This is a genomic window from Vibrio sp. 10N.222.52.B7, from assembly GCF_041474275.1.
Lineage (GTDB): Bacteria > Pseudomonadota > Gammaproteobacteria > Enterobacterales > Vibrionaceae > Vibrio > Vibrio crassostreae_C.
The window spans coordinates 1-57,671 of the sequence record NZ_JBFRTU010000015.1 but is presented as its reverse complement, the minus strand read 5'-3'; the positions used below and the strand labels follow the sequence as shown (position 1 = coordinate 57,671).

Sequence of the window (57,671 nt, the reverse complement as noted above, 5' to 3'; positions counted from 1 at the left end):
CCTGAACCTTCACAGAACCGTTTACCGCTGGAATCATCAAAGTCAGATAATCACCGACTTTCGCACCCAGCACATTCGCTACACCAGAACCTAAGATGATTTGTTGTTGCCCTGCTTTAAACTCACTCCAAGCTTGCTTATCGATAAAACTCGACAGGCTCGATACTTGTTGCTCAAGTTGTGGGTCAACGCCGCGAACTTCAATTGCTTTGAGTTCTTTGCCCTTTTCAGCAAGCGCTGTAATTTTTACATAAGGCGCAGCAGCAACGACTTTATCGTGCTTAACCGACTCCTCAATCACGTGCTCCCAACGAGTCACAGGCTCATTCACGCCTTCAAATTCACCATGAGGAATGACAGAAAGTACTCGTGATTGAAGCTCTCGCTCAAAGCCATTCATCGCAGATAAGCCGATAATGATCACCGCGACACCAACCGCAATACCAATGGTCGAAGACAATGAGATGAACGACACCATCTTGTCTCGTTGTTTCGCACGGCTAAATCGGCCGCCTATCAATAGAGATAAAGAGGAAAACACTTAGCTCTCCTCTTTTTCTACGTTGACCAGTAAACCATCTTGCATGTGAAGTTGGCGATCCATCTTACCGGCAAGTTCACCATCGTGAGTCACGACCAAAAAGGCAGTATCGTATTCACGGTTCAGTTCACGCATTAAGTCGTAAATAGAAAGTGCGGTGTTGTGATCAAGGTTGCCGGTAGGCTCATCCGCCAACACCAAAGCAGGTTTATTCACTAAAGCTCGAGCAATCGCCACACGTTGCCTCTCACCACCAGAAAGCTCTGAAGGTCGGTGGTCAACACGATGACTCAATCCTACTTTATCCAACAGACGTTGCGCCTCTTCTTTTGCTTTAGCTGGCTTTTCACCACCAATCAGCAGCGGCATTGCCACGTTTTCTAACGCTGAAAAGTCCGAAAGAAGATGATGGAATTGATAAACAAAGCCAAGATGCTGGTTGCGAAGCTTCGCCTGCTTATTTGAGCTCAAAGATGCTAAGTCTTGACCAAGAAAACTCACACTGCCCGCAGAAGCATCGTCTAATGCGCCTAAGATATGCAGTAAGGTACTTTTGCCCGAGCCAGAGGTACCGATGATTGCTACTAGCTCACCCTTTTCGATGTCAAAGCTGACTCCCTTGAGCACCTCAGTATCTAACGAGCCTTCACGGTACGTTTTACGGATATCATTACATTGAAGAAAATTACTCATAACGAAGGGCCTCAGCAGGTTTCACAGACGATGCACGATAAGAAGGGAATACAGTGGCAATCAGGCTAAGTGCAATAGCCAGAACCACAACAACAGCGATTTGAATTGGGTTAATCAAAATTGGTAACTGTCCACCAAACGAGAATAGAGCAACGCCCATCGCCTCTAAAATAGTATTAAGGTTCATCGCTAGAGCAACGCCTAACACACCACCAGAGAGCGCACCAATCACGCCACTACTTGCGCCTTGAACCATGAAGATCCCCATGACTTGACCATCAGTCATGCCTTGGGTCTTAAGAATCGCGACTTCAGACTGCTTCTCCATCACCACCATGATAAGTGCTGAGATAATATTGAAAGCAGCAACACCGATGATAAGCCCAAGCATTAAACCCATCATGTTTTTTTCCATACGAACGGCTTGGAATAGCTCACCTCGTTGGTCTCGCCAGTCGCTCCACAACCAACCTTCCGGTAATGGCTGAGTTGATAACTCTGCGACTTCAAACGGGTCTTCAAAAAACAGTCGCCAGCCTGAAATAGTGTCTGATTTATAACGCATCAAACGCCCAGCGTCTTGGATGTCTGTCACCATCAGTTGAGCGTCGATATCAGAACCTGTATTGAAAATACCGGCAACGGTGAAATTTCGTTGGCTTGGAATACGACCTAATGGGGTGTATTGGCTAGCGCTGGTCACCATCAAGCGAACTTTGTCACCCATAGATACCTTCAAATTTCTCGCCAAAGTATGACCGAGGAACAACTGATATTGACCCGCTTTAAGTGAAGACAATCTGCCCGCAATCAAGTGGTTCTGAAGAGGGTCATCTGAATTGGGTTCAATGCCAATTAACAAACCCGCAGATAATTGAGCCGGACTCTGAATCACTGCCTCACTGCGGACAATCGGTTCAACGTGACCATTAAGCGAGATTTGCTCTGCAAAATTAGGCGCTTGGGCAGAAAGAGAGGTAGTGCCACCTTGCTCATAAACCACCGCTTGAGGAAGAACACCAAGAATTCGGTCTTTTAACTGCGCTTCGAATCCATTCATTACCGATAAAACAGTAACCAAAGACAGCACACCAATGGTGATACCTGCCGTCGACATATAAGAAACAAAACGGCTAAAGCGATCACCTGAACGGCCTTTCAAATAGCGTAGGCCAACAAACAACGAAATAGGATGAAACATACTTTGAACCATCTAAAGGGGATGCGGGTTAATGTAACGGGTATTGCTGTTACTGTGTAGGGGTTAATTGAAAATATAGAGTGAATTAACTCAATTAGTTAGGCTTGAAAAACAGAACCTTGTCAAATAGCCAAATTTCAAACAACTATTTGAGACTTTCAATTAACTGACCTTGATTACTGCGGCCACATAGCGATAATCAATAGATCACTTCAAGGAACTAACGCATGACAGAACAAGAGTTTTTCACCGTTCACCATAGCCTTACCGCTAATATTGAACCAATGGACAGCGGCTTCACTTTACCTTCTCAAATTCAATTCGAATCTGAGATCCCAGCACCATTTGTGGTGGCAAGTGAATTTAGCCAATTGGATCTGTTAGCTGACAGCGCTCGAGCGGAACTGAAAAACAGCGACTTGAAGAATGTCACCAGTTTATTGGATGCACAAAACTCAAAATTAAACCTCTTGTTGAGCTTTATGTTATCGCAGCAAGATGATGAGAAATTTCGCACTCACACCTATTCATTTGGTGCGAGTCAGTTTTCCTGCTTTTCAAAAGCAGACATCGAACCGGGTCGCTTAGTAAAAGCCAAACTTTTTCTAGAGCACCCAGCTGCAGCCATTTATTGCTACGCAGAAGTATTTGCTAGCGAGGCGAAAGACTCAGGTTTCGAAATCAAATTTAAATACGCTCATCTTCGCGATACCGACCAAGACCTGCTAATTAAAGCGGCACTTTATCAACAACAGAAACTCTTGCGTCAACGCTCTCTAGACCGAGATAACAAGTAAATTAACATGACCAAAAAATCCATATTTACACTACCTAAACTTAAAGGTGCCGGTGACAAAAAGCACATCGGTAACCTAGTCGGTTCGTCTCTCGCTCTTGCCATTGCCAAACTCGCAGAGCAACACAACAGCCATACCGTCTTGGCTGTACCCGACCCACAAGTGGCGCTTAAGCTTCAATCTGAAATTGAACAGTTTACGGCACATGAAGTCGCATTATTCCCTGACTGGGAAACGCTGCCATACGATAGCTTCTCGCCGCACCAAGAGATCATCTCAGATCGTATCGCACGCCTTTACGCACTGCCAACATTAAAAGATGGCATCACGATCGTTCCGATCAGCACGTTATTGCAACGCCAGTCACCGCGAGACTTTTTGCTACAACACACGTTAATGGTGAAAACGGGCGATCTCTACTCTTTAGAGAAACTGCGTCTACAGCTTGAAAAGTCAGGCTATCGTTACGTTGACCAAGTGTTTGGCCCCGGTGAATACGCAAGCCGTGGCTCTATTCTCGATCTGTTCCCAATGGGCAGTAAAGACCCGTATCGTATCGATTTCTTCGATGATGAGATCGATACCATTCGTACCTTCGATCCTGAAAACCAACGTTCTATTGAAGACATCTCTGAGATCCGCCTGCTGCCTGCTCACGAATTCCCAACCTCGGAAACGGCAATTGAAGATTTCCGTATTCGTTGGCGCCAACAGTTTGATGCCCGCCGCGAACCAGAATCGGTTTATATGCAGGTATCTAAAGGCACATGGCCTGCTGGTATTGAGTATTGGCAACCACTGTTCTTCGATCACACAGAAACCTTGTTTGATTACGTTGCCGATGAAGCGCAATTGCTGATTCTAGGTGATGTCGAGACTGCAGTAGACTCATTCCTAACGGACGTTGCTCATCGATACGAACAGCGCGGTGTTGACCCATTACGGCCACTTCTCACGCCTGAACAACTGTGGCTGAAGAAAGACGAGCTGTTCGCACACTTCAAACAGAAGCCACAAGTCAATCTGAGCTTAGATTCAATTGAAGAGAAAGCTGGACGTACCAACTTTCCGGTTGTGTCTCTTCCTGATCTCAGTGTTCAGCATCAGAATAAAGAGCCACTCGCAAACCTAAGAAAGTTCACTGAAGCCTTCGAAGGAAAAGTGGTCTTTTCAGTTGAGTCTGAAGGTCGTCGTGAAGCTCTGAGTGAATTACTGCGAGGCATTAAAGTTCGTCCAAGCGAAGTTGAAAACCTCGATGCGGCGATTAAAGGTATAGATAAGTTCAGCCTGATCTTAGGGTCAGCGGAACATGGCTTTATCCACGAAGAGCAAAACATCGCCCTTATCTGTGAAAGCGACCTGTTGGGTGATCGCGTTGTTCAGCGCCGTAAGAAAGACAAGAAAAGCGTTAACAGCGATACTGTCATTCGTCACTTAGCCGAACTTAAACCGGGTCAACCTGTTGTGCACATTGACCACGGTATTGGTCGCTACATCGGCTTGCAGACACTCGAAGCCGGTGGCATGAAAACCGAATACGTGACACTTGAGTACCAAAACGATGCCAAGCTCTACGTGCCAGTTGCTTCTTTGAACTTAATCGGGCGTTACTCGGGTGGCGCTGAAGATTCTGCACCGCTACATAAACTCGGTGGCGAAGCGTGGCAAAAAGCGCGTAAGCGTGCCGCTGAAAAAGTACGTGACGTTGCTGCAGAGCTGCTGGATGTTTACGCCAAGCGTGAGCTTAAACCTGGCTATAAATTTGTTTTAGATCGCGGGCAATACGCAACCTTCAAATCTGGCTTCCCGTTTGAAGAAACCGATGACCAAGCGATGGCCATCAATGCTGTTATGTCTGATATGTGCCAAGCCAAAGCCATGGACCGTTTGGTGTGTGGTGATGTTGGCTTTGGTAAAACCGAAGTCGCGATGCGTGCAGCATTCGTTTGTACCGACAACAGCAAACAAGTAGCGGTTTTAGTTCCTACTACTCTACTTGCTCAGCAACACTTCGAAAACTTCCGTGACCGTTTCGCCAACTTGCCGATTCGTGTTGAGGTTCTATCCCGATTCAAATCAGCTAAAGAGCAAAAACTAATCATGCAAGATGTCGCCGACGGTAAAGTGGATATCCTAGTCGGGACTCACAAGCTGCTTTCGAGCGATATTAAGTTTAAAGACCTAGGCCTGCTGGTTGTCGATGAAGAACACAGATTTGGTGTACGTCAGAAAGAGAAAGTGAAAGCGATGCGTGCGGATGTCGATATTCTAACGCTTACTGCGACACCGATCCCGCGAACGCTGAACATGGCAATGAGTGGCATGCGTGACCTTTCGATCATCGCTACACCACCCGCACGACGCTTGGCAATTAAAACCTTCGTTCGCGAGAGTGATGATGCCATCGTCAGAGAAGCGGTGCTGCGTGAAATCATGCGTGGTGGCCAGGTTTACTTCCTACACAACCAAGTCGACACGATTGAGAAAACAGCAGAGTCATTGCAAAAGCTGATTCCAGAGGCGCGCGTGACTGTAGCTCATGGCCAGATGAGAGAGCGCGAACTGGAACGCATCATGAATGACTTCTACCACCAGCGCTTCAACTTACTGGTGTGTACAACCATCATTGAAACCGGTATCGACGTACCAACGGCAAATACCATCTTGATGGACAGAGCCGATAACCTTGGTTTAGCACAGCTGCACCAATTACGTGGTCGTGTAGGTCGTTCGCACCACCAAGCTTATGCTTACTTGTTAACGCCACACCCTAAAGCAATGACCAAAGATGCGATCAAGCGATTGGATGCGATAGCTTCGCTCGAAGACTTGGGCGCAGGCTTTACCCTAGCAACTCACGATTTAGAGATTCGTGGTGCGGGTGAGCTGTTGGGTGATGAACAGAGTGGTCAAATCCAGTCGGTTGGTTTCACCTTGTACATGGAGATGCTTGAACAAGCGGTTGAAGCGTTGAAAGAAGGTCGAGAGCCTTCGCTTGATGATCTATTGCGTGAACAAACTGAAATTGAGATGCGTCTGCCTGCACTATTGCCAGACGACTATATTCCAGACATCAACACGCGTTTATCAACATACAAACGTATTGCGAGTGTGAGTGACACCGACGAATTGGCAGAGTTGAAAGTCGAGCTGATTGATCGCTTCGGCCTTCTGCCTGATGCAACCAAGAACTTGTTATCAGTTTCTGAGCTAAAATTAGCCGCAGCGTCTATCAAAGCGAAGAAAATTGAAGCCCACGATAAGGGTGGATTCTTAGAATTCTACCCGGATGCTGACATAAACCCGACCTACCTTGTTAAACTGTTGCAATCTCAACCGCAAAAGTTTTCAATGGAAGGACCAACAAAGTTCAAGTTTACGATACCATTGGTCGACAGACGGAAGCGAATTCAATTTGTTAGTGATTTATTGGGCGAATTCAGACAAAACTTGCTGCCTTCAGCATAAGACCCAATCCACTTGCACATATAAATTATCCAGCCGGTAGTTCGGCTGGAAGACGGAGTAAAAATGAAAAGACTGATCCCACTGCTACTATTGTTCGTCTCACTGCCAAGTTTGGCGCAGAGACAATTTGATATAGAAGTGATCATTTTTAAGCGCGCTGTTGATGCAGAGAAGGTGAACGAATCTTGGCCAAATACACAGCCTAAGATTTCACTTGAACGCGTTGGTTCATTTCAAGATACCCAATACCGAGCAAAGAAAGGCGTTCAAATGCTACCTTACTCGGAATACAAGTTAACGCCTCAGAAAGACAAGCTACGTAAACACGCTGGCTTTGAAGTTCTGATGCATACCGCTTGGCGTCAAGGCGACCAAGGTAAGAGCTCGGCACCTGTTTTCCATATTCAAGCAGGTAAAGATTTCTCTAAACAGTTTAATGCTGATGGCTCTGAAAAAGGCGCAATCACTGCAGGCAGCGCTGATGGGTTCCAAGAAGAGACCATTGATAAGCCACTCTACGAATTAGACGGCAAGCTGCAAATCTACGTTCAGCACTACCTATACGCTGAAACGACATTAGATTTAAAAGCGCCAAGCGTTCGTGAAGTGACTCTACAAGAGCAACAAATTGAGCTAGATTCACCAGTAAGTGGCGCAGAAAGCAACGTCCAGGTGGGCAATCTAACTGAAATTTCTCCGACGGTTGAAGTCCAAGAGTTCCTTAAGAGCTACCGCATGGACCAAAAACGTCGTATGCGCAGTACAGAAACTCATTACCTTGACCACCCACTTCTTGGAATGGTGATTCAAGTTAGACGTGTAGCGCAGTAAATTACTTGCCGATTCGGCTATAATTATATAAATAATTCAATCCGCCCTCCTAGTGAGGGCGTTTTATTAAGTGCTATCTATCTTTATTCTGTACTGACTCTCTTTGCTCAGTACTTACACGTTACTTGGTACGCTCTATGAGCCCTGAATTTCAGATCAACACACAAAATCTTAGCCTTAAAATCATTGAGGCCTCAGATGCTCAAGAATTTTCTCAGCTGGTTAAGTCCTCCCCTAGCTTGCTGCCATGGGTCGACTGGTGTCATAAAGAGTTTTCTATCGTCGAGGCCGAGAAATTTATTCTGGCAACTCGCCTGAACTGGGTGAAAGCCGATGCGTTTGGCTTTGGCATCTTTGAACGAAAAAGCGATAAGTTAGTCGGTATGGTTGCCATTAATGAGCTTTACCACACCTTTAATATGGCGAGTTTAGGTTATTGGGTCGGTGATGACTTTCAAAGGAGAGGGATCGCCAAAGAAGCGATGTTCGCCCTATTTGAATTTTGTTTCGCGCAACTCAAGTTAACGCGTTTGGAGATTGTCTGCGATACCGAGAACCTACCCAGCCAAAAGTTGATCGAGAAGTGTGGCGCTGAGCGAGAAACCATTGCCCAGAATCGATTTCTGTTTAACGGTAAGCCGAAAGATGGCGTGGTTTATTCTGTGCTACCTCCAACGTCTTAACAGCAGAAATGAGTTCAACACCTGCGATAATCCATAATCGACACGATCAAAAAAGAGCTCCGAAGAGCTCTTTTTTATTATCAGCGTAATGCTCTGAGAAGGCTTACCTGATTAGTGAAGCTTTAGGTTTGGACGAAGTACACGGTTAATACGACCAACCAGCATCATCAGTGATGTTTTGATTAAGCCGTGAAGCGCCATCTGGTGCATGCGGTACAAAGAGATGTAAACCACACGAGCAATACGACCTTCGACCATCATCGAGCCTTTCGTCAGGTTACCCATCAAACTACCTACCGTAGAGAAACGGCTAAGTGAAACTAGCGAGCCTTTGTCTTTGTAGATGTAGTCTTTCAGGTCACGACCGTTCAACTTAGCAATGATGTTGCTGAATGCACAGCTTGCCATTTGGTGAGCCGCTTGTGCACGTGGCGGAACGAATGAACCGTCTGCTTGTGTACATTGCGCCAAGTCACCGATTGCAAAGATGTTGTCATCCAGTGTTGTTTGCAACGTGTTCTTCACAACCAACTGGTTGATACGGTTGGTTTCAAGACCACCGATATCTTTCATGAAATCTGGTGCTTTGATACCTGCTGCCCATACCATGATTTGAGCTGGGATCTTGTCACCATCTTTGGTTGTTAGGCCGTCAGAATCCGCCTGAGTCACCATCGTATTCGTACGAACGTTCACACCAAGCTTGGTTAGCTCAGAGTGTGCTGCACTTGAAATACGAGGAGGTAGAGCTGGAAGAATACGCTCACCCGCTTCAACTAGGTTTACGTTCAGCTTGCTTGAATCTAGGTCGCCGAAGCCGTAAGTACGAAGTTCTTTAACGGCGTTGTGTAGCTCTGCAGAAAGCTCTACACCAGTTGCACCAGCACCAACAATCGCGATGTCTACCGTGCCTTGACCGTTCTTAGCGTGAAGCTTTAAGAACTGATTGTTCATTTCTGTACGGAAACGGTGTGCTTGCTCTGGGCTATCAAGGAAAATACAGTTGTCACGAACGCCTGGAGTGTTGAAGTCGTTTGACGTTGAGCCTAGCGCCATCACTAGAATATCGTATTCAAGTTCACGGCTTGGCATCAGCAGTTCACCGTGCTCGTCTGTAAGCTCGCTTAGTGCAATCACTTTACGCTCACGATCGATGTCGTTCAGGCTGCCCATTTGGAAATCGAAGTAATGGTTTTTTGCGTGCGCACGGTAGCTTAATGCATCAACACCTTCATCCAGTGAGCCCGTTGCTACTTCATGAAGTAATGGTTTCCATAGGTGGCTTGCTTTACGGTCTACCAGAGTAATCTGGGCACGTTTCTTACGACCTAAAGTGCGGCCTAGCTTAGTTGCTAGTTCTAAACCACCAGCACCGCCGCCTACTACGATAATTTTTGTCACAATGACAATCCTCTACAAAATGAATAAATGGGGTTCGGCTCGATTACTCCAACCGATAAATTCTATGTATCTACTCGGCCTTGAATGCGAAGGCTGTTACAAATTGGGTTACCGCGAAAAAGAATAACGACAGCTCACCGAGTAGTTAGAGGGGTTACAAACAACAAATAATGGTTTGTTGCTTTGCTCACGTGGATATAAAAGGTGACTACCTGAGAGGCAGAACACAAATTATGGGCAAGTTTTTCACTCGCTCTCAATTTTTTTTGATATTTGTCAAAATATTTTGCTTGGGAACATTATATATAGCAAAAAGATGACCGCAACAAAAAAATCCTTACCCTCAATGAGGATTCGCGACTAATTAGTTAACGTTTGCGCAAACTGATCTATAAATGCACAAACCGACCGATAAAACATATACAACTACTTTATCAATACCAATCTCTAAGATTCAGATGTGAAAAAGCAGCACTCATTGAGCACTGCTTTTATAAAACATCTGGATTGATTAAGCGTTTTTGAACGCTTTCATTGCTTGAAGATGTTGAGAGATCTTTTTGAATTTATGACTCTCTTTCTCATCCCAGATTACATCGTAGTAATCTTCTAGCGCGGCAGCTGTTTTGGTATTGTCGTGAATTTCATCTTCACGAGAAAGCACCACTAAACAGCGTCCTTTGTTTTTCATACGGTACTGAGCAACACATTTAGTTGCGATGTCTTCGTACTCTTCTGGACGGTCAATTCGACCTACCATGTTGTTCTCAGGGTGCAGATTAGGGTTGAACACCACCTGCTTAATCCCACATAAGAAACCAATACGCTCAGACCAAAAACCACCTAAACCTACACCACAAATAATGGGATGCGGATCATCGGATTGCTCTATCACCTTATGCACTTCTTTTAGCAGATGCTGCATATCGTGTTTTGGATGCAAAGTACTGTAGTTGATGAAACGAACGTCATCATCAATGAATTGCAACTGCAGTATTTTTTCGTGATTGCCCGGGCTTGTTGAGTCGAAGCCATGTAGATAGATAATCATTGTACCTCCCCCGTTGAATATTGGTACGTTTTGATCAATCTAACACGAAAAACAAGGTTTTAAAGGTAACAGCTGAGAAATTATATTTTTCACTTCCTAAACGTGATCCTAGCTACATAAAGTGTGACTCAGAGCCTCCGCTTCACGCAGATAACTTTCATCGCCCCAAAGCTGATGAGCAAGTAAATACCATAGCATCGCCATCATCTGGCTTCTTGGTAACCATGCTTCTACACCATCAAGCCAAGGCTGAACATCATGGATTCCTCGCAGCTGACAGTACTTCTCAACCGCTTCTGTGACTGGCGCGCCAGCAACCGCAATGGTTAATGTCAAATCGAGCCTAGGGTCTGCGAGCGCAGCGTATTCCCAATCAATAATCTTAATGCAGTCACTGTTTCTCACTAGGTTATAACCACCTAAGTCAAAATGGCACAAAGACAGGTCAACATTGGTAATACTCGGAGCCACGCGCCACTCTTGATAAATCTTAGTGCAGGCTTCGGTCTTATGAATCGCATCAAGCTGCAGCCAGTAATGGTCGACTCGCGCCGTGAAACTGAATGGTTGCAGTGGTAATCGCGCAGTATTAACCAGATGAACAGAGGTCAGCGTTTTCAACAGGTCATCGAGTTCTAGATCTTCGTAAAGTGTCTCACCCGCAATCCACTCAACCAGTAACCCCTGCTCATTCACTACCATTGGGCTTGGCCCGATACCGAGTCGCTCAATGGCAGACAGCACTTGGTACTCTTCATGGCGAGAAATGAAGAACGCTTTGGTGATAGGTGTGGTTGGCCGCCAAACATACGCAGTACCATCGGCATCGACCAACTTCCAACATCGATTGGTCAAACCGCCTGTTAATGTCTGTGCTCTAACTGGAGGCTCAGAAAAGTAACCGTCAAGCGAACTCAAACTGGTATCAAGAAGCTTAGCCTCAGACCAAGAAAAAATTGCCATATTTACTCCCTATAAACGTCTTAACTGCCCTATAAACGTCTTCATTCCCTACAAAAAAGACACTGACCAAAAGCCAGTGTCTCTTCATAAACAGCACATCATGCACTGCATTGGCGTGTGACCAAGCTATACGCTGTCAAGATTAAGCGCCGCCAATACTAGACATTGTCAAATCCGGCTGCGCATAGTTGGCAAGTAAGCGAAATTAAAGGCCTAGTAGGCTCTTAGATTGTTGCTTACGGATTTCAGTCTCGTCAGCCCATTCAATCAAGCCAGACTCAAGATCCATTAGACGCATCGTCATTTTGTAGTATACGTCTTCATCGCTACCCGCTTTCTTAACGATGCTTGATAGGTTGCCGTACAGCATGTACTGAGCACCAACCATTTTACCGAATTGAATCGCTGAACTTTGGTTTACAAGCTCATCGTTGTTTTGGAAGTTCAATTGGTCACGAACAGACTCTACACGGTCCATATCAACGAAACGGAACTTACCAGAGTTCAGCATCTTAGTACTGATAGTGTCAGTGATTGACTCAGTATCGATGTGCTCACTTGTTTTGTTCTTGATTCGCTCTACAAACACGATTGGACGCTGTTCACGAGTAATGTAAGACACAGAACCAGACGCCATCATGCTATCGACCATTTCACCCGCAATCGTTTGAAGGTCAGTTGAACCGAAATCGATTGTCGTGGTTTCTACTGCTTGTGCATCACCGTAGCTTACCTTGTTTGAACAACCGCCTAAAATAACCGCTAAACCTAGTAGCGCAATGACACTCTTTTTCATTTTGTTTCCTCAACTTATCACTGAGCGGGGTTACCCACACTCTTAAATTCTTGTATTTACGAATCATGAGACCCGTTTAATCTAACTTACTGCTCTCGGAACTGGACTCTGAACTGAGTCGCTTTCGGGTTTACCGACACTTCCGACAACGAAATACTTTCAAAACCACGAACAATCGCTTGCTTCCAAGGACCTTGTTTAAGGTTGACCTCAAGCCCGGCATCGTCGTACCAGTAAAAACGATAAAGAATATGTTGATCGCCTTTATAGTTACTGTTTAAACGAACGATTCCTCGCGTATGACCGTCGACCAGATCGGTGCGAATATCTTCAACCTGTAAACGGCTGCCCAATACCTTGTCACCAAAGAAAACGTTCTGAGTCAGACTATCGACCCTTACGCCAGCTGTATTATCAGCACAACCAGCCAGAGCCATAACCGCTGCTAAGCTCACTAACCACTTTTTCATTACAGCCTCCCTAGCTGTTTATGCCACATTGTTGCATTGTTTCCTTGTCGAGAAATCCACACCAAGGTGGTCTGCCCTTCTCGAATATCAAAGTCGTACGTTTTAGCGCCCGCTTCCAACGTATATTGACCGCTATTTGCTACAAACGTACTGCTCTTAATCTCTGCAGGTAATGATTGCCAACTGCGAGTGTCTGGTTGCTCTGTCAGTGTGTTCCACACGTTGAACAGAATATTACCGACATCATCGCCTTTGGTTGCTTCTTTTCGAATGCGATCTTTCGCGACTACACGTAGCGCTTGGCGAATAACAATGCTTGTCATACGTTCCGATAGATCGTTCTGCGCCATCGCGTTTACATCAGTGATCAAATGTTCTTGTAGCGGCTGTCCGCTGATTCGCAAGGCAGAAAAACGCTCTACGTTTTGACTTGGGTAATATGGCAGCGCAAGAGAGTATATTGCCCCCTGATCGCGACTGTCATAAACAGGCAAATCCAGTCGCCAACTGTCCATAGCTTGCACAGCGCTCTGCTCTTGAAGAACAATCACTCGCCCTTCACCTGCACTAAGTTTAGAAGATTGCTTATAGCGTTTTTCTAATGTTGCTAAATCTTGTCGCATCCCTAAACGAGCGGCTGTTGCCATGGTTCTATCGATGATTTCTTGGTTATCTGGCATCACAGCCAAAGCACGACGATAGTCAACGTAGGCGCTGTTTAAATCATTTGACGCTTCATAAAGCAGACCAGACAAGAACATCAGATACGCATTCTGTACTGACTGCAGTTTCTTACCCGCATCAGGGTAATTGGCAAGGATGCTACCCACATTGGCAGACAAGCCTTGCTTCTTCGCATCGCTGGCTGCTTTGTCTAACTCAGCCTCGCGTTGCTTCTTCGCTTGTTCTTGAACTTGGTTGGCGCGACGCATTTCGATCACCGCACCTTCTAAATCGTTTTTCTTGAGGTAATTTAAACCGAGATACAGATGAAGAAAGCCCAACTCGTAATCGGCTGGCACATACTCGGTAATATTGTCATTCACAGCCAACGCACCCACACTGGTTGCACTGTCTGAGATTGAGATCACGGCTTTGCGTTGCTGCTCAGTAACCGCCTGATCAGCCACTTCAAACGAAGCCTTACTCTCAGGGTATTTTTGATCCAGCAGATTAATTCTGCCTCTTTCAAAGTTATCAAGGATGTCGCCTGCCGCGTAATCTGGTAGCTCTTGCTGAGCCTCTGAATAATCTCCAGATTTAACGGCTTGGTAGATCGCTTTGTTTTGTGCGCTGTAATGACTGAACAGGCTTCCTGCAGACATACTCGCACAACCTACGGTCAACGCCGATAACAGGGCAATGGAAGCGAATCTAAACTGTTGCTTCACTTATCGTCTCCGTGCATGTTTAAAATGCCTACTTTATTAGGGTCTGCTGACCTTTAATGGTCTCATTATCAAAACGAAACGCGTTGTAAAAAGGATCTCAAGCCAGTTGAAACCCTACTGATTTAGCCTCTGCCTAGGCGATGCCGATGTTCAGACAACAGATAGAACTTAAAGTTGGCATACAAACTACAAATTTTCCAACTAACTACTTGTGTTAACCCACTAATGAGCGGGGTTAAACTAGCTCATTAGCTTTCATTAACTCGTTAGCTTTTCATTAGCTCATTAACTTTTTATTAGCTCATTAATAGGGGGCCAAGTGGACGGCCGCCAACCAAGTGCATGTGAATATGATAAACCTCTTGGCCACCGTGAGAGTTACAGTTCACGATAAGACGATAGCCATCTTCTGCAATGCCCTCTTCTTTTGCTAACTTGCGAGCAACAGTAAACATGCGCCCCATCATCGCTTCATCTTGGACTTCAACATCGTTAGTTGTCGGAATCAGCTTGTTTGGGATGATTAGGATATGGCTTGGCGCGCGAGGGTTAATATCGCGAAATGCGGTTACTAAATCGTCTTGGTATAGTAGATCTGCTGGGATTTCTTTGTTGATGATCTTAGTAAAAATGGTTTCTTCAGCCATGTTTCTCTCCGATAAAACATTTATTTTTTAATGCTTTGAGTATGCGCTATGCCGCATCAAACCACAATAAATCTGCTTTAAAGCATAATAAAAAACACCGTTCAAATCAAAAAAAACGAGCCTTAGCTCTCAAGAATGGCATGTTGGTTATAACTGAGCGCTATTTTTGACGTGTGCGTCATAAAATGCGTAAGCCGAGCTCAATAGAATGCTGATAATTTTGTTAGTTTTACTTTGACCTGACATTAGGTCTGCATTTTTATTTAGGGAGAAAGCCATGAAGGGATCTGTGATCAAGCGTATGTACGCTGGTTTCGCACTGATCATCATCATGTTCGCAGTCACGATAACCATCATGATGAACAGCATGAATCAGATACACAGCAATTTTGAGAGTGTCTCAGAAACCTCATTACCACTTGTCGCGCTTTCAAATCAAACGAGTGTTCAATTGCTTTCTGCTGATAAGTCATTCAAAGATTTCTTAACCACACAAAACGCTGAACGCATGTCTGCAATGCGTACAGAATTTGCTGCATCACAAAACTCGTTTTCAGAAGTTCTCGGTAGTTTAGAAGCGGCAAGCCAAAACAATGCTTCACTTGTTGAACGTATCGCGCAATTAAGAGCAATGGAAGAACGCTACTTCGCCGAAGCTGACGAAGCGATGAACAACTACGTCGCGATGTTCGAAGCACAAGAACAAGTACAAAAAGCGTCTCGTGACTTCCAACGCTTACATTCAGAATTAACCGTTGGTATGAAAGAGTACGTTGCCGACCAAAAAAGCATCTCTGTAAAAGTGATGGCAAAGAGCTACTTCATCAAACTGCAAGACGCAGAAGTTATTACCTCTGATGCACTTGCTAGCTCTGATGTTGCCTTCGTTCAAAAAGCCCTTAACCAAAACAAAAAGGCCGTTACTCATCTTAACTACGCTTATCGAGGTCTATCAACACAACTACCAGCACTTAAAAATGTCTTCGATGAGTCGGTTCAGAAGTTCACCAAAGACGTTGGTCAGAAAGGTGGCGTACTAGACAAACACAACAACTACCTACAAGCCAAACAAGCGTTGTACGTGAACATCGCTAACCTAGCTCTAGAAGTTGACCAAGCGATGGCTGTTTTGGACTCATTCAACGTGACCGCTGAAGAGCAACTTAACTCATCACTCGCTGACGCAAGCAGCATCTACGACAAAGGCCTATTCAACGCGATTGCCATTGGCATTGTTGTGACTGTGTTCGCTGCTGCGATTGGTTACCACATTGCACACAGCGTACGAGAGCCATTAACTCGCATCCTCGGTACATTAGAAGGTCTAACTGAAGGTGATATGACTCAGCGTATCGATATTCGCTACGACAACGAATTCAGCCGCGTGAGCCGTCACATCAACACCTTGGCTGACAACCTGCACAATATCCTTGTGAAGTTGAATGATGCTTCAGATGACTTAACTAAGACTGCAAGCGTCAACCAGAAGACGTCATCTGAAACGCAGGCTCAATTGAACAGCCAACGTGAGCAAACCGCGACTGTTGCGACCGCAATGACAGAGATGTCTCATTCTGTACAAGAAGTGGCGAACAGCGCGCAAAGCTCACTCACCATGGTTCAACAAGTAGAATCGGCTTCTGAGTCTGGTCGTCAGATCATGAACACCAACATCAGCACCATTAATCAGCTTGAAGTTCGCCTTACTGAATCAGTGGGCGCTGTAGGCGAGCTACAACAGATGAGTAGCCAGATTGGTTCAATCCTTGACGTTATTCGTGGTATTGCTGAACAGACCAACCTACTTGCACTTAATGCGGCAATCGAAGCAGCGCGTGCAGGTGAACAAGGTCGTGGTTTTGCAGTCGTTGCCGATGAAGTACGAGTGCTAGCACAGAAGACCACTCAATCAACCTCTGAAATCGAGACTATGATCAGCAATCTGCAATCAAGCTCGAAAACTGCAAGTAACGTAATTGAAAGCTGTATGAGCGATATGGACATGTCGGTTCAACAAGCTTCAAGTGCAAACAGTGCGATGGAAGAGATCCAAGCCTTGATTCTAGAGATCAGCCACATGAGTACACACATCTCTCAAGCAGCCGCTGAGCAGAGTGAAACGTCTGGTGATATTGCACGCAACATCGAAGACATCAACCACATCGCAGATAAGAGTTACCAAGCGATGTCTTCAATTGCGGAGGCAAGCCAAAACCTAACAATTTTGGCGAATCAGCAAGGTGATTTAGTGCATCAATTCAAACTATAGATAAATGAAGAATCGATAGATATTTAGTGAGATTGTTGAGACTTCTTACCCAATAGTGGTGACTAATTGAGCTAGGGCAACTTTTATCAAGGGTTGCCCTTGTTTTTTATGAGCTTTGTCATTATATGATTATTAAGGCTTGCTGCTTCCCGTTTTTTCTTTCACCTTTATGAGCGAGCCGCTATTAAGGAATTTATATGGCTGTTCATGTTGGCATTATCGATCAAGACCCCATTCGCTTGCTCACCCCATTACTTGATAACCGAACGGTCAGCACTCACATCGTGTTTATCGGTGACAAAAATCAAGTCAGTATGTACAAACGTTTAGACAGCGTTTTGCACAAGCGCGACATTACGAGTGAGTTTTTCGAAATTCCGACCATCGTAAATACATCTGTCATTAAAGAATCTATCCAAACCCTTGCCGAAGACCTCAAAGCACGCGGTCAAGAAGTGAAGCTCAACGCAAGTTGTGGCCTTCGTCACCGCCTACTTTCTGTGTACGAAGTATTCCGTACTTACCACTGGCCAATCTTCGTGGTTGAACCAAACAGTGACAAGCTGTGCTGGTTGTACCCGAATGGTAAAGAAGATGCACAAGTTCAGGACCGCATCACTATCGACGACTACCTGACTGTTTTCGGTGCTCGCGGTGAATTCAGCGATGTTCAGCTGTCTCCGCAACTGGATCAGAAACTTTATGAACTGGGTGAACGTTGGGCAAGTAACGCACTCGAATTAGGCCCTGGCCTTGCGACATTGAACTATTTAGCAACGACCTGCCGTAAAGAGCAGAAGCTTGATGTAGGGCTATCTGAGAAGCAACAAGGCTATCGCGAGCTCAACATGCTGCTGAGCGATTTGGTTGAAGCTAAAATTGCGACATACGACAATGGTATTTTGACCTTTGCCAATGAAGACGCGCGACGTTTTTCAAACGGTGAATGGCTTGAAACATTGGTTCACAGCACAGTTAAACAAATCCAAGATGACATGCCGACTATCCAAGACCGTTCTTTGAATGTTCAGGTATACCGTCAACTGGGTGAACGTGAGGTTCGTAACGAGCTTGATGTTGCCTCAGTAGTGAACAATAAGCTGCACATCATCGAATGTAAGACCAAAGGTATGCGTGATGATGGTGATGACACCTTGTACAAACTGGAATCGCTTAGAGACCTGCTAGGTGGCCTACAAGCACGTGCAATGTTGGTGAGCTTCCGCCCTCTTCGCCATAACGACATCACACGAGCTGAAGATCTTGGCCTTGCATTGATTGGCCCTGACGAATTGAAAGATCTTAAAACACACCTAACGGCATGGTTTACAGCTGCGGGTGGCAGTGAAGATCTAGAGTGCTAAAAACCAATAAGCTCATGAGAGCTCAATGCTCTTAAGCAGATTGTTAAAAAGGCGAATGACGATTAAATCACTCGCCTTTTTTGTTGTCTGTTTTCTCTATTGATTACTTTCAGACGGCACAAAAAAATGGCCGCATCATACGATGCGGCCATTTTCAAAATTTAATGTCACTTGAAGACTTAATGCTCTCTAAAACTCAGAGCACTTTAAGACTTAAAGCATTTTACGAGCAGCTTCTACAACCACTTTGATTGAGCGCGCTTCCGTTACTTTTAGAGTGTCGTGATCAGGCGTCTCTTTTTGAGTACGGTTGATGATTACACCAGCAACACAACCTGCTTTCAGACCAGAACTTGCACACATTGTTAGTAGTGTTGCAGATTCCATCTCGAAGTTCAGAACGCCCATGTCTTGCCATTCTTGCATAGAACCTTGGAAACGCTTAACAACGCGACCAGAGAACGTGTCGTAACGCTCTTGACCTGGGTAGAACGTATCACTTGAAGCCGTTACGCCCATGTGAACTGTTGCACCTGATTCATCAACTGCCGCTTTCATTGCTGTTGCAACTTCAAAGTCAGCCACTGCTGGGAACTCCATAGGAGCAAAGTGTAGGCTAGCGCCGTCTAGACGAACAGAACCTGTAGAAACAATCATGTCACCCACGTTTACGTGAGGTTGGATAGCACCAGTCGTACCAACACGTAGGAAAGTGCGAACACCAAGTTGAGCAAGCTCTTCAACTGCGATAGAAGTCGATGGACCACCAATACCTGTTGAACATACAACAACTGGTTTGCCGTCTAGCTCTGCGCGGTAAAGCGTGTATTCACGGTGACTAGCAAGGAATACTGGGTTCTCCATCTCTTCTGCAATTTTTTGCACACGAGCAGGATCACCAGGGATGATCGCAAGAGTAGCACCGTTAAGATCTGCTTCAGTAACACCTAAGTGGAAAACAGCTTGAGACATAGTTCGCTCCTTTTGGCTTATTGGGCTTTTTACCCTTATTTAAGCTCATAGTAAATTCGTGGGGTACGAACACACTCTAACCAAGCTCATTACAAAATGAAGTGACACATGTCACATGAATGATCGCAACAATAATTCAAGTTTCACAAAAAACCGATTGGCATCACAAAAATAAGCAATCCGCACGCCTATGTTGCATACTAATGAGACAAAAAGCGCCTTTAACGTATTACCGCTAAAGGCGCTTTTATATTAAGAATGCTCTATGTCGGTGAGCTCGATTTAGTCCGCTTTAGATTTAAATCGAAGCAGACGCAATGCGTTCAATGTCACCAATGCAGTTGCACCACTATCCGCTAAAACTGCCACCCACAAACCGGTAATACCTAACAAGCTTGTCACCAAGAATACGACCTTCAAACCAAGCGCAAGGGCTACGTTTTGACGGATGTTGTTCATGGTCGCTTGCGACAGTTCAATCATCGCTGGCAGCTCAGTTAAACGGTTATGAGTCAGTGCTGAATCCGCCGTTTCCAAAGCGACATCCGTACCACCACCCATTGCGATGCCGACATTCGCCGTTTTCATTGCTGGTGCATCATTAATGCCATCACCGACCATCGCCACGTGCGACTGTTGAGATAACTCCTCAACGTAAGATACCTTGTCGCTTGGCAATAGGCTTGCCTTGTACTGCATACCAATCTTGCTACTGATCGCTGCTGCACTGCGCGGATTATCGCCGGTCAACATGATAGATTGAATACCTAATTCATTAAGTCGTTCAATCGCAAGCTTAGCGTCACTGCGTAACGTATCTTGCCAAGCAATCAGACCAATCACCGTCGTAGCTTGCTCTGTTGATTCTTCTTGATCTTTAACCTCAAGAGCAACCACAACCGTCTTGCCCTCACCTTCTAATGCTTCTACCTGAGAAACCACATCGGCACCAAGTTCGAACGTGACTTTAGACGGTGACAGAACCTGATACTTAACACCATCAACATCCCCTTCAACACCACTACCAATCAACGCTTTCTTGTTGTGTGATTCAGGAATCTCAATATTCAGGTCTTTTACTTTAGCGACAAGTGACTGCGCCAACGGGTGAGTAGAGCCAACTTCAATCGCCCCAACCACACGCAGCATCGCGTCTTGTTGCCACCCCGATAGAGGTTGAATATCCGTAACCTGAGGCTTACCTTCGGTCAGTGTGCCTGTCTTATCGAAGGCGATGGTTTGGATTTTACCAAGCTGCTCTAGCGCTGCGCCGCCTTTAATGAGCGCGCCACGTTTCGCTGCTGCTGCTAAGCCAGAGGTAATCGCTGCAGGAGTCGAGATAACCAAGGCACACGGACAAGCAATCAACAATAGCGCTAGGCCACGGTAAACCCATGTTTCCCATGGCTGCGCAAACAACAATGGTGGCGTGATGATGACCAACAGAGCCACTACCATCATTAACGGTGTGTACCAACGGCTGAACTTATCGAGGAATCGCTCTAGTGGTGCTTTACGAGACTCTGCTTCTTCAATCAGATGAAGAATGCGATCGATCGCGTTCTCACCCTGTTTTGAAGTGATGGTGATACGAACCACTTTATCGACCACCACAGCGCCAGCCATGATGCTATTGCCTTCGATGTGTTCAACAGGAACAGATTCACCGGTTAACGCACTTTCATCAAAGCTTGCCGCGTCTGTAATCAATTGGCCGTCAGCAGGTAAACGAGAGCCCGCGGCCACTTCAATCACATCACCTGGAACCAGTTCACTGACTGCTACTTCTACACGCTCGCCGTTGATGATCTTAGTCGCGTTTTCTGGTACCAATGCCATTAGCGCTTGAACGCCACTTCTTGCTCTTGATGAAGCAAACGCTTCTAAGCGCTCACCAATCAAGAACAACAATAGAACCATCGCTGCTTCCGCAGTTTCGCCAAGGTACAAAGCACCCAGCGCGGCAACACTCATTAAGGTTTCAATAGCAAACGGTGTACCTGAACGCGCCAGCTGAACCGCTTTCTTCGCCACCGGATATAAACCAAGCAGACAAGTTACCGTAAACAAGCCTTCGCTTAATTGAGGAGAGGTACTTTTCAGAAGCGCCGCAAACAGCATTGCCGCTGCAATCGCGATAATCTGTAAATTAGGTTGGATATAAGCTTGCCAAAAAGTCTCAGGTTGTTGTTTTTCTTTCTTTGAACCGACTTCCGTAAGAGGGAAACCCGTTTTGATAGAGACCTGTTCAATGGTGTCAGCAAGGCTTTGATTATCGAATTTCACAACCAGCTTTTCGGTAGCAAAGAGAACCTTCGCTTGAATAACACCGTCAATATTGCTGATCGCGTTTTCTATTTTTCTTGCACAAGCTGGGCAGTCCATTCCGGCAACCAGCCAACTTTTCGAAAATTTGGCGTCGAGAGATAAAGTTGAGGACTGACTGTCTTCTTCTCCACTGTCCGACGAACTACAACAATCATCTCCAGACGATGACGAAGTAGCAGAAGAGCTACAACAACCAGATGAAGTACCTGCTGCTGTGATGCTTGAAATTTTAGGGCTAGAGCAACTTGCTCCTGCCGCTTGAGGTTGAACGTCCACTTTTGCTGAGCGGCACGCTGCATGTTTTGCGCACATAATGTATCTCCTTAATACTCAAAAGCCTTGAGGTTGTTGCTAACTCACGAGCAACAGAACCTTAAGTTCATCAAAAGTATAAACCTTGGAGGCTACTCCAAGGTCAAGAAGAAGTTTTCAAGAAAACAAAAATATTATGCCAGCGCCTATGGCTTACTGAGATTTAAGCTCCGCACACTCTTCACGGTTCGCCGATACATCATCAATAAGAACCGCATCGTGTGAACAGAATGGCTGAGTGTTCAAGCTGACAATCGACACATCATCTTCCACTGGATCAACTTGAGATCCTTGCATCAGTTCAGCGATATGATGTCGAAGCACCAAGATACCTAAAATTCCGAACAAAACATTACCCAAAGCTTGACCATAGAGAACACCCAAAGCGCCATACCACTCCGAACCTAGATATACGAACGGCAGAGTACCTAACGTCGCTTTACCCAAATTCAATGCTGTCGAGTAAAGCGGTTTACCTAGGTTGTTGAAAGACGTGTTGGCAACAAATAGCGCACCGTTAAAGGTGAAGGTTAACGCCACATAGGTACAGAAAGCTGCCACAATGATTGCTGCATCACCTTGTAGACTAAAACCTTGAATGACATAACCTTGAACGAAGTACAACAGAATACAAACAGCGATAGTGTATGCCGTAGTAACCAGCAATGAGTTATTGAGTGTTTCCTTCACTCGGTCCATGCGTTCAGCACCAAAGTTCTGACCAATGATTGGCCCCACAGCGCCAGACAAGGCAAAGATAACCGCAAAACAAACTGGCGTCAGACGACCTATCACGGCAAAGCCCGCGACAAAGTCCTCACCATATTGTGCGATACCCGTTGTTACAATCGCATTACCGATAGGCGTTGCGGTATTGGTGATAATCGCAGGCAGCGCAATCGCCAATATTGGTCGAATATTAATGCGCCATTGCACAAAAGAAGGGGGAGCCACCAGCTGATGGCTGCGAATAAGAGGATAAAGCGAAAAGAATAGCACCGAGAAACGAGCGACAACCGAAGCGATAGCCGCCCCTTCGATGTTCCAACCAAAACCAAAAATAAACAGAGGATCGAGAATCGCGTTAACAATGCCGCCAGACAAAGTTGCCCACATCGAACGCTTAGCATCACCTGCCGCTCTTAAGCCCGCACCCGCTGCCATCGCTAACGCCAAAAATGGACCACTAGGTAGCAAAATCTGTAGGTAAGCTTGAGCGCGTTCGGCTGCAATGCCTTTGGCGCCTATCGCGGCTAGCAGCTCTGGAATATAAGCGAACATGATTGCAGTTATGGTTGAACTGATAACAAACGCAGTCAGCATGATACTGGTGCTTAGGTTTCGAGCGTGCTCTTGATTCTTGGAGCCGATGGCTTTGGACACTAATGCGCCCATGGCAATGGAAGTACCGATAGAAACGGAGGTAGAAAAGAAAGTCAGCGTACCTGCAAAGCCTACCGCAGCAGCCAATTCAACCTGTCCGAGCATACTGATAAACAGCATGTCGAGCAGATCGACCACAAATAACGCCATCAAACCGACAGAGCCAGCCCCCGACATCACCAATATGTGGCGCATCGTTGAACCTTCAACAAACTTTGCCGTTTGATTTGACATGAAACCTCCAAAAGTTGGAATACCCAAGAGCTAAAGCCTAATCAGCTGTTCAACTGTTCAACTGTTCAACTGGCTAGGGATCCAAAAAGAAAGGATCGACCAAGAAAAGCGCTATACAGAAAAAAGGCGCTAGTGCGCCTTTTTTCGATTGAGAGTATTGAGAAAAATAATCGTTCTTAACACGCTACTATACCTGATGTTTGAAGCATTCTTCCAAGTTCTTGCCAATTGCTCTCAAAACATCAGTTCTGGTGATAATACCCACCAGTTTTCGATTATCGATCACAGGGTATGCTTTAGGTTTTCCAACCTGCATCATGTCCGCCAATTCAATAATGGATAAGTCAGGTGACACCGACAGCACTTCTTGGTACATACAGTCACCCACAAGGTGTGTGTCTTGGCAGAAGTAACTGACCTTCACAAGTTTCTCGAGTAAATCCTGCTCTGAAAGGAAGCCAATCACTTGTTCGTTATCATCGATTACGGGCCCACCCATATGGTGGCTACGCATCACTTTGTCTAACGCTAGACTTAACGGCATATCAGGAGTAAATGTCACAACCTGCTGCGTCATGTAATCTTTCACTTTAATAGAATGCATTGCGTTCTCCCTAAATACTTTGCGTCATATATTTTCTATCTTGTTAAGTTAATTGTTGTCTAAAATCTTGATTTTACTAAATGGATTTCAACAATTTTATTGATAGGCAAAACCTAACAAGACAAAAAAGTGAGACAAACAAAGGGTTGAGCACGTTTTCGAACGCCAGAAAAAAGAAAAAAAAGAGCCCTTACAAAGCCTTACTTTCCCTTGCTTAACCTTACTTAGCCGAGCTAGCCTGCGTAAATAAACCCTGTAATCTTCACCTCACTAATAATTAGAAATCCCGTTTTAGGAAGTTTATGCAACACGACAACAACATGTACGCGTATATTTACGCAGGTAACGACGGCACAGAAAACACACTCATCGCCACTATCGATAATCAAGAAAAACCGCTGATATCAAGCTGCGTTGATGAGATAAAACGCATGTCATGCTTAGCCATTGATTTAGCAGCAAAACACGACCTAAAAGTGAAGCTGGTGAAATATCAAAGAGAACAAGAGATCGACTTCGGCCTATTCGTTAAATAGTGAATCCGACACTGATTTGGTTAATCTCTAACTGGCAGCCATAGTAGCATTAGCAAGCGCAATAGCCGTGAATGGCTGCCGAATTCGACCTGACAAGCCTAACGGGTAAAGGCTATAATGATCAGACGGCGCCCTTGCCGATTTTCATTGTCCAAATACGGTTTACTATGTCTTCCCAAACCCCACCTAAAACGTATCTAACGAATTCCTTATCTAAGTTAAAAAGCTACTTTAGTGAGTTATTGGATTTCCAATCACGCATTTGGGTGGTTCATATCTTTGAAGACTCTATTACCGATCAGTCGTTTGTGATTAATGAAGATGGCTTTAAAGAACCGCTAGAGTGGATGAAAAAACGTGATTACCAAGCGAGAATGCTTGATCGTGTTGATAAGATGAAAATCTCACAGGTGATTGAGATTCAGTTCGAAGACAAAATGCATCGCTTGATGCGAGTGAAGTAGCTTTATTGTTTGGGCGTTCACGAAAAGCCCTTGCTAGAAATCAAGTATAAAAAGGCCAGCGCTCGCTGACCTTCTCTCATTGATTACAAACCACCATCTAACGCGCACAATACTCATGCCACAGGCGCACCGCTTTCTGGTATGCCTCAGTTTTATCGTGCGTTTCTGCAAAGAGAATGGCTGTCATGCTGTCGACAACGGTATTCGCCATTAGCGCCATATCTTCAGCCGATGTGCCAAGTACACATTGACTAGGAAGTGGCAGCTCTAGGTTCATCATCTCTTCCCAGTAGAACGATTCGACTTTGTCAGGAGAGCTCATCCATACCGTTTGGCTAACTTTAGGATTATATTCCGACTCACCGTTCATCCCTTTGAATGAAATCACCGAGTGGGATTTATTTCCGATAACATGCTCAACTTCCGCATGAAGTTGTGGAAAGCCAGGATGGAAACTGCCACGCAGACCTAAACGGCCACCACCAGGATTCAATGCTCGAACTACCGTGTTAATTGGTGTTCTCAAACCGTAGCGGTGTTTCCAACCAATCATGGTTTGTGCTTCGGGCGCAAAGTTAGCTAGCGGTAAATAAGCAATGCCGTCTTGTTCAAGAATCGACTTAGCATGTTCAGGGCTCTCAGCACTTTGCACACCGACATCTTGCAAATGGCTTTCAACGTGCGTCCTACCGCTCGGCTTATCCATATAGCCATGCATTAACACTTTATAGCCATTGTCAGCTAAGATTTTTGCCGCCAACAAGTTCCAAGGCTTGCCACTGGCGTTATCGTTACGCTTACCTGCATAACACGGCCAATCAATATCAGCGCCTAAATCTGGCACTCGAGATTGAAACGCTTTTACAAAGCCAGCGATCTCTTCATTGGTTTCATTCTGCACACGAATCAACATCAGTAGCATAGCCATTTGGTCGTCACCGACTTCTCCGCTTAAATACTCATCCATGATGCGGTAGGCTTGTTCGAACGATAAAGGCTTACGCCCTCTTTCTCCTCGTCCAACTGTACGAATACACTCTAAAATACTACTCATTGATTGTTTATTCTCTTCCGTTGATATCAATAAAATTCGAATACACTTTCGATTCTATGATACCCACCGTGCATTGCAAAGCGATTCAGTTGCTCTCGACCGAATTACCAATACGCGGATTGGTGTTCTAAAAGTAAACTTACTGGTGTAAAATTAGCGTATGTAATGCTAACCGCGACATATTGAGTAGTATCCCGATGACTGTAAAAAAAACGCTGAGCCAAAGAAAACGTGAATCGATCGTTGCCGCTGCTATCGCAGAGTTTACTGAGCATGGCTACAAGGCCACCAGCATGGATAAAATATCGAGTCGCGCAGAAGTATCAAAGCGCACCGTATACAATCACTTTGCCAGCAAAGAACTGCTTTTAGATGAGATTCTAGACAGCATTTGGAGCAAAACTCTGGCCGCAACGCATTTCCCATATCAAGCAGAACTGCCACTTGAAGAACAGCTTTCCTCGATAGCCAATCAAGAGCTTGAGTTACTTGAGTCTGAAGGCTTCATCGACCTGTCACGCGTTTTGTTCTCAGAGTATTTCCATAACGCAGAACTGGCGCATCAAGCGATGGAAAAATATTCCCAAGCAGAAAGTGGACTTACAACCTGGATTAAAGCCGCGTTGGCAGACGGTCGTTTAGTAGAACTAGACCCACAATTCGCCTCCACGCAGTTCATTGGTCTGCTTAAGTCTTTTGCGTTTTGGCCGCAAATCATTGGTCATGTGCCGTCACCGGATGCTGCACACAAGCAAGTGCTCATTACTTCAAGTGTCGAGATGTTCCTTAAACAATATCAGGCGTGATTTTGGTGGTTGACGAGAATTCAACCACAATAAAACCATCACTGGTATCCGCTGTTATTTTCCCTATACTGCAACCCACTTTCGTCATTACGACTCAGTAAAACTTCAACTTTAGGTAGCCCTATGATTACTTTCACCACCAACTTTGGCGATATCGAGATTGAACTGAACCTTGAAAAAGCGCCAGTAACGTCGAAAAACTTCCTTAAATACTGCCAAGACGGTTTCTACGAAGGCACGACATTTCACCGTGTTATTGAAGGTTTCATGATTCAAGGTGGTGGTCACACTATCGACATGACAGAAAAACCAACTCGCGCCCCAATCGTCAACGAAGCAAACCGTGGTTTGAAGAATGTGATTGGTTCTGTGGCAATGGCTCGGACTGATGCACCACATTCTGCAACGGCGCAGTTCTTCATCAACCTTGATGACAACGATTTCCTAGATCACACCTCAACAACCAATGCTGGCTGGGGTTACGCGGTATTCGGTAAGGTTTCAGCAGGTATGGATGTGGTAAACAAAATTGCGAAAGCACCAACAACCATTCGCTGGGGACACGAAGATGTGCCTTGCGAAGATATTGTGATTACAAAAGTCACTATTCGCGACTAATTCATTCACGTCCTTTCCCGCCCCTAGTGCATTCGAATTGATGGCATAAAGAAAAGAAGGCTGTGCGATAGGACTATGGTGGTAAGGGTTCGACTTTACCACCTGTATTTAAAGCTCGTTGTTAGAATAGTTACCAGCGAGAACGATAAGTACGGTGACACCCTTTGCACGTCTTATTCGCAGAATTTAACCCTTGCTCTGCACTCGACAAGTCTTGTTCAACACTCGCCTGATAAGGCTCAGAAAAGCACTTGAAGAACAACTCGTTCCTATCCCCGTTCGTTTAAACAAAGAGTTGATGAACGAGTTAGATGCTGAAGAGCAACAACAAATGCTCAAGCTACTTCAGAAAGTAGTCGCGGCAATCTGATCTTACCGCGTTCACTGCTTAGCAAGCTTAGTGCTTAGAAATTATTACACTCTGAACGTGTATTGAAAAACAACCCACACTCGGCCTTGCGCCGAGTGTTTTATTTTCGTCTCGACCATTTGATATAGCAAAATAGTGAAGCAATGATCACCGCCCCACCGAGCAGCTTCTGCATCTCTACACTTTCGCCAAGCACACTCACACTTAACAGCAGCGTCCACACAGGCTCAAGAATCATGATCAATGCCGCCACTTCCATGTTCACGGAGTGCTGACCGACCGTTTGTAGCAAGTAACGAATAGACGTTGCGATCACCGCAGAGACAATAAACCAGAAGACTAAGGTTTTGGTGATTTCGAACTCCGGCTGAGCTGTCATAGAAGCAAAGGTTAAACCACTCACACCCACTACAAACAGCTGCACACAAATTGATGCGATAGGTTTGATATTGGTAATCACACGCTTGTTCATCACAAAGTGAACAGACAACAACATCGATGCTAGTAAGAAGTAAATCTGACTCTGCTCAACATGCCAGCCGTTGCCCAAAGTCAGCAGTAGCATGCCAATAATCGCAATAGGGAAAGACATCCAAAACGCACGATTAGGCTGAACTCGAAATAAAATCCAAGAAACAAACGGCGCAATGATCATGGCTAAGCTCATGATGAATGCCCCTTCCGACAAGCTTTCAGTCACCGAAACTGCAAACACCCATACCTGCAATGAGGCAGACAACAACAAACCCACGCCGCAAAGAGACAGAATCTGCTTAAACGAAAGCTTACGAATATGGTGAATACAAAATGGCAGAAGAATAAGACTCGCGACGAGGAATCGCACACCAATGAACACTGGCCCAGGCATTTCTAATACCACCAGCTTAGATGCAATCCATCCCACCCCAGCTAGCAGGGTGGCAAATAGAAGGTAAAGCTCTCCGCGCATCGCTTTCACGTTCATCATTTTACTTAGTCCAATAACAAAAAAAGCAACCCGACTCTGCAAGGTTGCTTTTTATAAACATTCAACAGGATCGAGATACTATCTCAATACTCTGCTTCAGGCAGCTGTTTTTAGCCTGCGTATTCTGGGTAATCCGTTAAACCTTTTTCAGCACCACCGAACAATGTGTTTGGATCGTGCGCTGCAAGTGGGTAACCATTTTGAATACGAGCTGGTAAATCTGGGTTCGCAACGAATGGACGACCAAAACCAACCATGTCAGTTACGCCTTCAGCAACGGCTTTTTCGCCACGCTCGCTATCGTATTTACCCGCATAAATAAGGACACCCTCGTAGGCTTCACGAACTGCTGCTTTAAATGCTTTTGGCGTTTCAGGTGCATCGTCCCAATCAACTTCTGCAATGTGTAGGTAAACAATTTTGTATAGGTTAAGTAGTGCTGCCGCCGCTGTGTAAGTCTCTACTGGTGTAGCGTCAACCGTACCATTCAACGATGTGAACGGAGCAAGGCGGACACCAACACGGTCAGCACCAATCGCTTCAACCATAGCTTCAACCACTTCGCCTAGGAAACGTAAACGGTTTTCAATTGAACCACCGTATTCGTCAGTGCGGTTGTTTGCTTCAGAATCGATGAATTGGTTGATTAAGTAACCATTCGCTGCGTGAAGTTCGATACCATCAAAGCCTGCTTCAACCGCATTCAAAGCCGCTTGGCGATACTGTTCAACCACCTCTTTGATGTCTTGTTTCGTCATTTCACGAGGTTCAACCACATCAACAAAGCCCGGTTCATCAGTACCGTTATCGATGAATACCTTTACGTTTTGTGCTTTAAGTGCAGAAGACGAGATTGGCTGTTCACCACCAATGTTGTCTGGGTGTGTTACACGGCCTACATGCCAAAGTTGAGCGAAGATAACGCCCTCTTTTTCATGTACGGCATCAGTCACTTTTTTCCAACCAGCGATCTGCTCATCAGAATAGATACCCGGAGTCCAAGCATAGCCTTGACCCATAGGTGAAATTTGTGTGCCTTCAGCAATAATCAAACCTGCAGAAGCACGCTGAGCGTAGTAAGCCGCCATCATATCGTTTGCTGAATTACCAGGTTGCGTTGCGCGAGAACGCGTCATCGGTGGCATAACAATACGGTTTTTAAGCTCGATATTACCAAGTTGAATTGGTTGAAATAGTGCGTTTGTCATTGTTATATCCTCGATTAACCTAGTTGAATCAGTTCGATTTGGTAGCCGTCTGGGTCAGTAATAAAAGCGATATGAGTTGAGCCGCCTTTCACTGGACCCGCTTCGCGAGTGACGTTGCCACCTAGCGATTTGATTTTGTCACATGCTGCGTAAATATCTTCTACACCCAATGCCAGATGACCAAACGCGCTGCCCATCTCGTACTCATTCGTATCCCAGTTGTACGTTAGCTCGATAGTCGTGCCGCCTTGCTCATAGCCAACAAAAACCAATGTGTAGCGGTACTCTTTGTTTTCGTGGCGTTCAAGTTCCTTCATTCCCAATACCTTGGTGTAGAACTCGATAGACTTGTCTAAATCAGTAACTCGGATCATTGTGTGTAGGAATTTCATATTTCGCCCTTTTTAGCCCAGCAACCTGAGCCGATATAATCGTGAGTGGAGGTTACCCACTTCTTTGTTAGGGTTAATATACGAGCTGACAGCAAATAAATGAAATTATCATAAATTCTCATTGTGATAATTTTTTATTATAACTCACTTAATACAAGTGATTTGTTAAGAAGATATTTGGCAAACAAAAGATAGGGCGACGATCAGAAAGCGGAGCGCCAACTGTTTAGTGATTTAGACATGTCATTAGTCGTATTGATGATCTGCTCTCTCAACCACTTATGTGCCGGATCGGTGTTCTGTTTTTTCAACCAAATGAGGTAATGAGAGATAGGCTGATAATCGAAAGGCGGTTTGAACAACTGTAACCCAAGACGTTCCTGATACTGGATCGCCATAGAAAGCGGCACAACAGTGATGTAATCAGTCTGGCTACACAGCATTAGGTTACTGGCCATAGAGCTGCCGTGAATTACAATTTTACGCGAGGATAAGTCTAACGAAGTGTAGTGAGTCAAACTTCTTACTTGGCGACGTGTTCTGGCTAAAACCGCATGTTGCTCACTGAGATATTGCGCCTCGGTGATCTCACCTTTGATCCTAGGGTGCCCATTTCGGCAAACAATCACAAACTCACTGTCGTAGAGCTTTTCGCTCATCATGCTTGAATGCTCAGGCAACACAATGTCGATCATCAAATCAAACTTCTGAGTTAATAGATCCTCATGGACTTGATCATCACTATCTGGTTGGTCATACACCTCAAGAGATAAGCCTTGGTTAGATAACTGAGAAAATCGATCGAGCAACATCCACTTTAAATGTTCGGGAACCGAAGCCACAAACCTGCGCTCTGTACTCGCTTCATCAAACCCAGCCATACCTTGAAACACGCCGTTGAGCTCGTGTATTGGCGCTTTGATTTGCTCATACAAGCTTTGCGAGTAAGCAGTAGGCACAACCCCTCGCCCACTGCGCACAAACAACTCTTGGCCAATTTCATTTTTCAGTCGGCCGAGCGCAGTGCTGATCGTCGATTGATTGGTATTCAAATGATCGGCAGCCTTACTCAAACTGCCCTGCTCCATCACCGCTGAAAACACAGCCAATAAGTTAAAATTCGGAATGTCATTACTCATGATTCAGTGCTCATTTGGCGATAGATTTCATTATCTTATCGTAAAAGCGATAGAATGAAACAACGGATGCTCATTGAGAAAACAAAACTGAGAAGGAAGCATCATATGGTAAAGAGCAAAAATGTCAGAACAACTCACTCTTTCGAATAGCTGCCACATTCGCCAGATTGGAATCTAAATCTCTTCGCTGTGCCAGTAACGCTTAATCCACCCAAACTCACCCTAGACTGGTCGGAGTATTCAATATTTCCGTCCTGCCTTATTGATACTTTTATAGCCACTTCTATGATCCAGGCTAATTAAATAGACATATTTTATAAGCCGAGTTTGAGCCTGTTCAAATAAACCCACCTCACGTTTAAGCAACCACTCAATTCATCGTAATTACGATAATTCAATATCGCAATAATGCGTAGATAGCACCAGTTACACTTCCTATTATTTCGCCAACAAATCAATTCTTAACCTAAACAGAAAACCTAAAAATGTGTAGATGATGGTGTTGCACACATCACGGAAGACGGCCTTAAAACCCAATGCAGCAAACGAACCTATCAATGGTAGACGTTACTTAAGAATGATTTCGCCAGGTGTTTTTAACACTCTATTCGCGAGAATGCGTTGTCTACGTGGTCAAAGCGATTTTTAATTGTCATCTAGTACTTTTGACTCAGTAGGTCTATACGGTTACGTGAGTTCAACACCTCTTTCAGATGTCTTCTAAAAGTCTTGTACCAAGGCTGCACTTTCTCTCTCCTTATTTAGGTTGAGATATGAACTTTATAAAAATCGTTTTCCAGAAAATCTGGGCCGTTGTGATGGTCTTGATTAAATTCTGCCTGTTTATGGCAGTGATGTTTGCGGGAGCATGGGCTCTTGCACCATTAGGCACAATCCATTCTAAAGACATCGACATGTCTCAATTCAACAATCATCCCAATGAAATGATGATGAACTTCTTCCAGATGGAGTCCTTCTCTGGTTACTTGTTCTCAGTGACCATTGCTGTGGTTTTAGCCGGTGTTTACGGCATGTGGCAGTTGCATGAACTGGGTGTGCATAAAGCAAAAGAGCACAAAAGCGCTCACGTTCAAATCGTGTTTGCACTGTCACTTTGCGGACTCTTCATCAGCAAAACATTCTGGGTTATCGCATTGGTTATCGCATTGGCGAACTGGAAACATATTGGTCAATCACTGAGTGATGTGATTCGCCGTGGTGTTCAGCCTAAACAAGACGCGACCAATACAGAGACAGCCGCAGTCCACGTATCACCTGAACAACCGGTAACAGAGCCGTCTTCAGTAGAGCAATCTTCAAAAGAACAGGCTTCAGAAGAAAAGACTCCAACAACACCATCCGCTACAGAAAAAGAGGTCGCATAATGAAAGAGATGATGATTCCATACATCCTAATTGTATGGTCACTGTTTGCGACAGGCGCACTTAAGAAGAACTTCAAGAACTACACATGGGCTGCCATTGGCGGCGTAACGATTCTTGCGGTATTAGCGGTTATCTCTCGCTTGTGGGCACCCGTTGATCTAACCAACTCAACCACAGTGAAAGCACCACACGCGGTAATGTCACCGATCTTTGGCCAGCAGATCGACCAAGTGCTTGTTGAACACAACCAAATGGTTAAAGAAGGCGACGTAATTTACACACTCGTCGACATTGACTCAGCCGCAGACAAAGCAAAGATCGAATCTTCAATTGTTCAGAAAGAAGAAGAAATCAAGCAAATGACTCGCGACTTAGAGCGTGCTGAAACGTCACCTGAAATCTTCAATATGCGTGACGTAGAAAAGTACGACTCAGATCTTCGAGTGCTGCACGCTGAACTTGTGTCGTTAAAAGCCGATCTACAAAAAGTGAACTGGGCGCAAGAGAAGAAAACCATTAGAGCTGAGTTTGATGGTCAGGTATCGATAGTGAATATTGCTGAAGGTTCTGTCATGGGTAACATGCACCTCTACAACACCAGCAAAAAGTTTCTTGAGATGCGTATTTCAGACCAAACTTATGGCTATGTTCAAGTAGGAGACTTCGCTGAGTTCTTCGTTGATGCATACCCAGGCCACGTGTTCCGAGCAAAAGTACACAGCTTTAATGCCGGTACCGGTGAGTCGAGTATTTCTCCACTTCAGGGGCCACAAAGCGTCGGTCAACACGTGGTAAGAAACGGCAATGGTTTAGGTCGTACTATCGTACTTGAGATCATTGAACCAGAAGGTTACAACATCCCTATTGGTTCAACTGGCGCGGCTTGGATCTCAGCTGAGAAGCCACATCCGTTCTGGGGCTTCATCGATGTAATCGGTGCAGCAACGGTTCGCCTACAATCTTACAAGTCATACTTAGGTGCTTGGTAAACGATTAGCTCTTGATAAGCAATTAAATATTCAATGATTTGGCTGTTATTCACTCGTATCACAGCCACTCATGAACTAGCGACTAATTGTAAAACAAATGCCCTGAATTTCAGGGCATTTTTGTATCTGTTGCAAGCTCATTTACTAATTGATTCAGATCAAAATTAATCGCTAATACAATCGTTTATCAAACAAATCATCGAAAAAAACGATAGATTGAAATATTATTAGCGCGTAGATAGCGACCTCCCCCACCTCTATCATTTGGCTCAAGAAATCCAATTCCTGTATCCAAATATAAGGTCACTACCATGACTAATACATTCAAAAAAATGGCGCTTCCTGTTGCTATTGCGAGCACTCTACTTGCTTCTGGTTTTGCATCTGCAACGCCAACTGTAGAAGCGACATCGAAAGTCGGCCAAGAACTTCAGACGGCAAATGCTGCGCAATACCAAAACATTGATCTTGATGCTCGCTACAAGAGCGAGGTTCTATTCGAACACAAATCAAACATGTTCTGGGGAAAAGGCGAACGTATTCAAGTTGTTTCTAAAACAGGCGATTCTCTAGCTTACACTGCTGAGTCTGACCATGTTCACCCAATCCTCACCAAGCATGGTCGTAAAATGGACCAAGCAATCATCAAAGTAGATGACAACGTATATCTTGGTTACGGTTTCGGTCTAGATACACCCGTCATGATTGAAGGTACGGACGGCATCATCATTGTTGATCCAGGCGAGTCGGTAGAAATGGCTCAATCGGTTAAAGAACAGTTCCGTCAAATCACCGACAAGCCGGTTAAAGCAATCATTTATTCTCACAACCACATCGACCACATCTCTGGTGTGCGTGCGTGGGTGACTGACGAAGAAGTGGCATCAGGTGAAGTAAAAATCATCGCTGAAGAAGGCCTAACCGCTGCAGTGGCTAACTGGTCTTCAAACCTATGTACTCTATTTGGTCACCGTACTTCTTACACAGGTGCTAAGCACGTAGAAGAAGGCGAGCACGGCACAGTAAACGACGGCCTTGGTCCACGCTTCATGCAAGGTGCTATCTCGTTCATCGAACCAAACCTGCTTGTACCAAGCCAAAGCCACATCGAAATCGAAATTTCTGGCGTGAAAATGCACATCGAGAACGTGCCATCTGAAACTAAAGATGAGTTAGTGGTTTACTTCCCAGACCAGAAAATCCTGCACGCGGCTGAAGTACTTCAAGGTGAGAACTTCCCTAACCTTCACACCATCCGTGGTACTAAATTCCGTGACCCATCAATGTGGTTCAAGGGCATCGACGTAATGCGTAAGTTCGACACTGAGATCATGATTAACTCTCACGGTCGTCCTGTTGAAGGTAAAGAAGCAGTAGCTGACGTACTAACGGCTTACCGTGATGCGATTCAATACACTCATGATCAAACTATCCGTTACATGAACAAAGGTATGACGCCAGACGAGCTAGTTGAAGTAGTTAAACTTCCTAAGCACCTTGCAGAACACCCTTGGTTAGGTGAACACTACGGTACTGTTGCACACGCCGTGCGTCAGATTTACGTAGGTTACAACGGTTTCTTCGAAGCGGATCCATGGCAGCTAGAGCCAATGGCTTACGAGCAACGCGCTAAAGCATTCGTAGAGATCATGGGCGGTCGTGACAACATCCTTACGACTGCACAAGCAGCAATTAAGGCTGAGAACTACACATTTGCAGCAGAAATTCTTTCTTACCCAATCACGGTAAACAAGCAAGATATGGAAGCTCGTGAGATGAAAGCACAAGCTTACAAAGCATGGGCTGCAGACCAAGTGAACATCAACTGGCGTAACTGGGCGCTCAACGCGGCGGCTGAACTAGAGAACAAACGTGACTTCTCTAACATGATCAGCTTCGCTTCTGTTGACGTTCTTACTGCACTACCAAGCAAGCAGATCTTCGACGATGGCTCTTTGACGAAAGCTACTTAGCAAACAATCTCGCTAAATAGCTATCAATCGATTCGCTGACCGTTACATGGACGACAAACAAATACAGGGACCCTTTGTGGTCCCTTTTTTATCGTCAGGTTCGGCTTCTGCCGTCAGATTCTTAACCCTGTTATAGGTCTCGATAACCATTATGTTAAAACGATTTGCTCTGATTCTTTCACTCACCTCTTCACTCACGTTTGCCTGCGGTCTTCACCAAGAGACAGGGTTTAGTTTGGTGACAGAGCCCGGTTCACTCGAGGTGTTTGGCAACATCATCACAGCCAGACAAGACGATGAATTCAACAACCTCAATAAGCCGGATCACTTTCGAGTCTTTGCCATCAAGGCCGCGCTTGCGAAACCCCACCCAAGCAAAATTGAGTTCAACTTATTCGAAGCAATTAAAGGTCATTACAGCCAAGTGAAACTTGAGAAGGGTGTCGATGTGTCAGGTAGAGATACTTTGCCTACTGAAGAAGATCTACTGTTAATTACCGAATTAGATGTGTTCGATGCGCTAGCAACTGGCACCATATCTTGGGATCACGCGACACTAAACGGCTTAGTGATCATCAATGGCCCACAAGATAAACGAGAGCAGCTTGAAGATTGGCTTAGTGATATTTTTGAAGGGTAATAGCTTAAAGCGGGACAGATAAAAAGTCGTCAAACCCTCGGACTTCAGAACATTGAGGGTTCAACGACAAACTTAAATCAAAAAAGCGTAGGCAACGGAATCAACTCCAGCCCCAGTACACCACTGATGCTCATCACCACCAGCAGAGAGACCTTGAAGACGGTCTTTGACCACTGGATGTAGTTGAGGCAATCAACTTTGCGAAATGTCACTTTGGTCCACATAAAGCAAACCGCCGCCGACACCGCGAGGTATTCATAACCTGCTTCCCCGAGTAGGAACAGCGCCAATGATACTGCACCAAACGCCACTACATAGGCTTTCATGTGTTGATGCGCTTTGTCGACGCCCTCTTTCACCGGTAACACAGGAATGCCTGCATCTCGATAATCTTGAAGGCGGAACATCGCGATCGCGTACGAGTGTGGCATTTGCCATAAGCAGAACATCACAAACAACAATACCGCTTCAAGGCTGATGTAATTCGTCACCGCCAAATAACCCACCAATGGCGGAACGGCTCCCGAAATACTGCCGACTAAAGTGCCATAAACCGATGTACGCTTGTACCACATGGTGTAGAAAAAGACGTAAAACACATAGCCAAGCAACACCATGACCGCAGAGATCGGATTAGCGAACTGGAACAGAAGCGCTGTGCCTGAGAGTAGTAAAACCAAGGCATAAACGAACGCGACGTCTGTATTGATGTTGCCCTGAACCAATTCTCGATTTCGTGTGCGCTTCATCTTTTGGTCGATGTCTCGATCAAAGATGTTGTTCACAACACAACCTGATGCAATCACAAGTCCCACACCCGCTAATGTTGTCAGTAACAACATCGCGCTGGCTGGTTCTGTTTTTGCGGCGAGGAAGAACCCCGCCGCAACAGAAATCAGGTTGCCGAAAATGATGCCCGGTTTGGTGATAGACAGATATCTTTTCAGCATACCTTAGCCTACAACTTCATGTTGACGTTCATGTTGTAGATAATCCATACCGAGCCAGCGATAAGAATCAATACAACAATGGCGGTAAACATCAGTGACACCAAGTTCCAACGCCCATCGGAAGATTTCGCTTCCATATGTAAGAAGTACTTAAAGTGCACAAAAATTTGCACCAACGCGCAGCCGAACAAGATCACGTACGTTTCTGTGCTTGGTAATACATGCGCCCACACGATGTAGAACGGAATAATGGTGAGAATCAGTGACGCTATAAAGCCTTTCACATAATCCGTTGCACCACTGTCTAGATGCTGTTCCATTACATCACCCCCATTAAGTACACGATGGTAAATACACAAATCCAAACGATATCAAGGAAGTGCCAAAACAAGCTCAAGCACTGGAAGCGCATCGACATGTTGTCGTTCAAACCTTTGGTTGAAAGCTGGTGATAAGCCACCGCCATCCAAATCAGACCAAACGTTACGTGCAAACCGTGTGTGCCAACCAAGGTAAAGAACGCAGAAAGGAATGCACTTTCTTGAGGGCCATAACCTTCTGCAATCAAATGATGGAACTCATACACTTCCATACAGATAAAGGCTAAGCCCAATACGAAAGTCACTTTGATCCAGCGCTTCAGTCCGGTCACGTCTTTGCGCTTCATCGCAATCATGCCAAAACCGAATGTGATACTACTGAACAGCAGCATCATGGTTTCGACAAACACGAACGGCAGTTCAAAGATGTCTTTACCTGTTGGCCCTGCAATTGATCCACTCTCAAGCACGGCATACGTCGCGAAAAGCGTGGCAAACAGGACACAGTCACTCATCAAGTAAACCCAGAAGCCAAACAACTTGTTGCCCGCAGCTTCGTGGTGATGATCATGCGAGTGTGCAAGATCATAAGTGTGTGACGGAGTATTAGCTTGCATACGTCGTCTCCAAGTCATCTTTATTGTCGTTGTTATCACTGTCAGCATCACTGTCACCGTCAGCACTGTTACCACGACCAGAATGGTCGCCTTTCACTGACTGTTTCTTCGCTTCTTCAAGCTGTGCACGTCGAGCCGCTTCAATCGCTTTGATCTCTTCAACTTCCACGTAGTAATCCACATCGTCGTTGTAGCTGTGTTGAATACACGTCACCACTATGCCCACTAAGCTTGCAGCCGCTAGCCACCAGATGTACCAGATCATTGCGAAGCCAAATGCCAACGCCCATGCAGAAACATAAATGCCTGTCGGTGTGTTCTTCGGCATATGAATACGTTCGTATTCTTCTTCGTGAGTTGGATCAAACTCACCACTTTGCTTTTGATACCAGAACGAATCGATCTCATCGCCCTTAGGCAGTTTTGCAAAGTTGTAGAACGGTGGTGGTGACGATGTTGCCCATTCGAAGGTACGTCCGCCCCACGGGTCACCGGTTAGATCTCGGTTTTGGTCGCGGTCACGAACACTCACGTAAATCTGCACGAACTGACACACCACACCCATCGCAATCACGCCCGTACCTGCAGCCGCAACCGCCAGTAGAGGGAAGAACTCAGGGTTGATGTCTTGGCTCAAACGACGCGTCATGCCCATAAAGCCCAGAGCGTAAAGCGGCAAGAACGCCATCAAGAAACCGATGATCCAGCAGTAGAATGCGCGTTTGCCCCAAAGCTCGTTCAGAGTGAAGCCGGTCGCTTTCGGGAACCAGTAACCAATCGCTGCAAAACAACCGAAGACAACGCCGCCGATGATCACGTTGTGGAAGTGAGCAATCAGGAATACAGAGTTATGCAGGATGAAATCCGCACCCGGAACCGCCATCAATACGCCCGTCATACCACCTACAGTAAAGGTGATTAGGAAACCGACCGTCCACATCATTGGTGTAGTAAAGCGGATACGACCTTTGTACATGGTGAATAGCCAGTTGAAGATCTTAACCCCGGTTGGGATAGAGATAATCATGGTCGCGATGCCGAAGAAGGCATTCACATTGGCGCCAGAACCCATGGTGAAGAAGTGATGCAACCAAACCACAAACGCTAAAATAGTGATAGCCACCGTCGCCCATACCAGTGAGGTATAACCAAACAGTTTTTTGCGAGAGAAGGTTGCAGTCACTTCAGAGAACACACCGAAGATAGGCAAGATTAGGATGTACACCTCAGGGTGTCCCCATGCCCAAATCAAGTTCACATACATCATCACGTTGCCACCAAGGTCATTGGTGAAGAAGTGCGTGCCGATGTATCTATCCAAAGTCAGTAACGCGATGGTGACCGTTAGGATTGGGAAAGAGATGATGATCAGGATGTTGGCACACAGAGATGCCCAAGTGAACACTGGCATCTTCATCATTGGCATAGATGGAGTACGCATGCGCAAAATAGTCGCGAAGAAGTTCACACCCGTTAACGTGGTACCCACACCGGATATTTGCAGTGCCCATATCCAATAATCGACCCCGACTCCCGGGCTCGCCTCAATGCCAGACAACGGCGGATACGCCAACCAACCCGTACGGCCAAACTCACCCAAGCCAAGCGACATGTTGGTTAGGATAATACCCACCACAAACAGCCAGAAGCTCAAGTTATTCAGATAAGGGAATGCAACATCACGAGCGCCAATTTGCAGCGGCACGATGATGTTCATCAAGCCGATAACCAGAGGCATCGCGACGAAGAAAATCATGATCACGCCGTGAGCCGTGAAGATTTGGTCGTAGTGATGTGGCGGTAAATAGCCAGTCTCACCAGCTGCAGAAAGCAACTGCTGACTGCGCATCATGACCGCATCGGCAAAGCCACGAACTAACATCACCATCGCGACCGCAATGTACATGAAGCCTAGTTTTTTGTGGTCTACAGACGTAAACCATTCATTCCATAGGTATTGCCACTTACCGGCTTTTGTTACCGCATACACCACTAAACTACCCACTAAAGCGATCATGGTTAAGGTGATCAAAATAATGGGTTCGTGGTAGGGAATTGAGTCTAGAGTTAATCTTCCAAACATGACGATTATCCTTGGGTTTCCGGCAAACAGTTCATTGAACCAGGGTGCTGGGTCACGACATCAGTGAATAAAAATGGTGGGATACTAGAAAACAGAGTCACAGGTTCAGCCACACTTGGCGCGGCCAATGAACGGAACTGCTCCCAATCTTCAATACGATCAGGACTTGCTTTCACTTTCTCCACCCAGTTTAAAAACGCCACTTGATCAGGCATGGCTGATGCGGTGAATTTCATCTGTGAGAACCCTTTGCCACTGTAGTTCGATGCAAAGCCTTTGAAGTCACCTTCGTGGTTTGCAATTAAATTCAACTTAGTCACCATTCCCGGCATCGCGTAGATCTGCGAACCAAGACGCGGGATAAAGAATGCGTTCATGATGTTGTCTGAAGTTAGCTTAAACGTCACCGGTACATCTTTCGGGAACGCAACATAGTTAACCGTCGCAATGTTTTGCTCCGGATAGATGAACAGCCACTTCCAGTCCAGAGAGACCACTTCGATCACCATAGGCTTAACGTCACTCACCAGAGGCTTTGATGGCTCTAATTCGTGTGTTGTTCGCCAAGTGATGGTGGCGAGAATCGCGATGATGATGATTGGAATCGTCCATACCACCACTTCGATCTTGGTTGAGTGCGCCCAGTCAGGTGCATACTCTTCTGTGGTATTACTTTCGCGGTATCTATAGGCAAAGTAGATGGTCATCAGAATCACGGGGATGACGACGATCAGCATCAGCAACAGAGCCGTAATAATCAGCTCCTTTTCCTGAACGCCAACGCTACCTTTTGGGTCGAGCAATGCGGAGTTACATCCTTCGAGCATCAGGACGGTTCCCACCAAACCAATCCTCGACAGATTTGCTCTCGATAAAATGCGTTTATATCTTGAAGCTTCCATTAACTTTCTCGATGGTTATCCAGCCTCAGAACGAACGTCTGAGTACTGGTTGTCATGGTCATTAGAATATTTATGTGTTGAGCATGTGAAACGACGCATCTCAAAAAGCAATGCAAGTAAGGTTCGTTACTGCCGGGTTAAAACCACACAGAAAACATGACTTAATTGTTACACTTTGAAATGTATTGTTACATTTGGCGCATTATGAAGAGTTGAAATTGAAAGCTCACCAAACAAACTTGGAAACTAACCTTCCATTTATGAAGACGAAAACTAAGAAGCAGTAAGCGATTAAGACACACACCAATAGCGTGCTACACAGGTGGAGCCAGTACTGACAAGGGGTTTAGAAAAAGTAGATAAACACTCGCTCACTACCAAAGCTCGGGGCAAGTTCAAGGTACATTAGAAAGAGCGAATAAATAGAAGTGTGACGCCCGTCAAAATTGTGAATTCACATACCATTTACAAGGTATTCACTGGTTAGATTATTCAAAACACCCACTCATTCACCAACAAGATAATCAAGCATTCATCTATGCACTAATGTGACGAATTGAAAGAATATAATGACTAACAGAAAGGATAATTTGACTAATTGAGGGCGTAATAGCGGTGAAAAGCACAACAAAAAGGTAGGAATTGGGATGAATTTATCGAGAATAACAACACCATAATCGAGCCTGATACGGCTCGATTATGGGCAATTGAAGAGTAGCTAAATTGAAAAGCAGTTAAATTGAAGATGCGTTAAATTGAAAAACAGTTATGCCGCTTGAGTTGCGATGGTTTTTCGCTGATTTCGAGTCATCAAATGATAAACCACAGGCACAAAGTAGAATGAAATAAGGGTGGTTAACACGGTTCCGCCAACAATCGCGACTGCAAACGGAGGCCAGAAGCCACCACCCGCAATGATCAACGGCATGAAGCCACCAACAGTTGTGATTGTGGTTGAACTGATATGTCGAGTACACGACATAACAGCATCAACGACTGCATCAACATTCCCAGAGGAAGCCTCCTTGTCTAGCTTCAATTCGGTCAGAATGACAATGGCAGCGTTAATCGCTAAGCCCGCAATCCCGAGCATGGCGATGATCACCGTAAAGCCAAACGGATAACCGAAAGTCCACACCGACAACAACCCTAACCCACCAGCCAATCCTGCTACCATGAAGATGATGCTACTCATTCGGAACGAGTTGAACGACATCACCACCACCAACACCATCAATACCACCACAACAGCGACATTCGAGATCAGGCTATTGACTGAATTGTCTCGCTCCGCTGATTCGCCACCAAAACCAATGGTGTAACCCGATGGCATCTCATAGCTTGCTAAGCGTTTTTGGAATTCATTAAGTACGGTTTGAGGTAAGACACCCGCTTCAATGTAACCCTCGATGGTATTCACACGCTGCCCGTTACGACGAGTAATCGCACCGCGACTGGTCGTCAATTCCAGTTCTGCCAGAGTCGAAACATTGATCCCTGTTGAGTAGACATCAGAACTGATTGGCAGACGAATATTGCTTAAGTGAGCCAAGTTTTCACGCGCCTCATCTGCCACACGAACACGGATTGGTACCGACTCACTGCCTTCAATCACAGAGCCACTTTCACGACCTGTCAACGTAGTTTGCAGCATACCTGCGAACTGGTTCAATGAAATACCATTCAGCTTTGCGGTGTCTTCATCAACCTTCAACCACACCTTCGGAGTACCTGGTTGCAGCGTTTCCCTTGTGTGCGTCACATGAGGAACACCCGCCAAAATCAATCGCACATCCTCACCAATCGCTTTCAACGTATCGAGGTTTTCACCATAAACACGCAGCTCAACAGGCGCAGTAAATGGAGGCCCTTGATTAAGCTTTCGTACCAAGATTTGTGCTTCCGGCACCTCGTTATCCAACACCTTTTGCAACTGTGGAATTAGCGTATTGGCTTGGTCAAAGTTCTCTGTTTTCACCATGGCTTGCGAGAAGTATGGCGCATTATTTTGCCTTGCTTGCAGGTTGTAATAGAAGGATGGGAAGTTTGCACCCACGAGCCAATCGATACGCTCCACTTCAGGGTAACGATGAATGATATCGTCGATTTTTTCAGAGGTGTTTTTAGTGGCATAAATGCTCGCTTGCGGCGGCATGTACACCTGGATCTCAAACATGTCTCGGTCTGATGGCGGGAAGAATTGCTCAGTCAGCTGAGACATACTCCAGTAACCGGTAAACGGTACCAATAACACCAAAGCAATCGTGATGATTGGATGCGTCACACCAAAACGGACAGAAGACGAGAACCAACGCGTCAAAGCCGGGATTCTCAAACCCGTCATGTACCAATGGTGCTGTCCTTTCTTGTCGACATCACTGAGTTGTTTCGGCAGTAGCTTGGTCGCTAAGCCTGCGATTAAGGTGTGCGAGATAATGTAAGAGCCGATCAATGAGAAAGAAACGGTAATCGCAATACCACCGACAAATTCACCCGATGCACCCGGCATCAAGATAATCGGAGCAAACGCCAACACGGTAGTTAAGGTTGAGCCTAATAACGGCACCCATAAATGCTTCAATGCATTCATGGTCGCTTCAGCGCGCTGTTGCCCTTTCAAGCGATAAGCTTGAATGGTATCGACCATCACCACCGCGTTATCAACCATGATCCCGAGCGCCACAATTAGGCCTGTCACCGACATTTGGTTAATCGGTACACCGGTCATTTTCATGATCGACAAGGTCAATAATGAGGTTAACGGCAGAGAAATGGCGACTAAGATCGCGGCACGCACGCCTAAAGTGACAAACAGCACAATCAAAATCAGACCGAAACCGATCATCAAGCTTTTGCCTAAATCGTCTAAGCGAGTCTCGGTATAACCTTGCTGATTAAAGAGCACGGTCACCTTAACGTTACTTGGTAACTCTTGCTCAAATTTACCAATCAGAGCATTAGCTCGCGACGTCCAGTTATCAACTCGCAGATCAGGGTGCATTCTTGCCGCGACAATCACACCCGGCTCACCATCAACAATAGCAATCTGGTCTTGTGGGGTTTTCTCACCACGTTTCACCGAAGCAATGTCTTCCATACGGATGATGTGACCTTTGCTATCAGTGGCTATTGGCACTTGCTTAATGCGTTCAATAGAATCGAGTTCAGATTTAATTTCTAAGCCAAAGCGAGAATAAGCACTCACTAACTCACCGGCGGAGTTCTTGGCGTCTGCTCCTTCTAGCGACTCAGCAATATTAGCACTTGAGCGCCCCAACGCGGCTGCATCTGCGGTACGTAAACTGATTTGAATCTCTTCTTGTGGCATCCCGTATTCATCAACGAATTCGGTACCCGACAAAGTTCTTAATCGCTTAGCGAGTTCTTTGGCATAACGCCCGAGTGTTAATCGGTCAGGTTCACCTGCACCAGACCAGGTTAGAGATGCGATGGTTGTGAAAGCATAGGTATGGTCACTGTCGAGATCGGGAGAATGAGAACCCGCAGGTAAAATGGATTCGATGTCAGACAGTTTGTCACGAGCTTGAGACCAAACCGGCTCAGGCTCGGTGATGGCGTCATTCAATTCTAAGGTGACAATAGACACGCCCGGTATTGAGGTTGAGCTCACGAGTTTAACTTCACTCAGCTCACGCAGCTTGTTCTCGATAACTTTTGTTACCAAGGTTTCAACACGCTCGGCACTGGCGCCGGGGAAACTGGTAGTAATGTTCGCGTAACGGTTGATGATTACTGGGTCTTCTGCACGTGGCAACGTCATGAACGCAGAAATACCACTCACCATCAGCAGTGCGGTCATTAAGATAAGCAATCGAGTGTTAGAAATAGTCTCTATGATTTTCATGCTATTTCCTATTCAGCAGTAACGCTAGCTGGCTTTACGGTTTGTCCTGGAACTAAACGATGTAAGCCACTGGCAATCACTTGTTCACCGTCTTCAATCGCCCCACTCACATACGCTTGTTGATTGTTGGCAAACAACACCTGAACACTTCTACGTTCGACCTTGTTATCTTCACCAATCACAAAGATGTTCCACACACCGCGCAATCCATCAATCAAACCTGTTAATGGCACCCAGTAACCTTGCTCTTCAATCTGTTCATCAAATTTAAGGTAGGCCAGTTGCCCTTCTAATACCGACGATTTTTCAGGGAATAGGTAACGCAAACCGACACTGCGAGATTGAGTGTCGACCATTGCGCCGGGATTCAATAGCTCCACCGCATAATCTGTTCTCCCAACTCGGATGTTAGGCGAAGAAAGTGAGGTGACTTTTTGCATTTGGTGAGCAGGAATACCGATGAAGGCCTCTTTACCCTCAGAAGCGAGCAGTGTCAGAGTGGGATTACCGACATTCACCACATCTCCGAGCGAGACATAGCGGGTTGCGATGGTGCCAGAATAAGGCGCAAGCACTGTCGATTTCACTAATTTCAATTCGTTGCCTTTTACCGATGCATCGATGCGTAGCAAGTTAGCCTGCAATACGCGTTGCTCACTGGTGAGAGAATCAATCTCCGCTTCGGCACTGAAGCCTTTCGCTTTCAACGAACGTTGACGCTTTAAGTTAGCAGCAACAAGACTCAACTGAGCTTTCACTTCTTCAGCCTGCGCTTTCAGTTGGCTAGACTCGGTTTCCAATAGCTGAGTGTCCAATCGAATCAACGGCTGACCCGTTGTGACTGTGTCACCGACATCCACCAGAATCTCGTTTACTTTGCCCGCCAATTCAAAACCCAAATTCGCCTGCTGCCCCGCCTTTACCACACCGACATATTCACGTTGTACTGCATACGATGGAGAGCGTTCCAAAGCGACAGTTTCTACTGTTAAGACTGTCGACGCTGCACTATTCGATTCCACTGCAGCATTATCTGCATCGGATGCTGTCTCGGCTTGTGTATTTTCACCACACCCGACAAGAAGAGTCGACAACGCTGCTACTGCGCTTCCCTTCATTAATTTATACATACTTCCTGTTCCTATGCGGTACTCATCATGTTCTTTTTTTAGACTAACCAAACCAAACTAGACTGTCTAGTTTGATTATGTTAAAAATAAGTTTCATGGTTAATGATTGATAAAAGCATCACAAAAAGCATAATGCTTAGCGCCAAATGAGATACCTATTACTGAGTATCAATAGGCACTAAGCAAAGAGACAAGCTAGGTAACGACCCAACACCAAGTAACGAGAAGCAAGCACGTGACAAAAATCATCAAGAGTGAACAGAAGAGATCGCAGATTTTAACCGCAGCAAGTAAGCTTTTCTCTGAATATGGCTTCAAGATCAATATGGATCAAATAGCCAAAGCAGCGAACGTTTCCAAGCAAACGGTCTACTCTCACTTTAAAAACAAAGACGAGCTTTTCGAAACCTGCATGCAAACCAAGTGTGCCGAGCGTGAACTCAGCCCTTCTGCTTTTGATATGAATGCCACTTTGGAAGAAGAGTTAGTGAAGTTTGGTGTGAAGTTTCAAGATTTGTTACTTGATGAGCAATCTAGACAAACCTTTCAAAATGCCATTAGCCAAGCGAATACGCATCCAGAGATCGCCTCTATCTATTTAGAAACTGGGCCTCAGAAAACCACCAAGTTACTTGCTGATTATTTGCAGTCGAAAATAGACTCTGGTGATCTCACACTGTCGACATCAAGCTCACCAGTCATTGCAGCACGCCAACTGTTGCTGATGTTTCACGGCAAATCGGCGTATTGGTCATTCTTCGGTCACGATAGCGGAGAATCCGAAGAAGAAAGGCTTCACTACACTCGCGAATGTGTCGCGCTATTCTTGAACGGCAACCAGCCTCGTTAATTGTAGCTCTATCTTTGAATAAAAAAGGCACAGAGAAATTCATCCTCTGTGCCTTATCAATCATCAGTCACTCTCAGCAATAACAGCGATCGGTTTATTGGGTATGTTCCACAACGATCAGCTCATCGGTATTGAAGCCACGCTCTTTCGACATGGCTTTAAACTTCTCCATCACTTCTGGTGCGACTTCAGGCGTTCTTGCGAGTAGCCATAAGTAATCAGTGTCGGGCCCAGAAACAAACGCGTATTGGTAGCCCTCTTTGTCTAATTCAAACACGACATAAGCGCCGTAGAAAGGGCCAAAGAAAGACACTTTCAAATAGCCTTGTTCAGAGCCCTCAACGAAGTACGCTTTTCCTTCCGCTTCGTTCCACTCACCTTCTTCCGCCGAATAACCACGGTTAATCACCTTCACGCCGCCATCATCACGAAGGCTGTATTCAGCGCTGATGTTGTCTAAGCCACGCTCAAACGAGTGATCCAAACGAGCCACTTCGTACCATTTCCCTAGGTATCGTTCCAACTCAAACTGTTGAACAGGCTTTACCGTTTCGGGCATGCCAACACAACCACCCAATAAGATCACGCTAAGCAGCAATAATATTTTTTTCATCCTAACCTCGACTTGTTTTTATTAGTAATGCGAGTAAGTCTCTTGAAAGCATAAACTTACATCCTTGGTAATACGTTAAATCCATTTTTATAGCTCACTTAACTGTAATTTATTCAGAACCTTATGTGAATTGTTTAGTCTGCGAATGGATTCGCAATCCTTTATTGACGAGCTGTATTCCCACAACCACCTCAAAAGGCACTGGAATTACATTCAAACAAGAGAGCAACCAAGGACACTTTATTATTAAAAATTCACGATATGATTCTCGCCACTCGCTTTCTATACTTACTAAACCGTGGAACATGGAAGACATAATAATGAATAACAAGCTCACTCTGCCACGTACTGCATGGATAGCATTACTCACAAGCTTATCGGCCGTAGCGCCGGTGCTTGCACAAGCCAACACTATTGTTCAAACACAAACACCAGTTCAAGCGCAAACATCTGTTCATAACCAAAGTGCTGACCAGATCTTTATCAATGCTGATATATACGGGCATCGTGAGTCGGACTCGATCGTTACCCACAAAGGCAAGATCATCTTCATTGGTAACCAATCACAGGCGCAAACTTTTCAAGGGCAAAGCACTGATGTCATTGATTTAGACAATGCCTTTGTCCTTCCGGGATTTATTGATAACCATAACCATGTGTTTGAAGCCGCCTCAGAGCTGGGTGGCAATTGTGAACTCGACTCTGAAGCAACGTTAGAAGAGCAAATCCCCTACTTAGAAGCGTGTAAGATCAATGCTGATACCGATGGCAGAGGTTGGCTTATGGGCTATGGTTTTTCTTTGGAAGCGACGCTCGATAGCGACTCTGACTACACGCCACTAGAGATCATCGACAGTGTCTTCCCTAATCGCCCCGTGGTGCTTATGGAGCAGACTTCACACTCGATGTGGGTCAACTCAAAAGCACTAAAAATCGCTCGAATCAGCCAACAATCTCCAGACCCACAAGGCGGTGTTTATTTAAAAGACCAAGACAGCAGCAAGCTCAATGGCATCTTGCTAGACAATGCTGGCGATCAAGTGATGGAGATGGCTTGGAATAGCCAAAGTGAACTGTTTGAGCAAAGCTACCAAGGCTTAATGTTCGGGCTTGAGGAAGCGGCAACCCACGGCATCACCACCATTGGCGACGGTCGCATGTATTGGAAACGAGGTTGGTATGACGTTTGGCTAGAGGCCGAGCAAAATCAAGACTTAACGGCGCGAGTATCGCTACGCCCTTGGGTGTACCCATCGATGGTGATGTCTTCTCAATTAGAAGTCTTTGAGAAAATGCATTCCGACGATAAAAGCCATCTGTTACTTGTCGATCAGGTGAAAATGTACAGTGATGGCATCTTTATCAATGGCACCGCCAAAACACTCGCGCCCTACTTAGATACTTATCTACCCCAGTCTCCTAATGGCTTGAACTATATTCCGCCAGAACAAATGAAAGAATGGTTAACTGCGCTCGAGAAAATCGGCTTTAGCGCCCACATTCATGCGATTGGTGATGGAGCGGTTCGTGAATCTCTTGATGCGATAGAAAGTATTCGCAAACAAGGTTCAACCAAACCCTACACCCTAACCCATGTCGAATTAATCAATGATGAAGATGTGCCACGCTTTCGCCAGTTAGATGTAACTGCAGATTTCCAAGTTGGCTCTGATTACATTGCAAGGCATCAACACCAATGGGCCGAAGCTTTCCTTGGTGCTCGCCGTGCCAAAGCCATGATGAACCTCGATGCAATACTCAAGACCGACGCCAATATCACCTTAAGCAGTGATTGGAACGTACACGACATCAACCCATTGGTCGGCATCGCGAACAGCTTAATCATGGGCAAAACCGGCCTAACCGATATCTATACCGCCATCGACGCTTACACGCTCAATGCCGCCAAAAGTCTTGGGATTGAAGACGTAACAGGTTCTATTGAGGTAGGAAAATCCGCTGACTTCGCCATTCTCGACCGCGACATCACCACAGTGTCAGCAAGACAAATCGCCAAAACTCAGGTGTTGATGACGGTGTTACGCGGGAACGTGGTTTACGAAAAATAGAGCCAATTCGCGTATCGAATTGGTTATCGCAACTCAAACGAAAACGAGCCAGCTTATTCAGCTGGCTCGTCTGTTATTCACATTTGTATTTTAGTTCTATTACGCGTTGGTCTCTTTAAGCGCTTTCACATTTGAATCTTGCTTGTCATCAAGAGCAAAGTAGATTTTCGACACAATCACTTCAGCAATTAGAATCGTAAATACCACAGCAAAGAAAGCAACAACACCGTTCCAAGGACCTGTAAAGCTCACCTTGTCACCGAACAATAAGTTAATCGCTTCTAGCATGACAAACTTCGAGCCCACCAAGATAATGTAAGTGGTAATCGCTCGGTAAACCTTAGGTGCAGTACCCGGCTTGCTTTTAAAGTGCTCAGCAATCTTATGTTCTAAGCCAATAGAAAGCTTCAATAGTAGCTGAAGCAACAATGCCGCTATCAAAGAGATAGTGAAAGACTCGATATTCACAAAGTCCCAGTACTCATCAAAGAAGTTAAGAACCACTAGGTCCACCAGCACAGCTAACGTGTAACCTACGAATAGACGTTGTGGTGTATTGAATCCGTAAACTTTGTCTGAATTAGTCATGTTGTCTCTCTTTAATTTGATAAGTAGCCTCGATTTGAAATACATCTTAGCGTTCGAATCAGAACAAAACTTACCATTTGGTGACATCATCCCCTTTCCATTCAAAATTGTTAATCTTTATTGGTTGATCATTTTCTGTACCAATAATTCTCTTTCCTCTATACAGCAAAACTCAAAAATATAGAAAAGTGCGAAAAGATAAGTCTCGTCACTGCTTGTCACCAAATGGCAATTTTAAAAATACTGCACCGCCTATGATGGCTCCATCAGCGACACACACTCATTTCCAAAAGGTGCAGACTATGAAAAAGCTAATCACTAACGCGAACGTATTTAACGGTGTTGATAACAACCTAATCGAGAACGTATCTATTCTTATTGAAGACAACTTGATCACTCAAATTGGTGAGGTTGACGCTACGTTAGCCGATGAAATTATTGATGCTCAAGGTGGCACAGTAATGCCTGGCTTGATTGATGCCCACGTTCATATCACGCTATCTGCGCCTTTCAATGTGATTGATACTATGACACGTGAAGAAGTAGCGATTCGCTCAGCAAAGATTTCAGAAGAGATGCTGATGCGCGGCTTTACCACCATTCGTGACGTAGCAGGTAACACGCTTGGTCTTAAGAAAAGTATCGATAACGGCTACGCAACTGGCCCACGAATTCTCCCTTCAATGGCGGCAATTTCACAAACCAGCGGTCACTCAGATTACCGCCAAAACCAAGCACAAGAGCGTTTGGCTAATGGGCACGAAGACTCGCCAATGATGAAGCTTGGCGCAATGAAAGTGGCAGATGGCCGTTCAGAAGTATTGAAAGCGGTACGTGAACAACTGTTTATGGGCGCGTCACAAATCAAGATCATGGCTGGTGGCGGTGCATCATCAACTTTTGACCCGCTAGACACATTGCAATTTACGTCTGACGAGATGAAAGCTGCGGTACAAGCCGCTTCAGATTACGGTACTTATGTTGCTGCGCACATTCACACTTCCGATGCAATGCGCCGAGCGGCAGAAGCGGGCGTGATGTCTTTCGAACATGCGACCATCATGGACGACGATATTGCAGAGATCATTAAAGAGAAAGGCATTTGGGTGATTCCTTCTTACTTTACCTCTTCATTGATTGCAGAGCGTAAGATCCCGTTACCAAACGAAGAGACATACCGCAAGACAGAACGCGTAGGCAAAGCCATGTTCAAATCAGCAGAACTGATTAAGAAATACGATATTCAGAACATTGCTTTTGGTACTGACTGTGTGGGTGAAACCAACGTGCATGCGACACAATTGAATGAACTGGGTGCGATTGAGCAAGTATTCGATACCATCACGGCACTTCGCATGGCGACATCAAACTGTGGGCGTTTATTCGAGATGTCGACTTACCAACACCCTTACCAGCAAGGCAAGCTAGGCCAAATCGTTGCAGGCGCGTATGCCGACCTACTGATCATCGACGGTAACCCACTAGAAGGCGTGGCATGTGTTGCTAACACCGATACACAGAAACTGATCATGAAAGACGGCAAAGTGTATAAAAACACGCTTTAGCGTTCAATACTCACTCACTGAGTACCTAAAACTCAAAGGCAGGCAAGCGAACTTTTTCGTCGCTTGCCTGCCTTTTTGTTAAGCGTTGTTTTATTGCTACTATTAAGCACAGACTATTGATTCAATGATGGAACGAGTTTATTTAAGGATGAAATTAGAATGAAGCTATTACTTACTGCACGCCTAATCAGCACAGTGCTATTACTCAGTTCACTGCTGTCAGGGTGCGGTAACTTTAGAAACCTATCTAATGAGATAGAAGCTATCGACTCCATTACCAATCAATACATGATTACCTTGAATCAACCAGCCTCCGGTTCTGCCGTGGTGATTGAACAAATCAAAGACATCAACAAAAGCGAGGTTGATGGCTACGATGGCATCATCGACAGTGACAGTATTCACTTACATGTATCAAATAACATCCACTATCTACTTATCTTTGAAGATAAGAATCAAGATCTTACCCTACAAGCCGATGAAGCTTTCAGTGTAATCAACCTACGTGATCACCAAGACAGACCAACAATAGAAGTCTCACTAACGGTTAATGAGAGTGAAGCCCCAAGAGCGTTTGTTGATCGTTCACTATCTTCACTGTTAAAAATCGAATTGGATTTGATCGACATAGGCACAGTCGTGAGCTTGGAAGCTCCACCTTTTGACAGAAAAAATGGCAAACTCGGCATGTGGCAGCCGCTGACCTTTTTGCTCGAAGATAACGCTGGGCTCTACTTTCTGTCAGAGTTCGACCCAAACAAAATCCCGATCTTGTTTGTGCATGGCATCAACGCCACTGCGTTAAATTTTGCCCCACTGATTGAAAAAGTCGACCAATCTAAATATCAGATCTGGGTCTTTAACTATCCTTCAGGCTTGTCTCTGGCTTTGAACTCCAAAGGCCTGAATAACCTCATGCACACGGTGTTAACGGAATACAAAATCCAACAATTACATGTTGTGGCACATAGTATGGGCGGGCTTGTCGCCACCAACAGTCTTCGCCAGTGCCGTATTGGGCAGCTATGCGATTTTGTAAGCAGCGTAGCCACCATATCTTCGCCGTTTGGTGGTGTCGAGTCTGCTAAACAAGGGGTCGAGTACTCTCCCGTAGTAATGCCGGCATGGGTTGATTTAAATCCAGACGGGAAATTTATCGCTGACTTATTAATTGACAGCAGTAAGATTCACATTCCCCACTTTTTAGCCTTTGGTTATAACTCGGGCGACCTATTTAATACCAACAGCAACGATGGTGTGATCAATTTATCAAGCCAATTGTCGCGCCCAGCCCAACTCCACGCGTCACAAATCCTCGGCTACAACGAAACCCATTTGAGCTTCTTAGATAACGATGACCTTTTTGAAGACCTGTCCGAGTTTTGGTTAAGAGCTGAAGAAGCACATTGATTTATGATTCGGTGCACTAGGCGGCGTAGGTAAATCAGATATTAAAATTGGAACGCTTAGGCATTCCAATCTTTTGGGTGAAGCGTAATGTTTTTCTGAATTGAGAGCATTGATATCCTGTGCGTTCGGGCTGATTTCGAACACCCACCCCCTCTAACTCCCCCTCCAATTAAGTTTATCCCCCCTCTAGATTGACGACCGAGGGGGAGAACCTTCTTTAGCGCTGAATGTGTAACTGCACATGTAACGATCTGTATTCAGTTCCTCCCCTTTCTACGAACCACAATGGATTGTAGATACTGATTAAGGGGAGGCTAGGAGGGGATTTTTAGTAGGACTAACACGGATTTGCCCCGAACCTTCTTAAGGCTCAGAGACTCTGTGCGGAAAGGGATTAAAGTGAGTAACCGTGTATCGGGGGTTTTAGCCTGCATGGCTATTGCAGCACCGTTGGAAATACCTAACTGATGCCGTTGAAGAAGCTATTATACTTATGTTGAAATAGACTGAATTACTAGCTGGCGGTTGTAAGCAGGTTAAGTATGTTAGGATAAAGTATAGTTGCCTTAGCCTAAAAATTTATGCAGTAACTTATGAATTTGACACTTGGTTAAAGTATTACTATAAGTATTACCGCTCTCTTTGCGAGTTTTTTTATGGATATATATCAGCATCTTAAATAAATAAGTCGGATTCCTCACTCACCGCCAAATTTAAGACCGCAGCAGTTCGCTGCGGTTTTTTTATGTCTAATTTTATCCTGCGACCTGTTATCACCAAGGAAGAGCAACAACAGGTGTGATGACCAGTCGAAGTTGATGCTCTATCCCAAACGCGTCAGGGCTTTCAATGTAGTTCCAGTATTGAAGACCAAACTTGATGGGTTTGCCACCAATGAGAGTCGTCTTAGCGAACCCAATACCAATAGGGAATGACAATTTATTTCCACTGCTCGCTTCGTGATTATAGCTCCAAGTTGGTTGCGCTTGAATTTGCCATCCATCGTCTAGATTCGCGGTATAGAAGTACTGTCCACCAGTAATACTCGCGTCGGCGTCATTGCTTCCGCCAGCGTTCCATTGATGGGTAATTAACGCCCCGATAACCCCCCAGCTTTGTACGTAGGCTAAGGCAAACTCTGGACCGAGTAAGAATTGATCGTTACCCAGTTCATCGCTTGTTGCGGTGGGCAGTGTACCCACTATCCCCCCCACGACAATCATGCCGCTCTCAAAGGTATGACCAACGGCCACATCAAAGCCGATATCACCGAGACCTGCATCTGAATTTTCAAATCTATCGCCCTTGTAATAGGGTTGGTCAAATATTAAAGGTATATTTGGTCTGATAAATAAGTTGGTTCGCTCTGCAATTGGCACAGGGAGAACAGGTTGAAAGCTCAAGCGATACCCGTTCTGACTGTTCGCTGAATTTAAGTCGCCTTGATAGTTCGTCCAATCCAAGTTAAAGGACATCGAGCCAAGCGTTGTGTTTGGGTTGGCTAGCTCTTTAGCTACCTCCTCTACATCTTGCCCCTCGTCGGCTAACACTACGATGGGAAGAGTGACAGCAAAGAAGAATATCGCGCTTAAACTTCGTAATTTAAGGTTTGGCATTTTTTTTCCCTGACGAAAACGTTGGTACATAAACGTTTAGCTATGAAGGATTATTTTGTCAAAGTTGCCTTTATAGAGAAGGGCAGCTCTGTAGCGGCAAAGTCAATAGCTGTGGGTGAGATGAGCGTAAAAGTGATTGTTTTTGAGTCACTTTCTCTTGTCACGTTAGATTTGTCTTATCAATGAGCAAAGATGAGGATCAGGTAGATAGCGTGAAATTATTGGTCTAAGATTTTTGACACGTAACACTTATAGTTCATCTCACACACACGGGATAAAATTATGAAACCACTAGAATCATTCATTAAAAAGGCTACGATCGTCGGCTTTGGCCTTATGTCACCACTTGTTATCGCCGCTAATTATGATGTTGTAATTTTGAACGGCAGAGTTATCGACCCTGAAACAAATTTCGATTCTGTTGCTAATGTCGGGATCAAAGATAATAAGATCACAGCAATAACGACCGATAGTATTTCTGGGGATAAAACTATTGACGCTACAGGTAAAGTTGTTGCCCCTGGATTCATCGACGTCCACGCTCATGGTCAAAACATTGGTGACTACAGAATGCAGGCGATGCAAGGCGTTACCACTATGCTGGAACTCGAATCTGGTGTTCTACCTATCAGTGACTGGTATGCAGGACAAGCTGAAAAAGGCTTACCATTAAACTATGGTGCAGCAGCTGGTTGGACTTACGCTCGTATTGCTACATTTAGTGAGACGGAACCCGAAGCGACCGTTGGCTATTTCCAAAAAGCTCAATCACGTAATGATTGGAAGATGGATATAGCAACACCTGAGCAAGAAAGTAAAATCATCAAGCTGATTGAGCAAGGCCTTGATGAAGGTGGCCTAGGTATCGGGATTAACGCTGGCTATGCACCGGGCCATGGTCAAAAAGAATATTATGCATTGGCTGAATTAGCCGCAGAAAGAGACGTAGCAACCTATACTCACGTTCGCTATGCTAGCAATGCCGAGCCACAAAGCTCGTTTGAAGCCGTTAAAGAATTAGTGGGCAATGCCGCTATCACTGGCGCTCATATGCACTTTTGTCATATTAACAGTACTTCATTAAAAGATATCGAAACCATCTTACCTATGGTCAATAAGGCTCAAGAACAAGGAATCAATGTTACTGTGGGCGCTTACCCTTGGGGCGCAGCAAGTACTGTCGTTGGCGCAGCCATGTTTTCTGGTGAAGGCTGGCGGGAACGTATGGGTTCAACCGCTGAAAACTTTCAGCTAGGTAAAGAACGTATGACAGAAGAACAGTTGAAAGACTACCAAGAAAATAAACCTGGTACCTTTATTGTCTGGCACTTCCTAGACGAGCAAAACCCTAAAGATCTTGCTCTATTAGACGCTTCGATTCTAAATCCTAATGTGTTGATTGAATCTGACGAAATGTTCTGGATGCATATGGACGAAGACGGCCACATTGAAAATTATGCAGGTGACGAGTGGCCATTACCAAAAGATCTATTCTCTCACCCTAGATCAAATGGCACCTTTGCTAAAGTACTCAGAGTCTATGTTCGTGAGCGCGGCTTGTTAACGATGACGGAAGCACTACGTAAAATGACACTGATGCCAGCTCAATTAATAGAAGATTTTGTCCCTCAAATGAAAAATAAAGGACGAATCCAAACTAATATGGACGCAGATATCGTGGTATTCGACCCAGAAACTATCGCTGATGTGGGCACCTACCAAGATCCTAACCACCCAGCCGTAGGCGTACATTGGTTATTGGTTAACGGCAAAATCGTTGTCAACAACACACAACTAGATACAGACGTTAAAGCAGGCGAAGCCATTCGACGTTAATTCACCTAATCAATGATAAATCAGACTATAGAAAGCGATACTCAGGTATCGCTTTTTTATCTCACCTCTTCGATAATTTCTTAAAGTGTCACATATAATACTTTTAAATGAATTTTCTAATTGAGGTAACATTTAGATAGATTTGCCAAAAATATTCGACATAAATCACGTTTTTATCATGTCATTGGGCGTAGTTTATTTATAAAAAGGTGCATAAAAAGGTGCGTACAAAGGGCTTAACACTCCGTTTGATATAAATCCGTACCTATCTTTACTTCCAAACTTCCAACATATTTATATTTTATAGAAGCTAACAC

The 57,671-nt window shown here is 45.2% G+C and carries 47 protein-coding genes and 3 pseudogenes (1 of these 50 running past the window's edge); 20 read left to right on the top strand and 30 right to left on the bottom strand.

Annotation, left to right across the window (positions count from 1 at the left end; genetic code table 11):
• The 3 genes in view from lolE to lolC are tightly spaced (each overlapping or abutting the next) and all read right to left on the bottom strand, a layout consistent with a single transcriptional unit that may run on beyond the window.
• Positions 1-541, bottom strand: the 5' portion of a protein-coding gene (gene lolE / locus AB4512_RS06250) for a lipoprotein-releasing ABC transporter permease subunit LolE (RefSeq protein WP_017060231.1). Its footprint begins 704 nt before the window's first position; only the first 541 of its 1,245 coding nucleotides appear in the window; the start codon lies at positions 539-541; the stop codon falls past the left edge of the window.
• Positions 542-1,234: a lipoprotein-releasing ABC transporter ATP-binding protein LolD gene (gene lolD, locus AB4512_RS06245; RefSeq protein ID WP_108179898.1), complete on the bottom strand. Its 693-nt coding sequence runs from the start codon at positions 1,232-1,234 to the stop codon at positions 542-544. It lies immediately after the preceding gene.
• Entirely contained in the window at positions 1,227-2,435 is a 1,209-nt protein-coding gene (gene lolC / locus AB4512_RS06240; protein WP_102429154.1) for a lipoprotein-releasing ABC transporter permease subunit LolC, read from the bottom strand. The genes lolD and lolC overlap by 8 nt, the downstream gene beginning before the upstream one ends.
• A gap of 227 nt (positions 2,436-2,662) precedes the next feature.
• Between lolC and AB4512_RS06235 the strand changes: the two genes are divergently transcribed.
• The 4 genes from AB4512_RS06235 (at position 2,663) to AB4512_RS06220 (ending at position 8,214) form a co-directional block, all read left to right on the top strand.
• Positions 2,663-3,232 (top strand): hypothetical protein, encoded by a 570-nt coding sequence (locus AB4512_RS06235; RefSeq protein WP_017065300.1) that lies wholly within the window; start codon positions 2,663-2,665, stop codon positions 3,230-3,232.
• 6 nt (positions 3,233-3,238) lie between these two features.
• A complete protein-coding gene (gene mfd, locus AB4512_RS06230) occupies positions 3,239-6,700 on the top strand; it encodes a transcription-repair coupling factor (RefSeq protein ID WP_372174631.1) in 3,462 nt (1,153 codons plus the stop codon).
• A 63-nt stretch (positions 6,701-6,763) separates the two neighbouring features.
• Complete coding sequence (locus AB4512_RS06225; RefSeq protein WP_017065298.1) at positions 6,764-7,531, top strand: peptidoglycan binding protein CsiV; 768 nt, start codon at positions 6,764-6,766, stop codon at positions 7,529-7,531.
• Positions 7,532-7,668: 137 nt separating this feature from the next.
• Positions 7,669-8,214 carry a GNAT family N-acetyltransferase gene (locus AB4512_RS06220; RefSeq protein WP_017060225.1) on the top strand — a complete coding sequence of 182 codons (546 nt, stop codon included), beginning with the start codon at positions 7,669-7,671 and terminating at the stop codon, positions 8,212-8,214.
• Positions 8,215-8,325: 111 nt separating this feature from the next.
• Here the strand turns inward: AB4512_RS06220 and AB4512_RS06215 are convergent, their stop codons facing one another.
• The 7 genes from AB4512_RS06215 to hinT form a co-directional block, all read right to left on the bottom strand.
• Entirely contained in the window at positions 8,326-9,615 is a 1,290-nt protein-coding gene (locus AB4512_RS06215; protein ID WP_009847154.1) for an NAD(P)/FAD-dependent oxidoreductase, read from the bottom strand.
• 511 nt (positions 9,616-10,126) lie between these two features.
• Positions 10,127-10,666 carry an alpha/beta hydrolase YcfP gene (gene ycfP, locus AB4512_RS06210; protein WP_009847155.1) on the bottom strand — a complete coding sequence of 180 codons (540 nt, stop codon included), beginning with the start codon at positions 10,664-10,666 and terminating at the stop codon, positions 10,127-10,129.
• Positions 10,667-10,774: 108 nt separating this feature from the next.
• Positions 10,775-11,629, bottom strand: coding sequence for a phosphotransferase (locus tag AB4512_RS06205; RefSeq protein WP_372083358.1), 855 nt, complete (start codon positions 11,627-11,629; stop codon positions 10,775-10,777).
• Between the two features lie 205 nt (positions 11,630-11,834).
• Complete coding sequence (gene lpoB / locus AB4512_RS06200) at positions 11,835-12,425, bottom strand: penicillin-binding protein activator LpoB (protein ID WP_017060223.1); 591 nt, start codon at positions 12,423-12,425, stop codon at positions 11,835-11,837.
• Positions 12,426-12,511: 86 nt separating this feature from the next.
• Positions 12,512-12,895 (bottom strand): YcfL family protein, encoded by a 384-nt coding sequence (locus tag AB4512_RS06195; protein WP_017060222.1) that lies wholly within the window; start codon positions 12,893-12,895, stop codon positions 12,512-12,514.
• Entirely contained in the window at positions 12,895-14,286 is a 1,392-nt protein-coding gene (locus AB4512_RS06190; RefSeq protein WP_017065296.1) for a COG3014 family protein, read from the bottom strand. Before AB4512_RS06190 ends, AB4512_RS06195 begins: the two co-directional genes overlap by 1 nt.
• A gap of 296 nt (positions 14,287-14,582) precedes the next feature.
• On the bottom strand, positions 14,583-14,933 hold the full coding sequence (gene hinT, locus AB4512_RS06185; RefSeq protein ID WP_017060220.1) for a purine nucleoside phosphoramidase: 351 nt from the start codon (positions 14,931-14,933) through the stop codon (positions 14,583-14,585).
• 277 nt (positions 14,934-15,210) lie between these two features.
• On the opposite strand from hinT, the gene AB4512_RS06180 reads away from it, so the two are divergent.
• Both AB4512_RS06180 and AB4512_RS06175 read left to right on the top strand, forming a co-directional pair.
• A complete protein-coding gene (locus tag AB4512_RS06180; RefSeq protein WP_017068093.1) occupies positions 15,211-17,202 on the top strand; it encodes a methyl-accepting chemotaxis protein in 1,992 nt (663 codons plus the stop codon).
• A gap of 197 nt (positions 17,203-17,399) precedes the next feature.
• On the top strand, positions 17,400-18,566 hold the full coding sequence (locus AB4512_RS06175; protein ID WP_017060218.1) for a DUF1887 family protein: 1,167 nt from the start codon (positions 17,400-17,402) through the stop codon (positions 18,564-18,566).
• Positions 18,567-18,779: 213 nt separating this feature from the next.
• Here AB4512_RS06175 and udp read toward each other — a convergent pair whose 3' ends face one another.
• The 4 genes from udp to AB4512_RS06155 form a co-directional block, all read right to left on the bottom strand.
• A complete protein-coding gene (gene udp / locus AB4512_RS06170) occupies positions 18,780-19,538 on the bottom strand; it encodes a uridine phosphorylase (protein WP_017065292.1) in 759 nt (252 codons plus the stop codon).
• Between the two features lie 282 nt (positions 19,539-19,820).
• Positions 19,821-22,178, bottom strand: coding sequence for a zinc/cadmium/mercury/lead-transporting ATPase (locus AB4512_RS06165; RefSeq protein ID WP_029236439.1), 2,358 nt, complete (start codon positions 22,176-22,178; stop codon positions 19,821-19,823).
• 153 nt (positions 22,179-22,331) lie between these two features.
• Positions 22,332-23,795 (bottom strand): MATE family efflux transporter, encoded by a 1,464-nt coding sequence (locus AB4512_RS06160; RefSeq protein WP_371724662.1) that lies wholly within the window; start codon positions 23,793-23,795, stop codon positions 22,332-22,334.
• A gap of 187 nt (positions 23,796-23,982) precedes the next feature.
• Positions 23,983-24,399, bottom strand: coding sequence for a CBS domain-containing protein (locus AB4512_RS06155; RefSeq protein WP_017060213.1), 417 nt, complete (start codon positions 24,397-24,399; stop codon positions 23,983-23,985).
• Between the two features lie 302 nt (positions 24,400-24,701).
• On the opposite strand from AB4512_RS06155, the gene AB4512_RS06150 reads away from it, so the two are divergent.
• Positions 24,702-24,935, top strand: coding sequence for a hypothetical protein (locus tag AB4512_RS06150; protein WP_017060212.1), 234 nt, complete (start codon positions 24,702-24,704; stop codon positions 24,933-24,935).
• Positions 24,936-25,102: 167 nt separating this feature from the next.
• Positions 25,103-25,399 carry a hypothetical protein gene (locus tag AB4512_RS06145; RefSeq protein ID WP_029235295.1) on the top strand — a complete coding sequence of 99 codons (297 nt, stop codon included), beginning with the start codon at positions 25,103-25,105 and terminating at the stop codon, positions 25,397-25,399.
• A gap of 97 nt (positions 25,400-25,496) precedes the next feature.
• Here AB4512_RS06145 and AB4512_RS06140 read toward each other — a convergent pair whose 3' ends face one another.
• Complete coding sequence (locus AB4512_RS06140) at positions 25,497-26,483, bottom strand: glycosyl transferase family protein (RefSeq protein WP_081324522.1); 987 nt, start codon at positions 26,481-26,483, stop codon at positions 25,497-25,499.
• A 167-nt stretch (positions 26,484-26,650) separates the two neighbouring features.
• Here AB4512_RS06140 and AB4512_RS06135 point away from each other — a divergent pair, with 167 nt between their 5' ends.
• Positions 26,651-27,259, top strand: a complete 609-nt coding sequence (locus tag AB4512_RS06135) for a TetR/AcrR family transcriptional regulator (protein ID WP_017066785.1) — start codon at positions 26,651-26,653, stop codon at positions 27,257-27,259.
• Positions 27,260-27,382: 123 nt separating this feature from the next.
• On the top strand, positions 27,383-27,877 hold the full coding sequence (locus tag AB4512_RS06130) for a peptidylprolyl isomerase (RefSeq protein WP_017060208.1): 495 nt from the start codon (positions 27,383-27,385) through the stop codon (positions 27,875-27,877).
• Between the two features lie 130 nt (positions 27,878-28,007).
• Here the strand turns inward: AB4512_RS06130 and AB4512_RS06125 are convergent.
• A pseudogene (locus tag AB4512_RS06125) lies at positions 28,008-28,124 on the bottom strand (cytochrome c); the annotation flags it as partial.
• Here AB4512_RS06125 and AB4512_RS06120 point away from each other — a divergent pair.
• Positions 28,122-28,247 (top strand): annotated as a pseudogene (locus AB4512_RS06120) (MarR family transcriptional regulator); the annotation flags it as partial. The pseudogenes AB4512_RS06125 and AB4512_RS06120 sit on opposite strands and share 3 nt — an antisense overlap.
• Positions 28,248-28,347: 100 nt before the next feature.
• On the opposite strand, the gene AB4512_RS06115 reads toward AB4512_RS06120, so the two are convergent.
• The 4 genes from AB4512_RS06115 to AB4512_RS06100 form a co-directional block, all read right to left on the bottom strand.
• Complete coding sequence (locus tag AB4512_RS06115; protein WP_372174630.1) at positions 28,348-29,214, bottom strand: DMT family transporter; 867 nt, start codon at positions 29,212-29,214, stop codon at positions 28,348-28,350.
• Between the two features lie 110 nt (positions 29,215-29,324).
• Positions 29,325-30,422, bottom strand: coding sequence for an alkene reductase (locus tag AB4512_RS06110; RefSeq protein ID WP_017065285.1), 1,098 nt, complete (start codon positions 30,420-30,422; stop codon positions 29,325-29,327).
• A gap of 14 nt (positions 30,423-30,436) precedes the next feature.
• Positions 30,437-30,814 carry a lactoylglutathione lyase gene (gene gloA, locus AB4512_RS06105; protein WP_017066787.1) on the bottom strand — a complete coding sequence of 126 codons (378 nt, stop codon included), beginning with the start codon at positions 30,812-30,814 and terminating at the stop codon, positions 30,437-30,439.
• Positions 30,815-31,017: 203 nt separating this feature from the next.
• Complete coding sequence (locus AB4512_RS06100; RefSeq protein WP_102394217.1) at positions 31,018-31,953, bottom strand: LysR family transcriptional regulator; 936 nt, start codon at positions 31,951-31,953, stop codon at positions 31,018-31,020.
• A 773-nt stretch (positions 31,954-32,726) separates the two neighbouring features.
• On the opposite strand from AB4512_RS06100, the gene AB4512_RS06095 reads away from it, so the two are divergent.
• From AB4512_RS06095 to AB4512_RS06080, 4 genes and pseudogenes are all read left to right on the top strand, one after another.
• Complete coding sequence (locus AB4512_RS06095) at positions 32,727-33,338, top strand: hypothetical protein (RefSeq protein ID WP_017065282.1); 612 nt, start codon at positions 32,727-32,729, stop codon at positions 33,336-33,338.
• A complete protein-coding gene (locus tag AB4512_RS06090) occupies positions 33,338-34,327 on the top strand; it encodes an efflux RND transporter periplasmic adaptor subunit (RefSeq protein ID WP_372174628.1) in 990 nt (329 codons plus the stop codon). Before AB4512_RS06095 ends, AB4512_RS06090 begins: the two co-directional genes overlap by 1 nt.
• A gap of 311 nt (positions 34,328-34,638) precedes the next feature.
• A pseudogene (locus AB4512_RS06085) lies at positions 34,639-36,273 on the top strand (alkyl sulfatase dimerization domain-containing protein); the annotation flags it as partial.
• Between the two features lie 178 nt (positions 36,274-36,451).
• Positions 36,452-36,940, top strand: a complete 489-nt coding sequence (locus AB4512_RS06080) for a hypothetical protein (protein WP_102462615.1) — start codon at positions 36,452-36,454, stop codon at positions 36,938-36,940.
• Positions 36,941-37,017: 77 nt separating this feature from the next.
• Here AB4512_RS06080 and cyoE read toward each other — a convergent pair whose 3' ends face one another.
• The 7 genes from cyoE to AB4512_RS06045 form a co-directional block, all read right to left on the bottom strand.
• Positions 37,018-37,890, bottom strand: coding sequence for a heme o synthase (cyoE, locus tag AB4512_RS06075; protein ID WP_017084647.1), 873 nt, complete (start codon positions 37,888-37,890; stop codon positions 37,018-37,020).
• A gap of 8 nt (positions 37,891-37,898) precedes the next feature.
• A complete protein-coding gene (cyoD, locus tag AB4512_RS06070; protein ID WP_004736302.1) occupies positions 37,899-38,210 on the bottom strand; it encodes a cytochrome o ubiquinol oxidase subunit IV in 312 nt (103 codons plus the stop codon).
• Positions 38,210-38,827 (bottom strand): cytochrome o ubiquinol oxidase subunit III, encoded by a 618-nt coding sequence (cyoC, locus tag AB4512_RS06065; protein ID WP_010439790.1) that lies wholly within the window; start codon positions 38,825-38,827, stop codon positions 38,210-38,212. The genes cyoD and cyoC overlap by 1 nt, the downstream gene beginning before the upstream one ends.
• Positions 38,817-40,910: a cytochrome o ubiquinol oxidase subunit I gene (cyoB, locus tag AB4512_RS06060; RefSeq protein ID WP_372174626.1), complete on the bottom strand. Its 2,094-nt coding sequence runs from the start codon at positions 40,908-40,910 to the stop codon at positions 38,817-38,819. The genes cyoC and cyoB overlap by 11 nt, the downstream gene beginning before the upstream one ends.
• Positions 40,911-40,915: 5 nt before the next feature.
• Positions 40,916-41,812 carry a ubiquinol oxidase subunit II gene (gene cyoA, locus AB4512_RS06055; RefSeq protein ID WP_081324494.1) on the bottom strand — a complete coding sequence of 299 codons (897 nt, stop codon included), beginning with the start codon at positions 41,810-41,812 and terminating at the stop codon, positions 40,916-40,918.
• A gap of 766 nt (positions 41,813-42,578) precedes the next feature.
• Positions 42,579-45,677, bottom strand: coding sequence for an efflux RND transporter permease subunit (locus AB4512_RS06050; protein WP_372174625.1), 3,099 nt, complete (start codon positions 45,675-45,677; stop codon positions 42,579-42,581).
• An 8-nt stretch (positions 45,678-45,685) separates the two neighbouring features.
• On the bottom strand, positions 45,686-46,807 hold the full coding sequence (locus AB4512_RS06045) for an efflux RND transporter periplasmic adaptor subunit (RefSeq protein ID WP_372174624.1): 1,122 nt from the start codon (positions 46,805-46,807) through the stop codon (positions 45,686-45,688).
• Positions 46,808-47,042: 235 nt separating this feature from the next.
• Here AB4512_RS06045 and AB4512_RS06040 point away from each other — a divergent pair, with 235 nt between their 5' ends.
• Complete coding sequence (locus AB4512_RS06040; RefSeq protein WP_372174622.1) at positions 47,043-47,657, top strand: TetR/AcrR family transcriptional regulator; 615 nt, start codon at positions 47,043-47,045, stop codon at positions 47,655-47,657.
• Between the two features lie 94 nt (positions 47,658-47,751).
• Here AB4512_RS06040 and AB4512_RS06035 read toward each other — a convergent pair whose 3' ends face one another.
• Entirely contained in the window at positions 47,752-48,270 is a 519-nt protein-coding gene (locus AB4512_RS06035; RefSeq protein ID WP_017060193.1) for a lipocalin family protein, read from the bottom strand.
• A 320-nt stretch (positions 48,271-48,590) separates the two neighbouring features.
• Between AB4512_RS06035 and AB4512_RS06030 the strand changes: the two genes are divergently transcribed.
• Complete coding sequence (locus AB4512_RS06030) at positions 48,591-50,339, top strand: amidohydrolase (RefSeq protein WP_372174621.1); 1,749 nt, start codon at positions 48,591-48,593, stop codon at positions 50,337-50,339.
• 99 nt (positions 50,340-50,438) lie between these two features.
• On the opposite strand, the gene AB4512_RS06025 is transcribed toward AB4512_RS06030, so the two are convergent.
• Positions 50,439-50,927, bottom strand: a complete 489-nt coding sequence (locus tag AB4512_RS06025; RefSeq protein ID WP_372174620.1) for a hypothetical protein — start codon at positions 50,925-50,927, stop codon at positions 50,439-50,441.
• Between the two features lie 302 nt (positions 50,928-51,229).
• Between AB4512_RS06025 and AB4512_RS06020 the strand changes: the two genes are divergently transcribed.
• Positions 51,230-52,492, top strand: a complete 1,263-nt coding sequence (locus tag AB4512_RS06020; protein ID WP_372128335.1) for an amidohydrolase family protein — start codon at positions 51,230-51,232, stop codon at positions 52,490-52,492.
• A 159-nt stretch (positions 52,493-52,651) separates the two neighbouring features.
• The gene (locus AB4512_RS06015) at positions 52,652-53,902 is read left to right on the top strand and encodes a lipase family alpha/beta hydrolase (RefSeq protein ID WP_372174619.1); all 1,251 of its coding nucleotides are present in this window, start codon (positions 52,652-52,654) and stop codon (positions 53,900-53,902) included.
• A 773-nt stretch (positions 53,903-54,675) separates the two neighbouring features.
• On the opposite strand, the gene AB4512_RS06010 is transcribed toward AB4512_RS06015, so the two are convergent.
• On the bottom strand, positions 54,676-55,518 hold the full coding sequence (locus AB4512_RS06010; protein WP_017062424.1) for a hypothetical protein: 843 nt from the start codon (positions 55,516-55,518) through the stop codon (positions 54,676-54,678).
• Between the two features lie 282 nt (positions 55,519-55,800).
• Between AB4512_RS06010 and AB4512_RS06005 the strand changes: the two genes are divergently transcribed.
• Entirely contained in the window at positions 55,801-57,354 is a 1,554-nt protein-coding gene (locus AB4512_RS06005) for an amidohydrolase family protein (protein ID WP_017062426.1), read from the top strand.
• Positions 57,355-57,671 lie beyond the last annotated feature (317 nt).

Bases quoted from the DNA above. Each gene is read 5' to 3' on its own strand.
- lolD (WP_108179898.1), bottom strand. From the start codon at position 1,234: ATGAGTAATTTTCTTCAATGTAATGATATCCGTAAAACGTACCGTGAA.
- lolC (WP_102429154.1), bottom strand. From the start codon at position 2,435: ATGTTTCATCCTATTTCGTTGTTTGTTGGCCTACGCTATTTGAAAGGC.
- AB4512_RS06235 (WP_017065300.1), top strand. From the start codon at position 2,663: ATGACAGAACAAGAGTTTTTCACCGTTCACCATAGCCTTACCGCTAAT.
- mfd (WP_372174631.1), top strand. From the start codon at position 3,239: ATGACCAAAAAATCCATATTTACACTACCTAAACTTAAAGGTGCCGGT.
- AB4512_RS06225 (WP_017065298.1), top strand. From the start codon at position 6,764: ATGAAAAGACTGATCCCACTGCTACTATTGTTCGTCTCACTGCCAAGT.
- AB4512_RS06220 (WP_017060225.1), top strand. From the start codon at position 7,669: ATGAGCCCTGAATTTCAGATCAACACACAAAATCTTAGCCTTAAAATC.
- ycfP (WP_009847155.1), bottom strand. From the start codon at position 10,666: ATGATTATCTATCTACATGGCTTCGACTCAACAAGCCCGGGCAATCAC.
- AB4512_RS06205 (WP_372083358.1), bottom strand. From the start codon at position 11,629: ATGGCAATTTTTTCTTGGTCTGAGGCTAAGCTTCTTGATACCAGTTTG.
- lpoB (WP_017060223.1), bottom strand. From the start codon at position 12,425: ATGAAAAAGAGTGTCATTGCGCTACTAGGTTTAGCGGTTATTTTAGGC.
- AB4512_RS06195 (WP_017060222.1), bottom strand. From the start codon at position 12,895: ATGAAAAAGTGGTTAGTGAGCTTAGCAGCGGTTATGGCTCTGGCTGGT.
- hinT (WP_017060220.1), bottom strand. From the start codon at position 14,933: ATGGCTGAAGAAACCATTTTTACTAAGATCATCAACAAAGAAATCCCA.
- AB4512_RS06180 (WP_017068093.1), top strand. From the start codon at position 15,211: ATGAAGGGATCTGTGATCAAGCGTATGTACGCTGGTTTCGCACTGATC.
- AB4512_RS06175 (WP_017060218.1), top strand. From the start codon at position 17,400: ATGGCTGTTCATGTTGGCATTATCGATCAAGACCCCATTCGCTTGCTC.
- udp (WP_017065292.1), bottom strand. From the start codon at position 19,538: ATGTCTCAAGCTGTTTTCCACTTAGGTGTTACTGAAGCAGATCTTAAC.
- AB4512_RS06165 (WP_029236439.1), bottom strand. From the start codon at position 22,178: ATGTGCGCAAAACATGCAGCGTGCCGCTCAGCAAAAGTGGACGTTCAA.
- AB4512_RS06160 (WP_371724662.1), bottom strand. From the start codon at position 23,795: ATGTCAAATCAAACGGCAAAGTTTGTTGAAGGTTCAACGATGCGCCAC.
- AB4512_RS06155 (WP_017060213.1), bottom strand. From the start codon at position 24,399: ATGCATTCTATTAAAGTGAAAGATTACATGACGCAGCAGGTTGTGACA.
- AB4512_RS06150 (WP_017060212.1), top strand. From the start codon at position 24,702: ATGCAACACGACAACAACATGTACGCGTATATTTACGCAGGTAACGAC.
- AB4512_RS06145 (WP_029235295.1), top strand. From the start codon at position 25,103: ATGTCTTCCCAAACCCCACCTAAAACGTATCTAACGAATTCCTTATCT.
- AB4512_RS06135 (WP_017066785.1), top strand. From the start codon at position 26,651: ATGACTGTAAAAAAAACGCTGAGCCAAAGAAAACGTGAATCGATCGTT.
- AB4512_RS06130 (WP_017060208.1), top strand. From the start codon at position 27,383: ATGATTACTTTCACCACCAACTTTGGCGATATCGAGATTGAACTGAAC.
- AB4512_RS06115 (WP_372174630.1), bottom strand. From the start codon at position 29,214: ATGATGAACGTGAAAGCGATGCGCGGAGAGCTTTACCTTCTATTTGCC.
- AB4512_RS06110 (WP_017065285.1), bottom strand. From the start codon at position 30,422: ATGACAAACGCACTATTTCAACCAATTCAACTTGGTAATATCGAGCTT.
- gloA (WP_017066787.1), bottom strand. From the start codon at position 30,814: ATGAAATTCCTACACACAATGATCCGAGTTACTGATTTAGACAAGTCT.
- AB4512_RS06100 (WP_102394217.1), bottom strand. From the start codon at position 31,953: ATGAGTAATGACATTCCGAATTTTAACTTATTGGCTGTGTTTTCAGCG.
- AB4512_RS06095 (WP_017065282.1), top strand. From the start codon at position 32,727: ATGAACTTTATAAAAATCGTTTTCCAGAAAATCTGGGCCGTTGTGATG.
- AB4512_RS06090 (WP_372174628.1), top strand. From the start codon at position 33,338: ATGAAAGAGATGATGATTCCATACATCCTAATTGTATGGTCACTGTTT.
- AB4512_RS06080 (WP_102462615.1), top strand. From the start codon at position 36,452: ATGTTAAAACGATTTGCTCTGATTCTTTCACTCACCTCTTCACTCACG.
- cyoE (WP_017084647.1), bottom strand. From the start codon at position 37,890: ATGCTGAAAAGATATCTGTCTATCACCAAACCGGGCATCATTTTCGGC.
- cyoD (WP_004736302.1), bottom strand. From the start codon at position 38,210: ATGGAACAGCATCTAGACAGTGGTGCAACGGATTATGTGAAAGGCTTT.
- cyoC (WP_010439790.1), bottom strand. From the start codon at position 38,827: ATGCAAGCTAATACTCCGTCACACACTTATGATCTTGCACACTCGCAT.
- cyoB (WP_372174626.1), bottom strand. From the start codon at position 40,910: ATGTTTGGAAGATTAACTCTAGACTCAATTCCCTACCACGAACCCATT.
- cyoA (WP_081324494.1), bottom strand. From the start codon at position 41,812: ATGGAAGCTTCAAGATATAAACGCATTTTATCGAGAGCAAATCTGTCG.
- AB4512_RS06050 (WP_372174625.1), bottom strand. From the start codon at position 45,677: ATGAAAATCATAGAGACTATTTCTAACACTCGATTGCTTATCTTAATG.
- AB4512_RS06045 (WP_372174624.1), bottom strand. From the start codon at position 46,807: ATGTATAAATTAATGAAGGGAAGCGCAGTAGCAGCGTTGTCGACTCTT.
- AB4512_RS06035 (WP_017060193.1), bottom strand. From the start codon at position 48,270: ATGAAAAAAATATTATTGCTGCTTAGCGTGATCTTATTGGGTGGTTGT.
- AB4512_RS06030 (WP_372174621.1), top strand. From the start codon at position 48,591: ATGAATAACAAGCTCACTCTGCCACGTACTGCATGGATAGCATTACTC.
- AB4512_RS06025 (WP_372174620.1), bottom strand. From the start codon at position 50,927: ATGACTAATTCAGACAAAGTTTACGGATTCAATACACCACAACGTCTA.
- AB4512_RS06020 (WP_372128335.1), top strand. From the start codon at position 51,230: ATGAAAAAGCTAATCACTAACGCGAACGTATTTAACGGTGTTGATAAC.
- AB4512_RS06015 (WP_372174619.1), top strand. From the start codon at position 52,652: ATGAAGCTATTACTTACTGCACGCCTAATCAGCACAGTGCTATTACTC.
- AB4512_RS06010 (WP_017062424.1), bottom strand. From the start codon at position 55,518: ATGCCAAACCTTAAATTACGAAGTTTAAGCGCGATATTCTTCTTTGCT.
- AB4512_RS06005 (WP_017062426.1), top strand. From the start codon at position 55,801: ATGAAACCACTAGAATCATTCATTAAAAAGGCTACGATCGTCGGCTTT.